Genomic DNA, 57671 nt, shown 5'->3' with positions numbered 1-57671 from the left:
TATAGGAACATTAGCAAAACCATAACCGGGAAGGTCAACTATAATAAGTTTATCTGCAAGGTTAAAAAAATTGATTTGCCTAGTACGGCCAGGAGTATTAGAAACTTTAGCAAGATTTTTATTATTACATATCGTATTTATTAGGCTTGATTTACCGACATTTGACTTACCGACAAAAGCAATTTCCGGTAATGAAAAATTGGGGATTTGATTTATATTCATAGCACCAGCTACAAATTTAGCTTGATGACGAAAAAGCTTACTGCCGTCAGATGATTTTGTAGATACTATTTTCTGAGTAGTCATAATTTGCTTTCGTATTGGATGTAATTAGGCATTGCTGCGTAGATACAGAGTCATCATTGCAAACTGACTGAATACTTTTTACATGGCTTAAAAAGCCTACTCAATGTCATTCCCGCATAGGCGGGAATCCAGTATAACCATATAAAAACAAGTTTTTATATGGTTATTTTATCAAATATGGTAGCGGGGGCTGGATTTGAACCAACGACCTTCAGGTTATGAGCCTGACGAGCTACCAAGCTGCTCCACCCCGCAATAATTGAGAATTGACGATTTATCTGTGTTATATTGTGATTTAGTCCAATATATGCGAATATTGCTAGTGTCATTCTTGCATAGATACCGAGTAGTCATTGTGAGCATCCGTAGGCTGCGTGGCAATCTCATGAAATAATAATAAATTCCTGAGATTGCGGGCGTACAATTGCTATGCAATTTCCGTAGCTCAGACGACCTTTAGTATCCACAAACAAAGCTTAACTAGCTTCTTTCTTACCACCGAAAGAAAGACCTGAGAATCTTTTATTGAAATCACTAACACTTTTGTTCGATTGATTTACTACATTTCCGGAATCTTTATTCCATGCCGGATGCTTTCTAAAATCAACATCCATTAAAATTTCACCTGTAGGATGAGTAGACATTGTTTCAAAAACATCGCTTCCTACTTTAATCAAAAACTTTTTATATTCTGGATGTATACCGCTTTTCATAATGATTTTGCCGTTTTAGTCTGAATTATTTTTTTCTTAATAGCTCTAGCGTTACTTGATAAAACATTATCATCGGCTTTTAGAATATACGCATCAAAACCGCCGGCTTTTTCCACTGAACTAATACATCTAGCATTAACCGATAATCTATATTCTCCGGCTGTTATATCACTTGTAAACTTAACTGACCTTAAATTAGGCTCAAAACGTCTTCTAGTTTTACGTTGAGAATGTGATACATTGTTGCCGTATAAAACACCCACACCTGTGAGTTCGCACTTACGTGACATAAGCTAAATACCTTAAAACTTATAAAATATACTCCAAGTAAATGAAGACATATACGAAGATCAACTTCAAAAAGAGTAATCGGTTCACAAGTCGAGGAGCGGAGCGTATACTTAATACGTGAGTACCGCAGATCTTGTAGAACGACGTAGCCAATTCTTGAAGTTCTATCTGAGTATATACAATAGATAAAAAATATAAAGTAATCCTACCCTAGTGTCAAGAGATAATTACGGTCCGTTTAGTGAAGAAATAAAGATAGGTACGATGTATTTATATGTGAAATAGGCACAGGCCAAGCCTAACATAGTACCGATAACGATTATACGGAATTTTGCAGGACTAAAAATTAAAATAACTATTCCAAGAATAATTACTATTTTTATTATATCATCTGTCGTATAAGAGTTAGAGTTTATAGCATAAACATTTAGGTTTATACCTAGAAATATTATTATACATAATAAGTTCTTAAACATTTTATACCTCTATAGGACCGGTAGTTAATCCATTTATAAATTGTTTTAAATAAGGATTATCACTATTACGCATTTCATCTTTACTACCGTACCATTTAATTTTTCCTTGATAAATCATAGCTACTTCTTTAGCTATTTTTTCGGCACTAATCATATCATGAGTTATAGTAATCGTAGTTGCCCCTAACTCTTCTTGGATTTTTATAATTAATTCGTTGATAACATTTGCCATTATAGGATCAAGCCCTGTGGTCGGTTCATCAAGAAATAAAATCGACGGTGTACTACAAATAGCCCTAGCAAGGGCTACTCTTTTTTGCATTCCTCCGGATAATTCGGAAGGGTAAAGATCAAGTATTCTAGGGGACAAACCGACGGAATTAAGCTTTGCACCGGCAAGGTCGTTTTTTTCTTTCTTAGATAATTTTCTAGTCTCGAAAGTAATATTATCACGTATATTTAAGGAGTCAAATAATGCTCCGCCTTGAAATAAAAAGCCTATACCGTCCATAATCTCAAATTTTTGTTTACTTGAGATATCTTGGATTTCTACATTATCAATAAAAATTTTACCTTTATCAGGTTTAATCAGTCCTACTATATTTTTAATTAGAACCGATTTGCCACTACCGGAACCGCCTAAAATAACTAATGAACTGCCCTTTTTTACATCTAAATCTATTCCGTCTAACACCTTATGATTAGCAAATGATTTATATAATGACCGAATTTTAATTTTAAATTGTCCCTTTGTACTCATATTTATACTTTAAAAAATAATTCGGTTATTAAATAATTGCTGATTAAGATAAGGATAGAAGAATTTACTACTGCCGAGGTAGTAGCTCTTCCCACTCCCTTAGCCCCTTTACCTGAATAATAGCCGCTATAGCAACTTATTATAGAAATAATAAACCCAAAAACTCCCGCTTTAACAAGACCGGAAATTACGTCAATCGGTTCTAAATACTGAAAAGTACTGGTTAAATAAGCCGTGCTATTAAAATCAAGTTTATATACCCCTACCAAATAACCGCCCATAACACCAATTATATCGCCGATTAAAACAAGACAAGGCATTGTAATAATAGCGGCTATTACTCTTGGAAAAACTAAATATTTAATAGGATCGGTAGATAAAGTATATAAAGCATCTACCTGCTCCGTTACTCTCATCGTAGCTATTTCGGCGGCGATTGATGCCCCGACTCTTCCCGCTACCATTAGTCCGGCTAAGACAGGTCCAAGCTCTCTAGTCAGCGATAATACTACTACCGTTGCAATGGAACTTTCAGCCGAGAAACGAGAAAAGCCTGTATAGCTCTGTAATGCAAGTACCGCACCTGAGAAAAAAGTCGTCATCGCAACAACCGGAAGCGAGTGAAACCCGATAAATAATAATTGTCTGATGATTAAACTCAAATATAAAGGCGGTCTTATGATACTGCTAACGGCAGCAAAGCTAAATAGAGAAAAACTACCTACACTTTGTGCAAACTTTATAGTACGTTTACCGACCGAATTAGCTATATTTAATAACATTTGTGTATATTTTTTTGTTTTATAATTATTATCTAAATCGTCATGAACAGGCATTGCTGCGTGGACCGGTAAAACCCACTGTGTCATCCCGTGGTCAAGCCACGGGATGACAGAGGTAAAATTGATCCATGCGGGCAATGCCTTGCAACAACCGTAGGCTGCGTGGCAATCTCGTGAAGTAATACTCCTGAGATTGCGGACGTACAAAACTTACAGTTTTTCCTCGCAATGACGATTACTTATAAATTCTTTTATACCTGCTACCGAGACTAGTCAATACCTCATACCCTATAGTACCTATAATACTCGCTATTTTATCGGGCGTGCAATAATTTCCGATAATTTCCGCTTCCTGCCCTAGAAAAATATCAAGCGGTGGTAGATCGGTAACATCGATATTTATCAAATCCATCGATATTCGCCCTACTATAGGAACGCTGCGACCATTAATAAATACTTCTCCTTGATTGCTAAAATTACGACTAAACCCATCGGCATAACCAAGCGGTAACGTTGCAATAACACTATCACGCTTAGTTGTAAAAGTCATATTATAACCGATATGGCTATCTAGTGTCAAATTCTGTAAATGAATTATAGGAGCTTTTAAGGTTACGGGATTTTTCATTACAGGATTAAGCCCATATAAAGCAGCACCTGGTCTTGCTAAATCAAAATGATAGTCCTGTCCTAAAAATATGCCGCCGGAATTAGCAAGACTTGCTTTAACGTTTGGGAAATATTGTAAATAAGCTTTAAATCTGTTTAATTGCTCTAGATTATAAGGATTATCTATTTCCTCGGATATAGCTAGATGGCTTATAATATATTGTAAATCTAACCCTTTTAATAAATCACGATCATTAATTAGCTGTTCTATTTCATTATGAGTTAATCCAAGGCGATTAATCCCCGTATTGAAATGTAAATAACAAGGCAATAATCGGTTTTTCAAATTACTAAATTTTTGCCAAATTTCTATTTGTTTTAAGTTATTTAGAACAGGGGTTAAATTATATTCTATAAGCTCTAAAGCATCATGTTCAAAAACGCCGTTAAGAACTAAAATATTAACATCATTATCTAGTGCTTTGGGCGTTGTTGCATGACTCACTTCCTTCTCTGTCATCCCGCGACTTGATCGCGGGATCCAGTCTTTTTTAATTTTTTTCTGGATACCGTGGTCAAGCCACGGTATGACACCGAGCGGGTTTTTTGAGCCATGCCACGAAGCTAGAGCTTTACGTAAATTCACTCCTTCTTCACTTGAGGCCACAAAAAAATGCCTACAATTTTCTTCTATTAAAGCTTTAGAAATTTGCACTGCTCCAAGACCGTAACCGTTAGCTTTAACGGCAGCACCGACTAATGAGGTTTTGCAAATATCTTGTAATAAAAGATAATTATTTTTTATTGCAGATAGATTTATTTCTAGAGTACACAAGCTCATAGTATATTTCTTAACTCTTTTACGATAATTGGCATTACCGGTATTATATGAAATTTTGGAGGTAAGTCACCTACTTCTATAGTATCGGTAACAAAAATATTATCTATTACCGAATTTTCAATTTTATCTTTAGAACCGGCAGCAAGCACAGCATGAGTTATAAAAGCACTAACCGATAAAGCCGAATGTTCTTTTAAAAATCTTGCTGCTTTTACAATTGTTTCGCCTCTATCTATAATATCATCAATTAATATGCAATTTTTGCCCTCTACACTAACCTATTATTGATATCATCTCGCAATTATTATTTATATCCCTTTCTTTGTTTATATAAGCTGAATCTATATTTAATAAATTACTAATTTTTTGAACTCGATTGATACTTCCTTTATCAGGTGCAACTATAACGAAATTGCTATAAGTTCTTAAAAACGGGATATATAAATTTATAGGTTCAAGATTAGAAATAGGAATATTAAAAAATTTCTCTATTTTATCGGAATGTAAATCAATAGTAATTACATGGTTTACTCCGAGCTTCTCTAAAAAATCTGCTATTAACTTAGCAGGAATTATATTTTGAGAATTTATATTATCTTGCCTTGCATAACCGAAATAAGGCATTACTAAAATTATTCGATTTGCTACTGCTTTTTTTGCTGCATCTACTAGCAAGAACAGCTCAATTAAGCGATCATTAACGGGCTTTGATGTGGATTGTACTATGATTACATCTTCATTATGAAACGATTCTTGAATTTCTACTTTTATTTCGGAATCATTGAAATAGGTAATTCTCGGCTCAATATATCTAATATTTAATGCTATAGCTAAACGAGATGCAAGTAACTTACTACTACTGCCTGCTAGGATTTTCATGTGAGTGATTTATGTTGTTTGACGCTATTAGCAAACGGACTTTGTTGCGTGGATATCGATGTCATTCCTGCGGAAGCGGGAATCCCCAGTAAAACCGACAAAAAACTTGTTTTTTTAGGTTTATTTTGTCAATATTAAGACTATTTTTTCTGGATTCCTGCTTTCGCAGGAATGACATCGGGTCATTAAGAACGACTTTCTAATTTTTGTATTAGTGCCTCAAAGCCTTGATTTTTTAAAGTATCGGTAAACTCGTCTTGTTGAGCCCCAATAAGACTTACACCTTCCGTAATTATATCAGAAACTTTAAAAACATCTTTTCCGTTCCCTTTCATTTCACGTACAAGATATTCTACTTTAATAGGGTCTTGCTCTTTATTACTAACGATATTCATAGCAACCATAAAATCGGTCGAGCTTAAAGGACGAACTCCTACTATTTTAGGCTGTTCACCTTTATAATCTTTTATTAAATCAGTATAAGATTTAGTAACATATTTAGAGTAAACTTTGATGAATTCCTGAACCTGCCCACCTGATAAAGTTTTTATCCCATTTCTGCCTAATGTATATTTAGCCATCCAATCAAAATCTAGGTTCTGAGACATTAACTCACGTGCTTTAGCAATTTTTACTCGCTCAGATAGCTTACTATCATTTAATATACTAGAAGCTTCATTTACTAAATTAGTAACATAATCATTCAAACCAGCAGGCACTTTCTCGCTAGAATAAGCGGAAAACGTCATAACTAATAAAAATAAGCCTGTAATAATTTTTTGCATATAATCCTCGTTAATTTAATTAATTCTTGGGTTTAGGACATTTAAAATTTTCAGGATATTGAACCGATGCTTCACGAGCACGATGTAATGCTGATCTAATAGCCACATAAGGATCGGTAGAATTCTTCATCACATAATCACTAAACGGTAATACAACATATCGATCGTTTATTTTACTAACTGCTAGTACTCCTAAGTCAAAATCATTATGAGTGTAGTACATTAATGGATTAAGAGCATAATTAGTAATTACCGAATCCGTCATATCTCTTGCGTTAGTACTACCGATTATCGGCAATACTAAATAAGAACCTGGGGCAACTCCATAATGTGCGAGGGTACTGCCGAAAGTTTGACGTTCAGACGGCAAACCTACTTTACCTGCTACGTCAAATAAACCTCCTATGCCAAGCGTCGTGTTAATGAGAAACCGCCAAACGCTTTTCATAGTTTTATCGTAATTTAACTGAATCCCGTAATTTACCGCCGTAAGCGGTGTATCAACATTACTGACGAAACTATTAACACGTGCTTTTACGTAATCATTCGTGATATTCTTATAACCTATTGCTAAAGGACGCAATATTATATAATCTAGTACAGAATTAAATGCAAACACTTTACGGTTAAATTTTTCGTATGGATCGTAAACTTCCAAGCAACCGTTTTCATTTCTTCCACCATTATAGTTATATATGTCATTATCAACATATTCAAGATCAGCTCTTGCGAATAATGAGCATAGTATAATAGATAGTATAATTAAAATTCTCATTGATTTATGTTATTTCTTACAAACAATAATACTATATTTATTGTTTTCCGCTAGTATTATTTCTTCCGAATTTAATATAGTAAAATTATTTTTTTGTAAAATATTATTTATTTCATTCAAGTTAAAAATAAATTCTTTGCGTTTTACTGAAAATTGTGTCTTTGCCGTGTTCGGTAAACAAAGGGCAAAATACCCTTGTTCACTAAGAGATGAGTATATTAAATTAAAATATTCTATTAAATTGTTAGTAAACGATAATCCGCAAAAACTAAAAATAATATTAAATTTATTAGAGTTTTGTTTTAAAAATTCATCGATAGCAATATTATATATTTGATCGTAAATTTTAGTGTTCGGGTAATATGTTTCTTGTAAATCATTCATTAAAGTAGAAATTTCTACACCGGTTAAAGTAAAACTTTCCGGAAAACGTTTTTGTATTTCATAACCTACCAGCCCTATATTACTTCCAAGTTCCAAAATAGAATAATTATCCGGTAAATCAGATATCTGCTTGAGTGTATCATTAACAAACCTATACGGGAGATGGATATTTTTATCGTTATTAAAAATAGTAGGATAATATTGTGCAGTTAAATCACGATATTTTCCCCAAATTTCCCCCGGTATTTCAGTAATATCCTTATAATTTTTCAAAAAATTTATAAATATAGCTTTATATTTTTCATTAGATTTTTCTAAATATTCTATAGCTTGTCTGTAATTATTTTTTAAAAAATAAACCCATCCGAGTTGATAATATACTTTAGAATCATTAGGATTAAAAAATTTATCGACTAGTTTAAACCTAAGCAATGCATCATTTAAATTACCTCTATATAAATGATCAAGTCCAAGCTGATAATTAGTTTCGGCTAAATGAGAGAATTTATATTTACAATCACTTATATAATTTTTAAATTCTAAAATTTTATTCTTAATAAAATTCGGTATATTTATTATAGTTAAGCAATAATGTTTGATTTTGTCTTTTATTTTACCGAGCATAGTTTAATTACTAAATTAATATTACTTACTATAATAAAGCATATCTTGATAAATTTTTAAATAAAATAATAATTTTACTTGTAAATTAATGGAATTGAAGCTAGGATGTACATGTTATATGTACATCCATAGGTAGCTCATGAACTCAATTAGCGGCACTTCATTTAGAAAAAACTTAAGCTCTGTACTAAATACCGTAGAAAACGATCATGTCCCTTATCTTATTAAAAGAAAGAATCATAAGAATATTATTCTTTTAACCGAAGAAGAATATGAATCTACAAAAGAAACATTATATTTATTATCTAATCCGGCTAATGCTAATCGAATAAAAAAATCTATCGAACAAGCAAAAAGAGGAGAATTTGCTAAAGTTAATTTAGATGATTGAGATTGAGTGGACACTAGAAGCAGCGGAGGACTTAGCGTATTGGAAAAAATACGATATTAAAAAATATGAACGTATTAAACTTCTAATAAAAAATATCCAAGAAGCACCGTTTACAGGTATAGGTAAGCCCGAACCTTTTAAACATATATTATCAGGTTTATGGTCACGTAGAATTAACCACGAACATAGACTAATATATTCTGTCAATCCTAAACAAATTATAATATATAATTGTAGATTTCATTATAAAAATTAATATTTATTTCTTGAAATTACTGATTTTACTATAGCTTTCATTTAATACGGACTCAAAATTATGTCAATTATTTCTACGAGACTAAATTCTATAAAGCCGTCGCCGACCCTTGCAGTCGTAAAAAAAACTCTTGAACTTAAAAAAGCGGGAGTTGATATCATTGCACTAGGTGCCGGTGAGCCTGATTTTGATACGCCTGACAATATTAAAGAAGCAGCAATCAAAGCCATTAAAGACGGCGTTACTAAATATACTAACGTTGAGGGGATGCCGCTTTTAAAGCAAGCAATAAAAGACAAATTCAAACGTGAAAATAATATAGATTACGAACTTGATGAAATAATAGTAAGCACCGGCGGTAAGCAAGTTATATATAATTTGTTTATGGCATCTTTGGACAAAGGGGATGAGGTAATTATTCCGGCACCCTATTGGGTTTCATATCCTGATATGGTTGCACTTAGCACAGGAATGCCTGTTTTTGTAAATTGCGGAATTGAAAATAATTTTAAATTAAGTGCGGAAGCTTTAGAACGTTTAATTAACGATAAAACTAAATGGCTTATTATTAACTCACCTAGTAACCCGACAGGTGCAAGCTATAATTTTGAAGAGCTAGAAAATATTGCTAAAGTTTTAAGAAAATATCCTCATGTGAACGTAATGTCCGATGATATTTACGAGCATATTACTTTTGATGATTTTAAATTTTATACATTAGCCCAAATAGCACCTGATTTAAAAGAGAGAATATTTACCGTAAACGGTGTATCTAAAGCTTATTCTATGACGGGTTGGCGTATAGGATACGGTGCAGGCTCTAAAGCTTTGATTAAAGCAATGACTATTATTCAGTCGCAAAGTACTTCAAACCCTTGCTCAATAAGTCAAATGGCTGCTATTGAAGCATTAAACGGTCCTCAAGATTATATAAAGCCTAATGCTTTAAATTTTCAAAAAAAGCGTGATCTTGCTTTATCAATTTTGAAAAGAGTAAAATATTTTGAGTGTTATAAGCCAGAAGGGGCGTTTTACTTATTTGTTAAATGCGATAAAATATTTGGGCATAAAACTAAATCAGGAAAAATTATTGCAAATAGTAATGATTTTGCCGAATATTTACTTGAAGAAGCAAAAGTTGCCGTAGTACCCGGTATCGCTTTCGGCTTAGAAGGGTATTTCAGAATCTCTTACGCCACTTCTATGGAAGAGCTAGAAGAAGCTTGTATTAGGATTGAAAGAGCTTGTGATGCTTTATAATACTAAGATGTCATACCGCGGCTTGACCGCGGTATCTAATAAAGCAGAAATAACATTAACAATGTAAATATTTATATGGATACCTCAGGTACAAGCCGCGGTATGACACTGGCAGAACAAACAATGCGGAAAGTTTTTAAAAAATTTTTAAAAAATAATAAATACGTACTTAGTATAATTACTATTTTACTATATTGGTATTTGCGTTTTGTTTATTTTACTTCAAGGCAGAAATTTATATTTTACGATAACGGCAATAAGGAAAAATTCCTAAACGAACAAGGAGTAATCTTTGCATTTTGGCATAATATGCTTGCCTTAAGCCCGGCTATGTTTATAGGACATAGAAATATCTATGCTTTAATATCACCGCATTTAGACGGGAAAATTTTAAACGATTTAGTAGGAAAATTCGGTTGCAAAGTGATAGTAGGTTCTACTAATAAAAATCCAATTGGAGCTTTACGTAATATTATAGGTAAGTTATCTCAAGGTGCAAATATAATAGTCACGCCGGACGGTCCTAAAGGACCGGTATATAAAGTAAATAGCGGCATTACCGAAATTGCCTATAGATATAACAAAAAACTTATTCCTATAGTCAGCTCCACTTCTAGATGTTTCAGATTAAAAAGTTGGGATAAATTAATAATACCCCTACCGTTTGGTATCATTAAAATCATAGTTAGCTTACCTTTAGAACTCACAAATAATAAAATACAAAACCATATAAGCCTTGAAAAACAACTAGCAAGCTTAACAGAGAGTTTAAAGAAATGATGTTATTATATTATGCTTTAAGCTTTATATTATTACCTATTTATTTCATCATAATTCTTATACGTTTATTAATAGGTAAGGAAGATATAAGACGCATCCAAGAACGTTTTGCTATAGGTAAGTATCGACAAGACAACTCTTTCTTAATATGGATTCATGCAGCTAGCGTCGGCGAATCAATGGCAGCTTTAACTTTAATAAGTAATATAAGTAAACGCTATCCTGACATTCGTTTTTTAGTAACTTCTTGGACTAACAGCTCCGCTAAAATATTAACTGCCAAATTACCTAAAATAGCAGTTCACCAATTTTTACCGATAGATAATATTATTTTTACTCGAAAATTTTTAAAAAATTGGCAACCTAATTTAGGTATCTTTATAGAATCGGAATTATGGCCGTGTACTATTAATGAAGGAGCGAGGCAGTGTAAATTACTGCTAGTAAATGCTCGTATTTCCGATAAATCGTTTAAAGCTTGGCTAAAAAGAAAAAGCTTCTTTCAGCTTATCCTCAAAAATTTCAGTAAAATTATCGTGCAAAGCGAGCGTGACTTACAAAAATTCAATGAACTTGGCGTATCAGATACAGTTAATTTAGGTAATATTAAATTTGCCAACGAAAAACTTCCAGTTAATCAAGAAGAGTTATCAAAACTAAGTTTACATTTAGACAATAGGCGAATCGTGGTATTTGCCAGCACTCACCCCGAAGATGAAGAGGTGATTTTGCCTATAATAAAAAACCTAAAAGAGCAGTTTTTAGATTGCTATATCATATTAATTCCAAGACATCCTGAGCGAATTAAATCAATTATCGATAATTGTAAGTCACATAATTTATCCGCTACCGCTAAATCGCAAAATGATTTACCTGTATTAAGCGACGATCTTTATATAGTTGATAGATTCGGTGAAATGGGATTGTTTTTTTCCGTAGCTACAATTTCTTTTATCGGCGGTTCTTTTAAACAAGGCGGGCATAATATTTTAGAAGCGGCATATTTCTCTAATTGTATTATATTCGGTCCCGATATGAGTAAAAACACCGATATCGCTAAAGGCGTACTGCAAAATGAAGCAGCTATCCAAATCAAAAACGGTGAAGATTTACTAACCAAACTAACATATCTACTTAGCCCTAATAATTCTCTAGAACTTAAAGCTTATCGTGAAAAAGCTTTAAAATTTGTTGAGAATAACCAAAAAGTCCTAGATGAATATTTACAGGTAATTACGAAGTTTCTTTGATAGCTGAACTCAGTTAATAAAAATAGAATTTCTAAAATAATATTTGACTTTTGATTGTAACATGGTTAAATGAACCTATTCAATCATACAGGAGGTATTATGTTTAAACAAGATCCAGAAACTACACGTCAAATTGCAAATAAACAGGCAACAAATGAGATCGAGGCAAGAGAAAGAAGAAAAAAATACGATAAATCTCCTGAACAAATAGTAACAGAAAGAGAAAAACATAGGCAACTTCAAGAAAAAGAAGGCTACGAAATATGTTAATCTTATCTTATTAATATACCGTACTTCTTTTGTTAACAATAAAATTTAAAGAGTTTTGATATGTATAAGGATAGAGAACTGTTGAAGAAAGCATATTATAATGATAGAGACTATCATAAACTAAAAGCTGAACAAGACAAACAAAAAGAACAAAGGAAAGCAGAACAAAAGCGACTAGACCGTCTAAATTATGTACCTGAAAATAATCCTATTGACAAAGGTATAACATGGGTAGGTAAAGGGATATATAATTTAGGCAAGGGAGCCATAGAGGTAGGAAAAACTACAGGTAATACTTTGATAAATGCATATAAAATAACTAACGGTAGTATTGAAGTGGTTAATACCGACACAGATAGTAAAGCTCAAGAGACAATAGAAAACTCTGAATCTAATAATACTATTGATTCAAATAGTAATTCTATGGTTACTGCTACTACTAAACTGGCTAAGGGAGCAATAGAAGTAGGAAAAACTACAGCCACCACTTTAGTAAATGCATACAAAATTTCTACCGGTAGTACTGAAATAGTTAATACTGATGCAAATGGTAAAACTCAAGTAGTAATCAAAAATTCTGAACCTAATATTGCTACTTCAAATAATAATTCTACCACTACTACATCAACTACTACCATAAATACTACTTCCACTTCACATATTACGAGCAAAACTATTGAACTTAAAGATCCAATACATGGCATTGTAGTGAAATTGCAAGAAGAAACAATAAAAACTTCTTTAAAATTGAAATTAAATAAGAAAGATATAATGGAAATTAAAGAATATAGAGCAATTACTATTCCTGATACTGTAAAAGACATTATAGAGCTTCATCTAGAATTTGTTTTCTACAGATTAGACGGCTCAAAAGTAGATGACCCACGTGCTGCATTAGTACTTGATTATACTGATGATGGAAGAATAATTAAGCTATCTTTACCAAATCCTCCAGTTCTTTCTAGCAAACCATTATATCCGGCTTGCACTATTTATCATGGTAAATTATATACTTTACCAGTGAACAGCGGACATTATAATCATTTAACTCAAAAAATTTGTGAAAATGGAGGAGTAGTGGAAATAGGGCACGCTGACCATGCATATCATGTAGAAGCTATATATGGTTAGTATTTTTTACTGGATCCCGCTACAAGCTTACAGGATGACAGAGAGAGGGGCGACAGAATCGTTCCACGCAACAATGCCACGCGGGAAGGTGCTGTCTCACTAAGTGTGTAAATTTCTAGGATAGGTTATATTAACAATAATATAATTTATCAGGAATAACATGAGTAACAGTAACCAAGAGAAGATAAAACAAGCAGTAGATTTGCTAATAGATAAAGATACTGATTTAACGAGTTTTTTTGCCAAAGACGGGATATTAAAGCAGTTAACTAAAAATATATTTGAAAGAGCCTTAAAAGCTGAGATGGATGAGCATCTTGTCTATAACAAATATGGCAGGATAGAGACTGACAATAGTAGAAATGGTGTATGCAAAAAAAGCCTAATTACTGAAGGTGGAGTATTGGAACTTGAAGTACCACGTGATAGAAATGCTGAATTTTCTCCTGTACTAGTGCCAAAGCGTCAGACTAGGATTGATGGATTAGATCAGAAGATATTATCCTTATATGCTAAAGGGATGAGCCTCTCTGACATTAAGATTCAGATTCATAAGCTATATGGTGCAGAGAACAGTGAAAGCCTTATTAGTCGGGTTACCGATAATGTTATGGATGAGGTCAGGAGTTGGCAGAATAGGCCTCTGGAAGCCATATATGCTATAGTATATTTTGATGCACTTATAGTTAAAGTACGTCAAGATAAGAGAATTATCAATAAGGCAGTATATGTAGCTTTAGGTGTAGATTTAACCGGAAGGAAAGATATTTTAGGCTTGTGTATTAGCGAGAATGAGGGAGCTAAATTTTGGTTAAATAATTTTACTGAAATGAAAGACAGGGGATTAAAAGATATCTTAATTGCTTGTAGCGATAATCTAACGGGCATGAGTGAGGCGATATCTGCAGTATATCCACAAACTGAGCATCAGCTGTGCATTGTACATCAAATCAGAAATAGTTTGTCATATGTAAGCTATAAAGATCGTAAAGAACTTGCAGCAGATTTGAAGCTAGTATACAGCTCTATCACTGAGGATGAAGCACTTACTGCCTTATCTGATTTTGATATGAAATGGGGCAAACAGTACCCACATATTGCAAAATCATGGCAAAATAATTGGCAGAATTTGATAATTTTTTTACAATACCCAGAAGTGATTAGGCGTATCATTTATACAACCAATGCAATCGAAGGTTTAAATAGTCAATAGTCAATTACGCAAGGTTACTAATAACAAAAGGGGTTTTCCTAACGACGACTCTGTATTTAAGACTTTGTACTTGGGTTATGGTTCTATATATAACTTCCAAAAAGTCAATTAAACTTTACTTCAGGTGGTAGCGACATTAATATTGCTTCAACATTTCCATCGGTCATTAAGCCGAATTTAGTACCGCGGTCATATAGCAAATTAAATTCTACATATCTACCCCGCCTTATAAGTTGGTATTCTTTCTGCTCAGTTGTCCAAGGTAAAAATAACTTACTTCTAACGATTTCAGGATATACCGACAATAAAGCCCTACCTACATCCTGCGTGAAGGCAAAATCCTGTTCAAAATTACCGCTATTTAAGTAATCATAGAATATTCCGCCTACTCCTCTCGGCTCTTTTCGATGCTTTAGATAAAAATATTCGTCACATTGCTTTTTAAATTTAGGATAATAGCTAGAATCATACTTATCGCACGCTTCTTTAAAAGCTACATGAAACTTTGCAGTTTCGTTTTCTTCCGGATAAAAAGGTGTTAAATCGCCACCGCCGCCAAACCAACTTTTAGAAGTTTCTATATAACGAGTATTAAAATGCATAGCGGGAATTAGTGGAGATTTAAGATGTGCGACTAATGAAATGCCTGTTGCAAAGAATTTCCCGTCTAGCTCTGCTCCTGGAATTTCACTACGAAATTCGGGAGAAAATTCACCGAATACGGTAGATATATTAACCCCGACTTTTTCAAATACTTCTCCTTTCATGAGAGACATAATACCACCACCACCGTCATTACGTTGCCAGCTTGTACGTACAAACTTAGCCGGTTTTAAACCTTTTGTCTGTGCATATTCTTCTTCGATTTTTTCAAATTCTTTGCACAATAAATCACGTAAATTAGTAAACCAATTACTTGTTATTTCTTTATTTTCTATTTTCATAATTATTAAGCAACGATTTAATTACTTTCCTCATCATATACATAATCACTAAAAATACAGCAGCAATGATCATGATATAAAAAGCCGGAGCATAAAATAAGCCTGTATGCTCTACAAGCCAACGAGAAATAATAGGTGAAGTTCCGCCGAATATCGCTATCGCAAAATTGTAGCTGAAAGCAACACCGGTAAATCTTTGTTCTGCCGTAAACAAGGATATAACGAATATATAAGCCGTACCTGCTATACTTCCTGCGAGCATACCAAGCATTGTAAGAGCTATAATTTGTTGCCACATCTCTTCTGCTGACATAAGTAACATGGTCGGTAAAATCAATATCAAAATAGCAGTACCAACAAGCATTGCCATTTTAAATTTTCCGATAATATCGGCAGTACCGCCGGCAAGCGGCATCGCTATCATTGCAATAAATGAACTATACGCTAAATATGATAAAGCAATAGTACTACTAAGGTGCATTACATTATAATAGAAAACATTTATATAAGTTTTTACTAAATACATAACACTGCTAGCAATAGCACCTATACACATAGTTAAAAACATCGATCTCCAAGCAGTTCTAATTACATTGGAAAAAGGTGCTTTAAGAACTTGTTTCTTTTTCTCAAGCATTTTAAAAATCGGTGTTTCCGATACACGTAATCGCAAGTAAAATCCGGCAAGACCCATAAATCCACCAAGCAGAAAAGCAAAACGCCAAGCAAAATCTATATGAGAAAAATAATGTTCAATTATAATACCGATAAATGTTGCAATTAACGTACCGGCAATATTTGAACCATGTACTAACCCTGCCGTAAAACCGGCTCTTAAGTTTTGACGATGTTCAAGGATAAAAATAGCCGCTCCCGTTCCTTCACCGCTAATACATAAACCTTGAATAAGCCGCATTATAACTAAAGTTATAGGGGCATAAATCCCAATACTTGCATATGAGGGTATGAGACCCATAATAAAGGTCGGAATAGTCATACCTAGCATCGAGATTATTAAAGCGATACGTCTACCGTATCTATCACCGATATAACCGAATAATATACCTCCTATCGGTCTTGTCAGAAAGCCGACCGCAAATACTCCAAGGCTTAGAAGAGTTTTAATGAATTCTGATTCACCTGGAAAAAAAACTTGTCCAATAATCAACGAAAAAACTGAATATACCGTAAAATCATAATATTCGAGTACATTACCTGAAATAGCAGATAAAAAAATGAACTTAGACCTATTCATCGGGCTTTAAATAACTTAATTACTAATTAGTTATTATAGACGAATTCCATCATTTATAAAGTGTAAAGTGTTAAATATGATTTATTTAAACTAATTGAGATAAGAAAGTTTTTGCCGGCACAATTACAGGATGATTATAATTGAAGCAATCAATTTCCTTATATTCCATATTAAATACTACTTGAAAGGCAAAAGGGCAATTTAAAAGTTCTTGAAAATATTTTAAATTTGAGTTTAATTCTTGATTTGAAGAAGTTTTAGCTTCAACTAACATCCATGGTTTGTTATTTTTTGTTACTAAAAAATCTACTCCTTTCTTTTGTTTATCTCTAATAAAATATAATTCATATTCACCAAATCCTAAATCACTCCAAAAATGACAGAATTTTAATAAATGATTTGCAATAAAATTTTCATATTTTGCTCCCATATCTTCTATAAGCGACCAGTCCCATAGATATATTTTCGGCTCTTTTATTAAACTTCTAGGAATATTATTGGACCATGGATAAATACGATAACTATAAAAAAATGACTCAAATGATTCAAGCCATCTTGTAATGGTTGGAATTGATACTTTAATTTTATTTGCAAGAGAGCTATAAGATGCGTGTCCTCCTATAGAGGAAGTCAAAAAGTTTCCTAAGACTTCCATTTGAGATAACTCTTGGATTTGTGTTAACTCTCTAATATCTTCTTTAAAAAGCTGAGTATTTTTAGTTTTCTTCCATCTATGCCAAAATGTGGAAGAATTCTTAAGATAAGGATCAGGAAAACCACCAAATTTAAATAAGGATTCAAATTGTTCTTCAGATATTTTTTTTGGTAGATTTATTTCTTTGGTTAGACTACTAAAATTTTCTATTACTTCAGCTAGTGTCAAAGGGTGCATACGATATGGAAAATATCTCCCCATCATACTATCACCGCCTTTTTTATATACTCCAAGCTTTGAGCTGCCGGTAACTATAATGTGAGCTTGTTCTCCATAAACATCATAAAATCCTTTTAAAAAAGTTTGCCAGTTTGAGAATTTATGTAGCTCATCAAAAATCACGATAGGGTTATTTTGATCCGGAATATGTAGATTTATAAAATCTGCTATTGCTGTTGTTCCTTTTAGAATTAGCAAACGAGCCTTTTCTTCATCCCAATTTAAGTAGTAATTTTTATCTATTACTTTTTTAGCTAAAGTAGTTTTACCGACTTGACGGGCTCCTTCTATAAAAATCATTTGCTTGTTTTCGTACAGGTGATTTTTTATTACTACTTCATAAATCCTTTTCATATATTTATTATGACTATTATAACGTGCATATTAATTTGGTCATAACTATTATAATATACACGTTATAATGGTCAAGCACTTATAACTTAGTTATCCTCTAGTGGGAACTACCGGAATTCCTACTTTTGTAAGTTTAGCTCCTTTTGGCTTTTTAATTCCTGCAAATTTCTGTTCCTCTTGTTGTTTTCGTAGCTTTTCTCCTATTTTTGTAGCTTCTCTGCTACCTTTAAGAGCACTTTTTACAGGCTTTGTGTTAAGATTCGTAACACCTCTTGAAGTCTTAATATCTTCATCTTTGTCAAAATATTTTATGTCTGTAGAAGTGCTTAAATGATAAACTCCACTACTTTTTTGTATAAACTGATTTTGATTTTGTAAAGCTTTGCCTTCTAAATCTAAGAATTTACCATTTTTTTCAATAGCAAATACTTTTCCATTTTTTTGAAGAATAGTTTCATCAAGCTTAATATTCTCATCTAATACTACTTTTCCAAAATCACCTACCTCTCCAATTTTTTTACCGCTAAGATCATATGCGTAAAGTTTTTCTTCATGGAAATCTAAGTTGTTTAAAAAATTCTCTATGGAATTCTTATCATTAGTAAAATTGCCTAATTCATAAGTACCTATAATTTTCTCTTCTTTGCTTACTACTTTTTCCGTATATTTTTCTTCTTTAATAACTTTTTTAGTATTTTTAATAATTCCAAGATAGGCTAGAGCTTTTTTAAACTTACCCAAATTACGCTTTACCTCAACTTCTACGGGTCTAGAAAATTCTTTTTCTTTTACTTCTTCAACTTCTCCTATAACTAACTGCCCATCTATGGGTCTACCCAGTTCATCTTTAAAATGAATTAATTTGGCATTTTTTACTCTATTTAATTCAATTTCTTCAGTTTGAAAATGTAGATGTTTTTTTTCTGGCATAAATTCCTCCTTGAATAAATTTTGATTTATTTCAAGTGTAAAGGAGTAAATTAAATTTTTGCAAGAAGTTTTTATTGTTAGTTATTTCTCAATAACTAACAAATATTAAGAATTAAAAACTACTGTGCCGTCCAGCCGCCGTCTATCAAGAGTCCACTACCTGTTATTGATGATGCTTTTTCATCACATAAGAATATTACTAAGTTTGCTATTTCATCAGCTTCTACAAATTTTTTCGTAGCTTGAGATTTAAGGATTACATCCCGGAGTGCCGATTCTTCACTGATATGTCTAGCTTTAGCAGTATCTGCTATTTGATTCTGCACGAGCGGTGTGTTGACGTAACCGGGACAGATAGCATTAACTGTAATATTATTCTCAGCCACTTCTAAAGCAACGGTTTTGGTAAGCCCAAGGATACCATGCTTTGCTGCTACATATGCCGACTTAAAAGGTGATGCAACATATGCGTGAGCGGAAGCGATGTTAACAATTCGCCCGAAACCGTTTTTTTTCATAATCGGTATTGCATATTTCGTAGTATAGAAAGAGGCTATTAAATCTATACGCAAAATTTGTTCCCATTTATCTTCAGGAAATTCATCGATAGGAGCAACATGCTGAATACCGGCATTATTTACTAATATATCTATTTTACCGAATTCTTTTATTATTCTCTCAAACATAGAACGTATTTCTTCAGGTTCTGCCAAATTTATTCCTTGATAAAATACGCTACTTGCACCAAGCTCTTTCAATTCTGCTAAAATTTTGGCTACTTCATCTTCTTTTGCAAAACCGTTAATAACTATTTTAGACTCAAGTTTTGCAAAATGTTTTGCTATCTCAAGCCCGATACCGCTAGTAGAACCGGTAATAACTGCTACTTTGTCTTTCATTTTCACCTCCTGTCGTGTGTCATTCTGCGACTTGTAAGCTAAACCGTCATTGCGAGGAAATTGCGTAGCAATTGTACGTCCGCAATCTCAGGAGTTTTGTTATTATTTCATGAGATTGCCACGCAGCCTACGGCTGCTCGCAATGACGATTTAGCCGGTACAAGCCACGGCATGACATAGTTAATCAAGTATTATTTGTCTTTTATTTAAAAGTAACTTATATTAGATTTCACTTAAAGAAATAATGTATAAATCTATGGAAATTGTTAATAGCGTTGATGCATCTGTATCTTGCCAGGGCAAAGAACCTCCATATGACCATCCAAAAGTTTATTTAGAGATAGATAAAGAAAAAAAGGAAGTTATCTGCCCATATTGTAGTAAGAAATTTAAATTAGTAACAAAATGACTATCAAATTTCTTTCAGAAAGTACTATCAACCGAATTGCTGCCGGTGAGGTTATAGAAAGACCCGCATCGGTAGTAAAGGAATTAGTTGAAAATGCTGTTGATGCTGGTAGTACCAAAATAGATATTATTTTAGAACGTGCCGGTAAAAATCTAATCATTATTTCCGATGACGGTATCGGTATGACTGATAAGGAATTAGAAATTGCCGTTGAACGTCACACAACTTCTAAGCTTGATGAAAGCGATTTCCTAAATATTCATACTTTCGGTTTTAGAGGTGAAGCACTGCCGTCTATTGCTGCCATTAGCAAAATGCTAATTACTTCTAAGAAACAAGGGGCTGACAAAGCATTTCAGATTAAGTTAATCGGTGGAAATGAAAAACAAGTTACTGTTTCTGTCCATAATGAAGGTACTAAAATAGAGATACGTGATTTATTTTTTGCAACACCTGCTCGCTTAAAATTTCTAAGAGCCGATAAGACTGAACTTGCAGCAACCGTAGACGTGGTTAAGAAAATCGCTCTAGCACATCCTGAAATTTCTTTTAGCTTAACGCATGATGACAGAAATCTGCTAAAGTTTAAAGGACAAAATAAAGATACAGAAACTAACCTAAAACAGCGTATAATTGATGTAATAGGTGATGATTTTATAAAAAATGCCGCTTATATAGATTTCAAAACTCCTGATTTCTCTATTTGCGGCTATACTAGTATCCCGACATATAATAGAGCTTCAAGTGAAGATCAGTTTTTATTTATCAATAATAGACCGGTAAAAGATAAGTTGCTACAAGTAGCTTTAAGGGTAGCATATCAGGATTATTTAGCTCGTGATCGTTATCCGTTATGTGCTATATTCTTACAAATTGATCCGCAACTTGTTGACGTTAACGTACATCCAGCAAAAGCAGAGGTTAGGTTTCATGACCCGAATTATGTACGAAACTTATTAATAGAAGCAATTAAAAATGCTTTAACAAATAAAAGCCATGTTACTTCTACTACTATCGCCTCTGATGCTCTTCAGTTATTTAAAAATCCTTTAGTTAACAAACAACCGTCAGTAAGTAAAGCTGTAAGCGTGAATAGTAAACCGGCAGATTATAAACCTGCTATGCCGCCTAGTTTTAAACCTACGCCAAATACTGCTTGTCAAAAACTAATCGATACATTACCGCACGCTAAAATAGAACAAGAAGTAGAAAGACGTATAGAACATGAGCAGCAAGCCCATAAACAATATAAACTTGGGGCAGCTAAAGCACAACTTCATACTACTTATATTATTTCACAAACCGAAGATAGTATAGTAATTACCGACCAGCATGCAGCACATGAACGTTTAGGATATGAAAAAATAAAAGATTATCTTAAAACGGAAGAGTTAATAAAACAGCGTTTGCTTATTCCTGAGATAGTAGAACTGCCAAATGAAAGAAAAGCAGATTGTTTATATGAAAATAGAGAAAAACTATATAAACTTGGTTTAACTCTAGAAAAATTCGGTGAGAAATCTATTATAGTGACTGAAATTCCAAATATCCTTGGAGATGTAAACGTACAAAAGTTAATTCAGGATCTCGCTGATCATTTATCGGATTTCGGTGAGAATATAGCTTTGACGGAGTTAATAGAGCATGTGACGGAAACTTATGCCTGTCATTACTCTATTAGAGCAGGACGAAAATTATCGGCAGATGAAATGAATTCCTTACTGCGTCAAATGGAAAATACGCCGTTTTCAGGTCAATGTAATCACGGCAGACCTACTTATATTGAGTTGAAGCTTAAGGATATCGAACGCTTATTTGGACGGTAACTCGTTTTATTTGAAAAATTGGCGTCGTTGTTTCATATTTTTTGATCCTCACGTAGTTTATCTACGCTGCGGTCAAAAAATATGAAACGCCTTGCTCTTTTCCAAATAAAACTTTGTTACTATTATTGGAGTATATATTATTCTCTGTGTAAAGTATTTTACTTGACTATTTTTCAATTTCGTTTTATTCTGCTTTTCTTGAGTAATAATAAAATAATATCTTGATTTAAGGTGTCAGCTAATGGCAAAGAAAAATAAAAATGTTTTGGTAAGGCTAGTAAGTACTGCCGGCACAGGTGTTTTTTGGGTAAAAAAACGTAATCCGAAAACCCAAACCGAGAAGCTTTCTTTTCGTAAGTATGATAAAGTAGTTAGAAAACATGTTCTTTTTAAAGAAGAAAAAATAAAATAATTGTAAGTAATATATATATGGCAGTAAAAATTCGTTTAGCTAGAGGCGGTGCTAAAAAGCGTCCTTTTTACCGTGTATTAGTAGCTAACGCAACAGCACCTCGTGACGGTGACTTTTTAGAAAAAGTCGGAACTTATAATCCAATGCTTGCTTCAGATAATAGTGAGCGTGTGGTTTTAAAAAAAGATCGTATAGAATATTGGCTTGGCACCGGTGCTAAACCAACCGAGCGAGTCGCAAAATTTATTGAGCAAGCAGGTGTTACTCTTCCTGAGAAAGTTAAAAAGGAAATGGAAGTTAAAGCAAAAAACCGCAAAGCTAGACCAAGTAAAAAGGAAGCTAAAGAAGCTTAATTTATAGTGTATTTTCGTCATTGTGAGCAGGCATTGTTGCGTATGCCGGTAAAACCCACTGTATGTCACCTAGTTGCTTGACCACGGGGTCCATAAAAACAATAAAAAATACTAATAATTTTAGTATTTTTAAATAGATACCGTGGTCAAGCCACGGTATGACACCGAGTGCGTTTTTAGATCCATACGATAACGTTTTTTATATACTTTTCTCTATAATCATATTAATATGCCGGATTAGCTCAGTGGTAGAGCAACCGCCTTGTAAGCGGTAGGTCATCAGTTCAAATCCGATATCCGGCACCATCAAAATTTTTCTTGTTGGAGCTATCAATTCTTGTTGTATAGATACCAAATTGTCATTGCGAGGAACAAAGCCGTTTTTAACTAAGATTAACATCCTTTAAACTATGATAGTAATCGATAAAACATCTTATAGAGCTGTGGGGTTTGATAAACGTATTAAATTCCTAGTGCTACATTATACACAGTATGATTTTAAGCAGTCTTTAGATTTTCTAACCGGTGAAAAGTTAAGTAGCCATTATTTAATAAACAATGAAAACCCTGAACATATATTTCAATTAGTAGAAGAGCATGATAGAGCATGGCATGCCGGAGTAAGTTACTGGCAAGGTCATGAGCGTATTAATGATACATCAATCGGTATTGAAATCGTAAATCCTGCTTTTGAAGTAAATGCAAAAAACAATAATATAACCTGGCTGCCTTATTCAAAGCAACAAATTAATAGTGTCATAAGTTTGTGTAAACAGATTATCGCTAGATATGATATTAAACCTACTAGAGTGGTTGGGCATTCTGACATTGCTCCAGGTAGAAAACAGGACCCTGGTCCGCTATTTCCTTGGAAACTATTATATGATAACGATATTGGAGCTTGGTATGATGAACAAGTGTTTAACGATCTATTGCCGCAAATCGACATAACCGATATTGCAGCAATTCAGCAAAAATTTATTACATACGGTTATAAACTCGAAGCTACCGGAATTTTAGATTCTAAAATGAAAGATGTTATAATTTCGTTTCAAATACATTTTCGTCCTAGTAATTTTTCTGGCGATTTGGATGCTGAAACCATAGCAATTTTAGATGCATTAATATTGAAATATAAATCTGAGTTAAGTAATTAATATGATACAACAAAGTTGATGTCATACTGCGAGCTTGTAGCAGTATACAAAAAATTAATATATAGATACCGCTACAAGCTCGCGGTATGACACATTTATAATATGCTACAATTTATAACTATACCGAATCTTATGGATTATCGGGTTACTTTGAAATTAATGGAAGATTACGTTAACAAAGTAATTAGTGATAATGAGCCGGAAATTGTTTATTTAGTTGAACATTCGGAAGTATATACAGCCGGTACTAATTATAAACAAGAAGAATTATTAAATTACGGTGATATTCCGGTAATTTACACAGGACGTGGCGGTAAATTTACTTTTCATGGACCGGGTCAGCGTGTTATTTATCCAATTCTTAATTTAGCTTCACCAAATCGACACAAAGATTTAAAGCTATATATAAAAATGCTTGAAGAATGGATTATAAATAGCTTAAATTATTTTGGAATTAAAGCATATATTATTAAAGATAAAGTAGGAATTTGGGTAAAAGTAAGAAAAGATGAATTTGCTAAAATTGCTGCAATAGGTGTTAGAGTAAGAAAATGGGTTACATATCACGGTGTAGCTATAAATATTTCAACAGATTTAAGTAAGTTTAGTGGGATTATTCCTTGTGGACTTGAAAATTCTTTAGTAACATCTTTAAATCAGTTAGGAATTCATATTGAAATGTCTGAATTTGATAAAATTATTCAAACTGAATTTAATAAAATATTTAAATGATCAGAAAATTTTTACTCACAATTTTAGCAATTTTTGCTCTTTGGGTTGGTGGTCTTGGTTATTATTTATATTTAATAAATTCTTATAAGCTCAATAGTAATACTACTAATGCAATAATAGTATTTGCAGGAGGAGGACATAAAATTGAAACCGGTATTGCTTTGCTTAAAGCAGGCTATGCACCTATATTATTTATTATCGGTATAGAATCTACAGAGCAATTAAAAAATTTGTTAAAGGAACGTAATGTTATAGAACAGCAGGTAATACTTGCTCGGCTCTGGATATATAGTGTGTAAATTCTAAAATAGGCATTAAATTCGCCCATCAAATTTTATCAAAAAGTGAGCCATGGCCTCTCCCCAATTTTGGATAGGCATATTCCATTTTCGCGTAATATAGTCAATTGTCAAGTACAAAGTCTTAAATATAGAGTCGTCGTTAGGAAAACCCCTTTTGTTATTAGTAACCTTGTGTAATTGACTATTTAAACCTTCGATTGCATTGGTTGTATAAATGATACGCCTAATCACTTCTGGGTATTGTAAAAAAATTATCAAATTCTGCCAATTATTTTGCCATGATTTTGCAATATGTGGGTACTGTTTGCCCCATTTCATATCAAAATCAGATAAGGCAGTAAGTGCTTCATCCTCAGTGATAGAGCTGTATACTAGCTTCAAATCTGCTGCAAGTTCTTTACGATCTTTATAGCTTACATATGACAAACTATTTCTGATTTGATGTACAATGCACAGCTGATGCTCAGTTTGTGGATATACTGCAGATATCGCCTCACTCATGCCCGTTAGATTATCGCTACAAGCAATTAAGATATCTTTTAATCCCCTGTCTTTCATTTCAGTAAAATTATTTAACCAAAATTTAGCTCCCTCATTCTCGCTAATACACAAGCCTAAAATATCTTTCCTTCCGGTTAAATCTACACCTAAAGCTACATATACTGCCTTATTGATAATTCTCTTATCTTGACGTACTTTAACCATAAGTGCATCAAAATATACTATAGCATATATGGCTTCCAGAGGCCTATTCTGCCAACTCCTGACCTCATCCATAACATTATCGGTAACCCGACTAATAAGGCTTTCACTGTTCTCTGCACCATATAGCTCATGAATCTGAATCTTAATGTCAGAGAGGCTCATCCCTTTAGCATATAAGGATAATATCTTCTGATCTAATCCATCAATCCTAGTCTGACGCTTTGGCACTAGTACAGGAGAAAATTCAGCATTTCTATCACGTGGTACTTCAAGTTCCAATACTCTACCTTCAGTAATTAGGCTTTTTTTGCATACACCATTTCTACTATTGTTAGTCTCTATCCTGCCATATTTGTTATAGACAAGATGCTCATCCATCTCAGCTTTTAAGGCTCTTTCAAATATATTTTTAGTTAACTGCTTTAATATCCCGTCTTTGGCAAAAAAACTCGTTAAATCAGTATCTTTATCTATTAGCAAATCTACTGCTTGTTTTATCTTCTCTTGGTTACTGTTACTCATGTTATTCCTGATAAATTATATTATTGTTAATATAACCTATCCTAGAAATTTACACACTTAGTGAGACAGCACCATCTAATATTCAACTCTTATTAGTTTGTTGAATTTCTTGTTGTTGCTGTTGTTTGTATTCTTCCGCTTTTTCTTCTATGTAATTAAAAAAGAAATAAGTAAAAGTTAAAAAACCGGTCAAAATAATACCAAATGTTATTAATATTGCTTTAAGTTGCTTTCGTGAATCTTCTGCTTTTAATCTTTTTTCTTCTTCATCATTTTTGAATTCAGATATTATTATTTGTTCTTCTGTAGTATTTTCCATGTTGTAACTCAACTAAAATGAACTTCTTTATTACTAAGTTGTTCCTATAACTTAAAGATTTTTGAAGTTTATAAGATTAGCTATATTTATAGTAAAAGAAGTTGAATTATATTCAATAGACCTCTTCGGAAACTCTACTTCTAGGGGTAATTTGTACGTCAATCCGGTACTCGAATCCTCACGTACGCTTTTGTACGCTGCCGGTGGCAAGCACTTCCGTGTCTCCTTCAAATTCCTCCCTAAACCCTTGTTTCCGAAGAGGTCTAATTTATCCATTATCTTTTAATTTTTTAAAAACATACCTCATACCGTAAATGGGTTAGCTATTTGCCGGTATTCGCTATATTCTTAAAAAAATAAAATATTTCCTATAAATTGGATATAATTCAACATCTATTACTATAATGATGAGGTTTAAGCCTCGTAAAAATAGGATATATAAGCAATAATACTATGTCAATAATCTTGAATATTAGTAGTAAATTATGTAGTAATATGTGTTCAACCATGGTTATACATATTATTATAATTTGGGTCTCCTAAAATTGAAGTATTTAAAGTATCGGAGTAAGCAGCTGTAATATAGCATCATCAAAAGTGATATCAGATCGTCCTATATAATTCTGAATAAAATTATTAACAGTAGACTCAAAGCTTGTATATTTTGTAGGATATGAATAAACAAGCTGTGTACATTCTGTATTTCCTAATTTACTTCCAATCAATATTAATAACATAGAGTTATATTCATATTGGGGATTACGATTAATTATTTCGTAAGTTTTAGCAAGAATATAACAAGCTTCGTTATTTCCTTTCATAATTTCTAATTTTATTTCTTCAGAAGACAAAATATTATTTAGAAAGGCTTTTTCATATATTTTATAATTCGGTGATGAATCAGATTTTCTCTTAAAAAGAGCAGTAAATAGGATTTTAGCTTTCTTAGATCATTCATTTTAATTTTGTTCTATTTTCATTACTAATTCTTTGATTTCATTCATTTTTGATTTATCGGCAACCAAAAGACCGTTCATAGTATCGATAATTATGACATTGTCAAGACCTACTACGGTAGTTAATTTATTATTAGAACTAATGAAAGAGTTTGTAGTATTGCTTGTTACTACGTTCCCCTCGCAATAATTATCATTTATATTTTGATGTTTTACTTGTAATAAGGAATGCCAAGTACCAAGATCGTTCCAAACAAAATCAGCTTTTATCATGACCATTCCCGAAATATATTCCATTATAGCATTGTCTATAGAAATTGCTTCGATTTCATTATAAGCTTCATCGTCTATTGCCAAACTTTTCTCATTTTTTATAGCAGTATTAAATGCTTTTTCTGCAATACAAAATAAATCAGGTTGAAGGTTCATTGCTAAGTTTAAGAAGAAGTTAATATCGTATACAAAAATTCCTGAATTCCAAAAATATTCATTACGTTGAAAATGTTTTTTTGCTTACTCTAATATAGGTTTTTCAATGAAATGATCAACTAGATAAACATTTTCTGCAATTGATAATCCTGTGTTTATATAGCCATACTCGGCACTTATAAAATTTATAGGAATGCCTATAGTGCAAATACCGAATTCATTAACATAATGTAAAGCTTTATTTATAGTATTAAGATAATTTAGATTATCCGCTATATGATGGTCCGAAGGTAGTAACACTACGATATCAAACCCTTGTGCTTTAGCCGATAATGCCGTAATAATGGCACAAACGGCAGTATTTTTTTGTAAAGGCTCGGTAATTAATTCTATTTCTACATCTATTTCTGCTGCTTGTTCTTTAGTGATTGATTCATATTTTTTGGAAGTAATAATAGTAGGTTGTCCTAGAAATTTATTTCGGTTTAATGTTTGCTGAAGTAAAGTTAGATCACTCAATATTTTTTTAAATTTTTTCGGTTTATCCTTAGAGGATAAGGGCCATAGTCTTTTACCGCTACCCCCCGCTATAATCACTGGCTTTATTCTCATATATTTTACAACTATTAATTGAATAAGCAATAGAGAGCTTTATAAATAGTTTTAAAAAATATGTCAAGTAAATTCACTATATTGACAGGTTCTACAATAAAAAGTACTCCTGCCTGAATGTTTTGTCTTGATAATAGTGCTAGAGCAGTTTAAACAATTTTGTCCTTCTCTGCCGTAAACCGTAAGTTGCTGGGTAAAATAACCGGGTTTGTTATCACCGTTTACAAAATCTTTAAGGGTAGTGCCGCCGGCAGTTATAGCTTTAGCTAATACTTCTCTAATCGATTTAATTAAACTTTCTATTTCATCATCCCTTAAATTGCTACCTAATTTATCCGGATGAATTCTAGCTAAATGAAGACTTTCTGAAGCGTAAATATTGCCGACTCCGACTATAACTCTATTATCCATAATCAAGTTTTTTATCGGTATTTTTCGAGTAATTAATTTGCTTTTTAAATATCCCAGTGTTAATAAATCAGAAAGCGGTTCTATTCCTAAATCATTAAAAAATTCTTTTTCTAAGAAATTAGTTTTAAAGCTATAAACCATTCCGAATCGTCTAGTATCGTTAAAAATTAACTTTTCACCGTTACTTAAATCAAAAATTACATGATCGTGTTTTTTAGTTTCATAGTTAGAAGGTTGCAGAGTAAATCTACCGCTCATACCTAGATGAACTATTAAAGAATAATCATTATTAAAATCTATAATTAAATATTTTGCACGACGCCTAACATCCAGTATATTAGTATTTGAGATTTCGGAAGCTAAAAGCGGGGATAGCTTATAACGTAAATTATCTCTTTTTAACTCTACATTTCCTATAATAAGCCCGATTAGCTTATCTTTTAGGGAGTTTTTAAGAGTTTCTACTTCAGGAAGTTCCGGCATTTGATACTAATATTTATAATAAAAAACTATGAACCAAACAAATTTTGGCTTTAAAAAAGTAGACTACACTAAAAAACAAGGGTTAGTAAATAGCGTTTTTTCTAATGTCGCCGATAAGTATGATTTAATGAATGACTTAATGAGTTTTGGACTACATCGTTTGTGGAAAGATGAATTTATTAGGCAAATTCCAAATCTTAACTCTCATATATTAGACGTCGCTAGCGGTAGCGGTGATATCGCTTTAAAGCTTGCTAAAAAAGCAAGAGATAGAGGCAATAATATTGCTTTAACTTTAAGCGATATAAATGAAGAGATGCTAAAGAATGCTAAGAAAAAAGCAATTGATCTTAATTTATTTCAGAACCTTAAATTTACTGTAGCAAGTGCAGAAGAACTACCGTTTCCAGATAATGGCTTTGATTATTATACTATAGCATTCGGTATTAGAAACGTACCTGATATTAATAAAGCTTTAAAAGAAGCATATAGGGTTTTAAAGCCAATGGGTAAGTTTATATGCCTTGAGTTTTCAAAGGTAAAAGAAAGTTATTTTAAAGATTTTTATAAATTTTATTCATTTAGTATTATACCTACCATCGGTCAGGCAATCACCGGTAATAAAGAGGCATATGAATATTTGGTTGAAAGTATCGAGTTATTTCCCTCGCAAGACGAGTTTAGAATAATGCTTAAAGAAGCAGGATTTGAAGAAGTTAGTTATAAAAATTTGAGCGGCGGAATAGTTGCTATTCACAGTGCGTATAAGATATGATAAGTAATTTTTTTAATTTAATACGTATTTTCCGTATCATCAGTAAAAAACGAATCCTAATTGATTCAAAAAGCCCTAAATATTTCAGGTTTATCGGTTATATATTAGCTTTATTTTCTGCTCCATTATCATTATTTAAAGAACCGCATGAAGATTACGGCAAACGCCTAATAGATTGTTTAAGCGAACTTGGACCTATTTATATAAAATTCGGACAAACTCTTTCGACAAGACCCGATTTAGTAGGAGCAGAGATAGCAGGTTATTTAAGGTTACTGCAAGATAAATTACCTCCGTTTGATAGTGGGGTGGCTAGAGAAATTATAGAGAGGGAGTTTGGTGAGAATGATGTCATTCCGTGGCTTGACCACGGAATCCATAACAATAACTGGATACCGCTACAAGCTCGCGGTATGACAATATCATACTTCAACGATACGCCCATTGCCGCAGCATCAATCTCCCAAGTACATAAGGCACAACTCGCAACTGGTGAATATGTTGCGGTGAAAATTCTGCGTCCGGGTATTCATAAAAAATATAACAGAGATATTAAGCTGCTATATTTTCTTGCAAAAATTATCTCAAAATTTTCTAAAGCAAAAAGGCTAAAACCGATTAAAGTAGTTGATAAATTTCATGAAACTATGAGATTTGAGCTTGATTTAAGGCTAGAAGCGGCAGCTTCTTCTGAGCTTATGGATAATATGCGAAATGATATTAATGTGATAATCCCTAAAATATATTGGGACTTAACATCAGAAAATATACTAACTACCGAGTGGTTAGAAGGAACTTCTATATATGATACTTCGCTGCTAAAAGAATTGGGATTAGAGCCTGCAAAAATAGCTCAGAATTTCGCCGTAATGTTTTTCAATCAAGCCTATAGAGACGGGTTTTTTCATGCTGATTTACATGCAGGCAATATTTTAGTGAATAAGCAAGGTAAGATAATTTTACTTGATTTCGGTATTATGGGAAGACTTAAAGAAAAAGATCGTTTAGCCGTTGCCGAAAGTCTATTTGGTTTTTTAAACCGTGATTATAAATTAGTTGCTAAAGTACATTTAAGAGCCGGCTACATCCCATCAAATACCGATTTAGATTTATTCGCTCAAAGTTGTAGAGCAGTTACCGAGCCTATAGTAGGGACACCCACAAAAAATATTTCCATAGGTAAGCTGCTTGCACATTTATTTAAAATCACTGAAGATTTCGGCATGGAAGTACAACCGGAATTATTGTTATTGCAAAAGACTTTGATAATGGTTGAAGGGATAGGCAGACAGCTAGACGGTAATGTTAATATGTGGCAACTCGCCGAACCTTGGATTAAAAAATGGGCAGTGAAAAACTTAAGTCCTGAAGCGAAGTTGCTACGATTGGTAAAGCATTACCTAGATAGACTAGAAGATATGATTTGACATATAACAAATTATTAATATTATAGCCGCATATATTAAAAAATTTATTATTATGAAACTAAAAGATTTATTTATTAAATATGCTATTAAAACTCCTTTTTTGGTTGATTGTAAAAATGATAAAATAGTATTTCCTTCAGATAAAGAGCAAGAATACAAAAGTAGACTAAAAGAAAAAATAGGCGAGGAAGAGTTTGAAGGATTAATGGCTTCAGATAGAATAGTTCAATGTCCTGAAAACTTAGAAAATATAGCTTTAGTAAATATAAAAACGTATCCTGATATATCGCTTATAGCAGCGACATTTCTTAATTATGTACAACGTGAATATTATATAATCCATATAGATATCGATAATAATATTAAATCGATTTTGCATTACTCGCAAATATATTGTATCGGTGATACAGGGGGGATGCCGGCTGAAGTTTTAAAACGCGGGTATAAGTTTGGTACTATACCGCCAGAATCTTTGCCGAAAGTCACGGAACTATGGCCTGACCCTTATTACTACGACTGGATTCGGGAAAATAAAGAGCATAACAACCCGGATATAGATCCTCAGGTAATGGAGAATATTGTTTCATTATGTGGAGAGGTTAGTATGGATTTACCGGTAAATGGTGATACAAAAGGGGTGCCGGCTGAAGTTTTAAAACGTGAGTATAATGTCAGTACTATCGAGCAAAAACCTTTACCGAAAATAATGGAATTATGTCCTGATCCTGATTACTACTACTACCGGATTCAGAAAAATGAAAAGTATAACAACCCGGATATAGATTTTCAGGTAACGAAGAATATTATTTCATTGTGTGGAGAGGTTAGTATTGATTTACCAGTAAATGAAGAATTACAGTAAAAAACCATTGCAAGATAACCATGACTTTAAAAATTAAAAAGTAAAATTTTATAAGCCTTTAAATAATTATAGTAAAATAATATTAAATTATATAAAGGTATTTGAATGTCTAAAAGCCAAGAGCAGGAATCCATTGATAATATAAGGCAACAGCTTGATGAAGAATATAAAAAACTTTCTTGGGTTGAAGCTGGATGGGCAGCTATTGGGTCTGAAACAGGTAATAAAAAATATGATGAGTTAAATAAACAATATCTAGATCTTAATAAAGATAATTTAGGTATAATACAAAGTGTTATCCAAGCAGTCGGGAATGTCCCTAGTGCATTGCAATTTACTTGGGAGGCTTCTCAAGTTTTACCTGATCTTGCAATGGAGCTTAATAACCTCAGAAAAGCGAGAAGTGCTACCACTAATGTAGATTCTATTGAAGCCGGTTGCAAGATAATAGCAGATGCAGAATCGCTTATAAAAAAATGTGCTGCTGTTTTACATTCCGAAACTATATCTAATAGCTCAAAAGAAACTATTTTACAATCTAAAGTTATCCCATATCTTCTCACGCCTATTTTAAATAAGAGGCTTAGTAAAATAACAAAAAACTTTCAAACTTCCGAAACAGAAAAAATAAATATATTAGACAAAATAAGTCCTAAATTTGTCAGAGAATTATCTACCCTAGGAGTAGATTTAATATCTAAAGCATTAGAAAGCGATTTAAACCCAAAACTACAAGAAATATATAAGAATATTAAACAAAAAAACGAGTTATCTCAAGGTGCTATATTAAAAAATATACATGACATTATTACTTCAGACAAAGTAAAGCCCTTTCTTAATCACGATTTAGTACAATTTTTAAAAAATCCTGATAATCAAAAGGAGTTAGTTCAGATTACGGAAAATATAATAAATAATAAAGCACAAAAAATCGCTAAACCTGAATTAATTGCAAATACAGTAGCACTACTTGCAAATTCTAGCGAAAAATTAATTGAAAGTACTCCTTCAGCTATAAAAGCTTATAGTCAGCTTAAAGAAAATCAGCGTTGGACTAAAATTAACCTAAATATGGAAGGGTTAGATACTGAAACTAAAAAAGAGTTATTAAAAGGAAAAAAACCTCAAATAGTAGAGTTAGTTGAAAATGCCAAAAAAATTATCGATAATTGATCTCCTGTTTTAGAAAAAGAATTACCGCAATATTTAGATGATAATAAACAGGATATATTAGATGTTTTAAAACATACTAAAGTAATAGAAAGAATAGAATCAAAAGGAAAAGATCCTGAGTTTATACATAAAGTACTAGATGCCTCTATGCCTTTTGTAAAAGATGTTCTGCCGTCAATTACTAAACTTTCTAGCCTTGCTCTTTCTGATAACGATAAAGTTGCCGATATAATACAAAAAACCCAGTTAATTAAGTCACTTCCAAAGGAAGAGAAATCAAAAGAGGTCAAGGAATTGATTAGTACTTTGATAGAAATTAAAAATAATAATCCTGAAATAAGCAAAATAATTGAAAAAGACCTTCCTGAACTATTAACAAAACATGCAAGTAGTTTAGGACCTGTTGTAGATGAGTTTTTAAACAAAACACCTAAGGGTCAAAAATTAAAACTAGACGGTGAAAAATTAGTAAAGATAGCCGGTAAACATGCACCTGAATTAATTAAAATTGCCGATAAATTTAGCAAACATGAATACGGTAAAATTATAGTGCCGGCGTTAAAATTATTATCAGACCCGAAAGTTCTAGGAGTAGTAGCAGAAACTATAGTTAATTTAGGAAAAAGTAAATTTAGTAAAGATAAAGAAGCGGTAGGACTGCATACAAGTAAGGTATTAGAAGAAAGACAAAGAGAGATAGGAAAACCCGGTAGAGGAGCCTAAATCCTGAGCATTTTTAATAGAATAATCATTAATCAAAAGTACACAAGACCCAGAAAAATCTTGCTATTATTTGATTTAAATTATATTGTAAATTCAAAGTGTCATTATGAAATTACAAGGATGATAGAAAGAGATTATTATTTAACACATATCAAAGATTCTTTGGTGCTGTCTCACTAAGTGTGTAAATTTCTAGGATAGGTTATATTAACAATAATATAATTTATCAGGAATAACATGAGTAACAGTAACCAAGAGAAGATAAAACAAGCAGTAGATTTGCTAATAGATAAAGATACTGATTTAACGAGTTTTTTTGCCAAAGACGGGATATTAAAGCAGTTAACTAAAAATATATTTGAAAGAGCCTTAAAAGCTGAGATGGATGAGCATCTTGTCTATAACAAATATGGCAGGATAGAGACTGACAATAGTAGAAATGGTGTATGCAAAAAAAGCCTAATTACTGAAGGTGGAGTATTGGAACTTGAAGTACCACGTGATAGAAATGCTGAATTTTCTCCTGTACTAGTGCCAAAGCGTCAGACTAGGATTGATGGATTAGATCAGAAGATATTATCCTTATATGCTAAAGGGATGAGCCTCTCTGACATTAAGATTCAGATTCATGAGCTATATGGTGCAGAGAACAGTGAAAGCCTTATTAGTCGGGTTACCGATAATGTTATGGATGAGGTCAGGAGTTGGCAGAATAGGCCTCTGGAAGCCATATATGCTATAGTATATTTTGATGCACTTATAGTTAAAGTACGTCAAGATAAGAGAATTATCAATAAGGCAGTATATGTAGCTTTAGGTGTAGATTTAACCGGAAGGAAAGATATTTTAGGCTTGTGTATTAGCGAGAATGAGGGAGCTAAATTTTGGTTAAATAATTTTACTGAAATGAAAGACAGGGGATTAAAAGATATCTTAATTGCTTGTAGCGATAATCTAACGGGCATGAGTGAGGCGATATCTGCAGTATATCCACAAACTGAGCATCAGCTGTGCATTGTACATCAAATCAGAAATAGTTTGTCATATGTAAGCTATAAAGACCGTAAAGAACTTGCAGCAGATTTGAAGCTAGTATACAGCTCTATCACTGAGGATGAAGCACTTACTGCCTTATCTGATTTTGATATGAAATGGGGCAAACAGTACCCACATATTGCAAAATCATGGCAAAATAATTGGCAGAATTTGATAATTTTTTTACAATACCCAGAAGTGATTAGGCGTATCATTTATACAACCAATGCAATCGAAGGTTTAAATAGTCAATTACGCAAGGTTACTAATAACAAAAGGGGTTTTCCTAACGACGACTCTGTATTTAAGACTTTGTACTTGACAATTGACTATATTACGCGAAAATGAAATATGCCTATCCAAAATTGGGGAGAGGACATGGCTCACTTTTTGATAAAATTTGAGGGGCGAATTTAATGCCTATTTTAGAATTTACACACTTATATATCCAGAGCCTACTACCGAGGAAACAATAAGCAGTGAGTGAAATCGGTAATTTTTTACTGCTAACAACGATGTGCTTAAGCGGGATGTCGATTGTTTATGTACCTTTGTCATCCCGTGGCTTGACCACGGGATCCAACAAAATAATTAGTAAATGGATTCCGCGGTCAAGCCGCGGAATGACAACCGTTTTTCTTTTCTACATAGCTGCCTCATGTGCTATACTTGCCTTTTTTACCCTAGTCTATGCTTTTATTATTTCTGACTTTTCACTACAAAATGTTTTCTTAAATTCCAGTACTTTAAAACCTTTAATATATAAAATAGCCGGTAGTTGGTCGAGCCACGAAAGCTCAATGTTATTATGGTTTTGTTTATTACAAATCGTTAGTTGCTGTTATATATTTTTACTTAAAGATAACCGGCTTAAATTTTTATCTATTATTATTCTATCAGCCATACAATTATTTTTTAGCAGTTTTATTTACTTTACCTCCAATCCTTTTAACGTGTTTTCTTTCGCTCCTAAAGAGGGGCTTGGACTAAACCCGATGCTACAAGATATTGCTTTGAGCATCCATCCTCCTCTGCTTTATTTAGGCTATGTCAGCTATGTAGTGCCTTTTACTATTGTTTGTGCCTCTATTGTGTCACCCCGTGGCGGGACCACGGGGTCCATAAAAACAATAAAAAATACTAATAATTTTAGTATTTTTAACTGGATCCCGTGGCGGGACCACGGGATGACACCTATTCATCTTCTCAAAACATTTTCCAATATCGGTATCTTATTTACTACCATAGGAATTAGCCTAGGTTCTTGGTGGGCCTATAGAGAACTCGGCTGGGGTGGATTTTGGTTTTTCGACCCGGTAGAAAATATTTCGCTATTTCCTTGGTTATCCGGAATTATGTTACATCATTCTATAATAGTTACTACCAAAACAAACCGTATAGCCCCCTTGCATAACTGGACGATAATCTTATCAATTGTTACTTTTTTATTAGTAATATTTAGTACTTTTTTAGTACGTTCCGGTTTTATTACCTCAATTCACTCTTTTGCATTCTCACCTGAGAGAGGAATATACTTACTTGGGATATTTTTGATTATGGGGATTGGAGGACTGTGTGTCATCCCGCGGCTTGACCTCGGGATCCAAAAAACAATTGATAATACTTTTAACTGGATCCCGCGGTCAAGCCGCGGGATGATAACAATAGCAAAAGCCATACTCCTTGGCAACATATTCTTCCTACTTAGCCTTATTGTGCTAATAGCTGCCACACTTTACCCGCCAATTTACTCTTTATTTGACGATAAACCAATTATTATTAGTGAAACATTTTTTGTTAATAATTTTATTATATTCGTTATCCCTATTCTTTGTACTATAGGATTATTTACTACCAGAAGCACTATTAAAAAACATATTATAATTCTAATATTATCTCTAATAATTACTTATTTAATATCATTAAAAGTAACATTTAGTGTTATATCGATTTTAACTATAATCGCATCTATATTTTTGATGCTTCATAATGTTCATTATCTTTTGATTAAAACTAATTATTTTAGAAATAGACTTAAAGCAAGTGCTGCTAGTATGATCCTTGGGCATTTTGGTTTTGCACTAATTGCTTTCAGTATTACAACGAATGCATTATTACAAAGTGAAATGGATTTTACCGGAGAAGTAGGAACAAGTAAAACATTTAATGAATTTAAAGTAACATTGCAAAATATTAAGTTTGCTCAAGGTAAAAATTATTATAGACAAATTGCTGAATTTTGGCTTGAGGATAATAGCCGTAATATAACTATATTAAAGCCGGAAAATAGGCTTTATATAGTTGAGAAGAGCTTATCGCAAGAAAGTGATATATATTCTTACTTATCATATGATCTTTATGCAGTTTTAAGTAATATAGACGGCGATATAATTCATGCTAAAATATATTACAAGCCAATGATGAGCTTTATTTGGCTTGGAATTATTCTTACCGCTTTCGGCTTTTTTATTGCACTAATCAGAAAAAAAGCTCTGGATATATAAGTGTGTAAATTCTAAAATAGGCATTAAATTCGCCCCTCAAATTTTATCAAAAAGTGAGCCATGGCCTCTCCCCAATTTTGGATAGGCATATTCCATTTTCGCGTAATATAGTCAATTGTCAAGTACAAAGTCTTAAATACAGAGTCGTCGTTAGGAAAACCCCTTTTGTTATTAGTAACCTTGCGTAATTGACTATTTAAACCTTCGATTGCATTGGTTGTATAAATGATACGCCTAATCACTTCTGGGTATTGTAAAAAAATTATCAAATTCTGCCAATTATTTTGCCATGATTTTGCAATATGTGGGTACTGTTTGCCCCATTTCATATCAAAATCAGATAAGGCAGTAAGTGCTTCATCCTCAGTGATAGAGCTGTATACTAGCTTCAAATCTGCTGCAAGTTCTTTACGATCTTTATAGCTTACATATGACAAACTATTTCTGATTTGATGTACAATGCACAGCTGATGCTCAGTTTGTGGATATACTGCAGATATCGCCTCACTCATGCCCGTTAGATTATCGCTACAAGCAATTAAGATATCTTTTAATCCCCTGTCTTTCATTTCAGTAAAATTATTTAACCAAAATTTAGCTCCCTCATTCTCGCTAATACACAAGCCTAAAATATCTTTCCTTCCGGTTAAATCTACACCTAAAGCTACATATACTGCCTTATTGATAATTCTCTTATCTTGACGTACTTTAACTATAAGTGCATCAAAATATACTATAGCATATATGGCTTCCAGAGGCCTATTCTGCCAACTCCTGACCTCATCCATAACATTATCGGTAACCCGACTAATAAGGCTTTCACTGTTCTCTGCACCATATAGCTCATGAATCTGAATCTTAATGTCAGAGAGGCTCATCCCTTTAGCATATAAGGATAATATCTTCTGATCTAATCCATCAATCCTAGTCTGACGCTTTGGCACTAGTACAGGAGAAAATTCAGCATTTCTATCACGTGGTACTTCAAGTTCCAATACTCCACCTTCAGTAATTAGGCTTTTTTTGCATACACCATTTCTACTATTGTCAGTCTCTATCCTGCCATATTTGTTATAGACAAGATGCTCATCCATCTCAGCTTTTAAGGCTCTTTCAAATATATTTTTAGTTAACTGCTTTAATATCCCGTCTTTGGCAAAAAAACTCGTTAAATCAGTATCTTTATCTATTAGCAAATCTACTGCTTGTTTTATCTTCTCTTGGTTACTGTTACTCATGTTATTCCTGATAAATTATATTATTGTTAATATAACCTATCCTAGAAATTTACACACTTAGTGAGACAGCACCTATGAAGACGAAGGTACTCCTGTATAGATAACTTAGAGTTTTGATTTTTAATCAACAACCAATAGCAAATTCACTGTTGGTTGTTCCTCGAAAATAAAAATTGAAATTTATTTCAATTCTTTATTTATCAATTCCTTTAGCTTTTCTTTTGCTACTTCTTTAGAACGTCTTCCTGCATAAGAATCATAAGGTTTAGTATCTTCAATGAAATGTACAAAGAAAACTGTTCTATCATTTTTTTGTAACCAACCTACAAACCACCCTATTTGACGATCTTGTAGTTTTACGGTTCTATCTTCATTAAGGCGGTTGCCACTACCTGTTTTGCCGTAGAGCTTCCACCCATCTGCAAAATCTTCAATAAACATAATATTTTTTGTCATTTCCTGAGCTTTAAGGCTTACAGGTAATTGATTTGCAACAAGTTTTTGAAGAAAAGCTATTTGTTCTTCCGGTGAAATTTCTAAAGAACTAGAAAGCCATGAATTAGTTAAACCGTTATTCTTTCCTTTATCTCCTGAAATATCTTGGTTACCGTAATTAAATTTTGTCACATAACTATGAAATTTTTCATAACCTAATTCTTTAGTAATAAGACGTGAATACCAAAGACAGCTGTTTTTTATCCAGCTTTTAGGAGTTTGTGACTGCTTCCAAACTTCAAGATAATCGTCGTATCCTTCTTTAAAAGGTAACTCCGGATGAGTTTCATCAATTAAAAAACCATCATCGTAACCCATCAAGCTTAAGACAATTTTAAATGTTGAACATGGAGCATAGCGTGATTTGCAATCACCATCCTCCTTGATAAATTTGTCATTTTCTTTAACTAAAAAGCAATCTGCTCTAGTTATAAAAGGTATAGTAAGTGATATTAGGGCAGTTAGATAAAATAATTTTTTTCATAGGTTAAAATAAAAATAGGTGGTTTTGTTACATAATACCGATGTCATTCCCGCTAGGCATTGTTGCGTGGATCGGAAAACACGCTCGGTGTCATACCGTGGCTTGACCACGGTATCCAGTTTAAAAATAGTAAAACAACATAGACTCTAAACTGTATTTCTGGATACCGTGGTCAAGCCACGGTATGACAGTATACTTAATAAATCTCTTGAGACTGATCCTCTTTACTAGGCACATAATCAAAAATATCATTATTATCGTGATTATCGATCATATCTTCATTCTCAAGCATCTGAACATTATTTACTTTAAATGCTTCTATAACAGTGCCACTTGGCGTAATTTTACCGGTTGCTCTATCTACGGCGATTAGCTTAATTGAATCTGGAACTTTGAAAGGCAGCGATGGCTCATCCTTATAAGCATTACTCATAAAATCAATAAAAATCGGCAATACTACGTTTGAACCTGTTGCTCTTTTTCCAAGCTCTTTCGGTGTATCATAACCCATATAACTGCCGACTACTATTTTTGGCGTAAAGCCTACAAACCATGTATCTTTACTATCGTTACTAGTACCGGTTTTTCCACCGATAATTTTCCCTAACTTCTTCGCAGCATAACCTGTTCCTCTATCTATTGCTCCTGTTAAAAACGAAGTAATTTGATAATCGCTAGCTTCATCCGTAACTATATAAATATCTTCTTTCGGTATTTCTAATATTGCGATATCTAAATTGGCGTCCGAAACATTACAAGAAAGACATTCTCTATCATCTCGCCTATAAATAATTTTACCGTTACGGTCTTTAATTAATTCTACAAAATGAGGTTCAACTTTTTTACCACCATTAGCAATAATTGCATAGGCATTAGTCATTCTGCTAAGTGTGGTTTCAATTGAACCAAGTACCATAGAGTAAACTTTTTTTGGTTCATTATTAATACCGAATCGCTTAATTATATCAACGATTTTTGTAAGTCCTACGGCAGTTGCAACTCTTACAGTTATAAGATTACGAGATTTTTCAAGACCGGTACGCATAGTGATTTCGCCTAAAAACTTACCCTCATAATTTTTAGGACGCCAACTAGGCATACCCGGACCTTGCGAAATCTCAATAGGTCCATCGTTAAAAATCTGATTCGGCTTAATACCGTTTTCAAGAGCTGCTAAATAAACAAAGGTTTTACTCAAAGAACCCGGTTGACGAAGTGCTTGAGTTACTCTATCAAATTTACTTGTAGAAAAATCATATCCCCCAACACTTGCAAGTATCTGTCCGGTATTCGGGTTCATAACCATAATAGCCCCGTTTACTTCAGGAATCTGACGCAAAGCATAAGTATCTTTTATGGGTTCAACCACTATTACATCGCCTTTTTTAAGCAAAGTCTTCACTGATTTAAGATTACTTCTTGCCCATTTCATTTCAGCAATAGGAATCTTAGATTTACTGCCGTCTATAAGCCCAATCTCTGCATGATTATCGGTCATATCCAGAACTACAGCTAATTTATACTCTAAAAGCGATGGAGGAGTCGGTAGTTTTTTTAGCTCCTCTTGCCAATTATCAAGAGGAATATTAGCTATAGGCTTTCTAAAACCACGCCTTCTATCAAACTCTCTCAGACCTTTTCTTAGAGAATTTTCGGCTAATTGCTGCATCTTTGCATCTAAAGAAGTGATAATAGTAAGACCTCCGGTATAAAATTCTTCCTTACTATTTAACATCCTAATTACTTCTTCTCTAACCTGTGCAGCATAATAATCTGCCGTAACAGTTTCTTCTTTAGCTCGTTTACGTAAAACTATCGGGCTATCCATAGCTTCTTTCGCAGCATCTTTTGTTATGTAACCATCTTCAAACATACGTGCTATTACATAATCACGACGAGCTTTTACTCTAGCGTAGTTTCTCTCTGGATTAAGTTCGGAAGGGGCTTTAGGCAGTGCCGCAATAAAAGTTGATTCTGCAATAGTAAGTTCCTCTACGGATTTATTAAAATAATTTTGTGCAGCTGCCGCAACACCGTAAGCACCACGACCAAAGAATGTTTGATTAAGATATAATTCTAAAATTTGATCTTTAGTAAATACTCTTGAAATCATATAAGAAAGAATCGCTTCTTTAATCTTACGTTCAAGAGAAACTTCGTTAGTTAGCAGAAAATTTTTAACCACTTGCTGAGTAATTGTAGACGCTCCTTCCATACGCCTATGATGTAAATAATTAGATATATTTAAAAATGCCGATCTAACTATTCCAAGTAAATCGACGCCGGGATGGTTATAGAAATTCTTATCCTCAGCTGCAATAAAACTTTCTATTAATGAACTCGGTACACTATTAATCGGTACAAATACACGACGTTCAAAAGCGTATTCCTCCATTAATTTACCGTTACTAGAATAAATACGCGTTACCGAGGGGGGATAATAACGTGCAAGCTGCGAGTAATCAGGTAAATCACGCGAATAGTGATATATTATATACCCCACAACCGCACAACCTATTAGAATAAGCACGGCAAAAATTTTTAAACAAAAAAACAGAGATTTATACATTTAATAGATAATATTTTTTTACATTATAATAGAATATAGGTATTGCCCGCATGGATACCAATGTCATTCCCGCTTACGCGGGAATGACATAAAGAGCATTTAAATTATACACTTTATAGGCAGTGCAAGAAATTTGTCAGAAAAACTGATTATTTCATCACCGTTATAAAGTATAATGCCATGCATAATTTGTGGGGCTAATGCTTCTGATAAATCTTTAAGACCCGTAAAATGCCGGCTTTGAATAGTTTCTGTGGCTTTACATTCTATGCCGCAAAATACATCGCCTTTATATAAAAGAAAATCAACTTCTTTTCCTAAATGTGTACGATAAAATGCTTGTTCTATACCCGTAGTTAAGGTTAATATTTTTCTCAGTTCTGCCCATAACCATGTTTCAAATATTGTTCCATAATAAGGACTATTTAACAATAAGTTAGGACTTGTTATGCCGTTTAAATACGATGCATAACCTGAATCATTCATATAAATTTTAGAGGTTTTTATTAATCTTTTACGTGTGTTACTAAACCAAGGCGTTAATTGATTTACTTGAAAAGTTGTTTCTAAAATCTCTAAATATCTTGATATTGTTCTTTGATCCAGTCCTATTTCAATGCTTAAATTTTTTTGATTTAATAAATTACCGCTTTGTAAACCAATTAAGCGAAAAAGTTTAGCAAAGGAAACAACATCTAAAAATTTATTTATATTTCGTACATCTCGCTCAATATAGGCTGATTGATAAGAAGAAAACCAACGTTCTCGAAATCTTTCTTGCTTTTTTAATACAACTTCCGGAAATCCACCATAGAAAATATATTCATTTAAAGATTGGTTATTTATTTTTGGTTTATATTCTAACTCTTTAGTCCATTTGTCTTTTAATTCAGGAATAGTTGCTCCTGAAAAAATATCTAATATAAAAGAAGAAGGGTTATTTTGATTTAAAATTTCTCCTAAACTTAACCCTTCAAGATGTATTATGTCAACACGTCCTGCCAAACTTTCAGATACTCCCGGATAAAAAAAAATATTAGCAGATCCAGTTAAGAGAAAACGCCCCGGTCTCTTATCTTCATCAATTGACTTTTTTATAGCCTTTAAAAGATCAGGGACTCTTTGAATCTCATCAATAGCAAGAGGATAACTTGCATTTTTTATAAATCCGTGAGGATCATTAGTTACTGCTTCTAATTGCGAAATATCATCTAAAGTAATATATGACTTAAAAATTCCTTCGTCATATAATTGTTTTACTACTGTAGACTTACCTACTTGCCTCGCTCCAATAATAAGAACTGCAGAAAAATCTTTTAATGATTGCTTTACAAATGATGTTATATGTCTTTTGATCATGTTGTAAATAATATCATACATGAGCTATTATTTACAACATTTATTTTTGTAATATGTAAATTACATAATTAAACTATCTCTCCACTTAAACTATTCATTCCAGCTTTGGTAATTTTTACATCAATGATTTTACCAAGTAAAGATTTATTAGGGTTTTGGATATATACGGACTGCATGTATGGAGTTTTACCTATTATTTGATCATCGAATTTACCACTACGATCAAATAGAACTTTCATAGTACTACCGACACAACTTTCATTAAAAGCTAGTTGCTGAGCCATGAGTTCTTTTTGCAATATAGTTAATCTCTCTGATTTTATGTGTTCCGAAATTTGATCTATTCTAGTCGCTCCCGGCGTACCGGGACGAGGACTATATTTAAACGAATAGCACTGACCGTATTTTACTCTGCGGACCAAATCTAAAGTATCCTCAAAATCTTCATCCGTTTCACCGGGAAAACCGACAATAAAATCAGAGGATAAAACTATATCGGGCCTTGCCTCTCTTAAGCGATTAATTATATCAAAATAATAATTCCGATCATGCTTACGGTTCATGGCTTTTAATATTTTATTTGAACCTGATTGCACTGGAAGATGTAAAAACGGCATTAATTTAGCCTCAGTACCGTGCAGTCTTATTAGATCATCAGTCATATCTATCGGATGTGATGTCATATAACGCAGTCTCTCTAAATTTGGAATTTGTGCTAGATGTCTAAGTAAATCGGCTAGACTAAATATTTTATCTGCAGGACCTTTACCGTGATAAGCATTGACGTTTTGGCCAAGCAGCATAATTTCTTTAGCACCGCTGCTAACTACTTTTAACGCTTCTCTGTAAACCTGTTCTACGTTTCTTGAAAATTCAGCCCCTCTTGTATATGGTACCACGCAGAAAGTACAAAATTTATCGCATCCTTCTTGTACTGATATGAAGGCACTCGCTCCTTGCGGGTATAATTGCTCCGGTAGATTATCAAATTTTGCTTCTTCAACAAAATCGAGATCGATTAAATATTTTTCGTGTCTAACGACTTTTGAGATTAATTCGGGTAGGTTATAATAAGATTGCGGCCCCACTACAATATCAACATAAGGAGTTCTTGAGAAAATCTCTTCACCTTCCGCTTGAGCAACGCAGCCCGCCACAACTATTATTGCAGAGTTTAAGCCTTGTTTTTTTCTCGTATCTTGTAGTTTCTTAATACGACCAAGTTCAGAATAAGTTTTCTCGGCTGCTTTCTCTCTGATATGACAGGTATTTAGAATAATAACATCAGCATCTTCTATATTTTCTGTGGGTTCATAACCGAAAGGATAAAGCAAATCTTGCATCTTAACGGAGTCATAAACATTCATCTGACATCCGTAGGTCTTAATATAAAGCTTCTTACTCATAAAATTTTTAATATTATAAAAAGTTTTATATTATACTCTATTTAAATAATTTTATCAAATTTTAAATGAGCTGGGAGCAGGATTCATAATCAGCGAATTAATTTAATATTAGCATCTTTTATTTTTAACTCTGCCCATATTTTATCAGCAGTATATATTGTAGTACTAAGTTTAATACCTAAAGCTATACAAGCTCTATCTCCAAGAGACAATCCTTTATGCTGCGTATATGCCTGTAACTTCGCAGCATATTTTGCTTGCTCTAAATCAAACGGAATAATTACTGCTATAAAATCCGTAATTAAAGTTAATGTTTCTGCCGTATCTATATTAGTGCGTTTTAAAGCAGTTAACACCTCGGTAATGTTTACAGTCGACATAATCGTATATGACAGTAGCGGTTTTATTATTTCGCCACCTCTTTCATTTTGAATTAAGGCAAGTAAAGCTGAGGCATCTAGTACTATATTACTCATGTTTTGCCTCTGCTCTTCTTGTTTTAATTAGTTCATCCACTAGAGAAATTTTTTTTGGACTATAAAAAAGAAGCATTGCAAAATAAGGATTGATAGCTTGAAAAAACTTCGTCATTGCGAGGAAAAATTGAAAATTTTGACGAAGCAATCTAGTAAAAAATTCTGATTTACAGAATTTTTTTATTATTTTTCCTGGATTGCCGCGTCGCTTCGCTCCTCGCAATGACGGTTTGGGTATCCATGCAACAATGCCCATAATTTACTGATTAATTCTTGCTGTGCATATTCTTTCGGTGATTTCTTTTAATTTTTCTATTCTCTCTATTAAATAAAGCAGTTGTTCTTTTGTAATTTTATAGTTTTTATCATATCTTGCGTCAACATAAGCTTTTTCAAGAAGTTCTAAACACTCTTTTTGTTCTTCGGTTAATTGAGGAAACACACTCCATAATTCATTATCATAATTTCCTACCATACTACCTAATTTTTGCAAATTATGTAATTTAGGTTTGTAATTTGAGAAAACTAATAAAATAGTACTGTATAGACTTTCCGTAGCTTGATGAAGCGAAAAGGCTGACAACGCATATTCCGAATCGTTTAAATAAGTAGTTGCACCTTTTAAAAAACCTTTACCTCTGCCAAACCAATATTCATAATAATCTTTAGCGATTTCTTTCATCTCGCTCCAAGGTAAATCTTTAGCTTCACTAAGCATAAATTCCCTGCTATCATATAAAAGAATACCTTCTTTTTTGATATCAGTAAAAAAATAACGCCCTATCTCTAACTGCCTATTTACTTCGTCTATTGACTCAAGAATTATCGATATTAATGAATCATAAGGGATAATTTGCTTAGGATTTATTACTCCTGTTTTTTCTAATCTCTTATATATATTATCTTCTAACCTTAAAGTAGTATACCCTTTATATTTACCTTTTTTCAGAATTATCAAAATATCGGTATCGCTATGATAGCCGTTAGGTAGATCACGTACCCAATCGCCTCTAGCAAAAGAACCGTACAAAATAATCATAGCGATTTTATCTTGTGCAATATCTAAAATTTGCTGCACTATAAAATTAAGCCTTGCTCTAATTTTAAGAGAACGTTCGGGTAAGGTGGTTTTCATTTAAATATCTATATTTTATATTTCTGCTTTTAGCTTTTTTATTTCTTCTATGGATATTCCTGTCATCTCATGTATTTCTTCTATAGGTATTTTTTTAGTTAGCATTTTCTTTATTATTTCAATTTTTCCTTTCTCTATGCCCTTTTCTATACCCTTCTCCATACCGGCATTACACTTTTCTTCAAACTTGTCTATTTCTTGTTGTATAGCCATTTCAGCCCTAAAATAATCATCATGCTCTTGGTCCGTCCATTTATATTGCTCTAAACTTGCATATGCCGATAACACAATTTCATTTTTAATTTCTTTTGGCGGTTCTTGTTCTTGCGAAGCATATTTTAATAAATGCAACTATTCATCGGTATCATCTTTAAGATCATTTTTTTTAAATTTTCCTAGTTCAATAAATACATAAGTTAATGAAAACAAATATTGTTTATGGGTATTGCTTTCTTTTATATGATGATAGCTAACATACGGCAATTCATCAGGCAAAGCTTTTGTTCCTATGATAGAAATTATTACTACCGGCAATAAATCCCTATGTTTCATACCTTTCTTAATTTGACTAACATAGGTATAACAACCGTAAAGCTGCGTTCTATTAAGATAATCTTTCTCCATTTTACGCTGCATTTCGATAACCTAAGAAGAGAGTTCAATAAATTTATTAATTTTACTTTATCGCTAAATAATTTTTTAAATGCGACATCATTTGTACCGTCTAAATATCTTTGCATAAATAATTATATTTTTAGTAAGTTTGCATATATAGCAAATTAACCTCAGATAGTAAACTACTTTTACAATTTATTATAAGTATTAGACTTCTTGCATAACTTATCTTATAAAGAGGAATCCCCCTAGAAACACGGAAGCACTTGCCACCACAGCATATATAAATACGTGAGGATGCTAGTACCGGATTGATGTACAAATTACCTTTAGAAGGAGGTTATGCAAAAAGTCTATTAATACCTATCATTATCATCATATACCCCCCAAATTACTTTCTTAGAAATCCAACCTGTGTAATTCTTACATGTAATTTGACAGAATTGTTCTTTGCATTTTTTTAAACCGCAGCGAACCTTGGGCATTAATTTTGCTATAACTCGGCTTTTATGGTCTGCGGATTTGGTAAGCTCTATTTCCTTACCGGAGGTAATAACTACTGATCTTTTACCTGATAAAACGCTTGAATGTATCCAACCGCCTTCGCCGTTAATGTCACATACTTGTCGCCATTGTTCGTACTCTGCAGTTATTTCTACCGGCTCGCCTTTTTTAACAAAAACCCATTCTACGGCAGATTTAGTGGTTGGTCCGCTCCTTGCATTTACTTCATTAGATTTTATTGAAACAAATCTTGGAATAGGCAATTTTTTATTATCGGCGTTAATTGTTGTTGATAATATTATCGTAATTAAAATGATAAAAACTTTAATCATTATCTTCCACTTCAGATAAAGCATCCTCTTTTTTTGCTATTATATAATTACCAAGCCTAAATTGTACTTTTATTCTATTAATTTCCTGCTCGCTAATACCTATATTTTTTAGGACTGTTCCACCGATTTGTAAGCCAGTCTCATAACTTTCCGGAATAATAGTTGTGGCACCTAAATCATAAAACTCTCTAGCATTTTTTAAATTTTTTAACTTAACGACAACTGGTATATCCTGATAATTACCGCTAATTGTTTTAAGCGATTTCTTAATAGTTACTTGATTATTCATAGTAAGTATTATAGCGAATGCTCTTTCCGTACCTAATGCCTTTAGAGTATCGGCTTGCGATACGTCACCTTTAAAAACCGGTAAACCGTTTGATAGCTCTTCTTTGACTCTATCATCATCTAAATCAAGTATTACGTAACTTATACCTTCCGCTTCCAAAACTCTTGCTACCATTTTACCGGTATTACCAAGGCCGGCAATAATAATATGGTTTGTTAAATCTCTTGCCCCAAGCTCAATCATTTGAGTCGGAGTTTTACCGAGTCCTTTATCGACTTTCTCGGCAATCTTTTTCCCTAAAGCTGCGAGTAATGGAGTAAGTGCCATAGTAAAAGTAACTACGAGTAATAATATATCGGCAGTACTTTCTTCTAATACTCCACTATCTTTACCTAAACTGAATAATATAAAACCAAACTCTCCACCTTGCGATAATAATAAGCCTGAATAAAAAGCAACTCCTTTATTAAAACCAAATAAAATACAAAAAGCTGTTATGATTAAGGTTTTTATACCTATTAAAACAATAGATAAAGTAAGAATATGAGATATTTTTTCATACATTTCTAGTGCGTCGATATTCATACCGACGGTCATGAAAAACAATCCTAAAAATAAACTTTTGAAAGGATAAATACTTTCTTCTGCCTGCAATCTAAATTCGGTTTCTGCAACTAATACTCCGGCAACAAATGCTCCTAGAGCTAAAGATAAACCAAATGTTTCGGTAGCCCAAGCAGCAGAAAGTACTATTAACAAAGTCATTGAAATAGGTAACTCGCTTGCATTATTACTTTCTGATGAAATGAAAGAAAATACAGGACGAAGAAAAACACGACCGACAATAAATATTGTAAGTAAGGCCGTTACGGCTTTTAAGAGTGCAATACCAAGAGCCGCTGCAAGCGAAGCTTTATTACTATCGGCAAGTAGCGGCACTACCACAAGCAATGGAACTACGGCCAAATCTTGCAGTAACAGAATAGCTAAAGAAACTCTTCCTATTTGGGTTGATTGACTACGATTTTCCTCAATAACCTGCATAACAAGTGCCGTAGATGAAAGGGCAAGACCACCGCCGGTAATAATAGCCGCACTACTATTATCGTCTATAAGTACCATTGCACCGGCAATTACTATAGCAGTCGTTAAAACTTGCAAACTACCGAGACCAAAGACATATCGTCTCATAGCTTTTAATCGCTCGAAGGATAACTCAAGACCTATTGCAAATAATAGAAATACTACACCAAGCTCACCTAGTAACTTAGTTTGGTCATATGTTACGATTTTTAAACCGTGATCACCTATTGCAGCTCCTGCAATTAAGTAACCAAGTACCGGACTTAATCTAAGACGCTTAAGTATAGCCACGATAAAAACCGCAGTACCGAGTAAAATTATAACGTTAATAAGAATATGATCGTTCATCTTTTCCAAATTTCTTCTAGCTTAAAATGCTCCCGTGCTTCAGGATAAAAAATATTAATTAAAATAGTACCTGCATCTATTAGTACCCACTCTGATTTACCAAGCCCCTCAATATTACTATTTATACCGGCATTATTTTTTAATTCTAAAGCTACATATTCAGCAATTGCTCCAACATTTTTAGTCGAACGACCGCTAGCAAATATAATATAATCAGCTAATTTATGTTTTCCTGTTAAATCAATTACCTCAATATCTTCTGCTTTTTTCTCATTCAAACATTCTAAGATAAATAATTTTAATTCTTCAGCTTCTTTTTTCATAATAATTAATAAATGACATAATAATATTAATTATTATATGCATAAGAGTAGAGTTTATCAATGAATGTTTAAAATTCTATAATAAAAATTCATATAAAGCTTTACTTTAACCAAAAAAAACTTTAATTAATATTTAGGCTTTTATATCTAAAAAGTGATAAAATAATGGCAATATCTGCAGAAGAGTTAGAAAAAATACTTAAGGAATCCTTTCCAAACAGCATAATAAAAATTACTAATTTAGTAGGAGATCAAGACCATTATGCATTAGAAATATCAGATGTTCTGATTAATGGACTTTCTTTAATTAATCAACATAAATTAGTAAAAAATGCCCTGTCTGAAATATTAAATAAAAAACTACATGCAATTACCATAAAAACTATCGCAGTTCCTGAAAAATAATTACAAATATTAATATAATAAATCTTGCACAAATTCAACTTATTATTTACTTAAGCTTATACTTACTTAGTTTCTATGAAGCTTTCTAAAAAGATTTAATTTTTCTGATAAAACCAAATTTTAAATTAACTTTTGCATTAGTCAACATATTGTTGACTTCTATTCTTACATATAGAATAAATAAAGGAAAGTTAGAAATTCTAGTAATTAATGTTGATGTTAGAGGATAGGTATATAAATGAGTAATAAACATATAATAGAATATCAAGGAAAGCCTGCTTTTGTTGTTATAACTTTTAATGAATATCAGGAACTTATCAATAAAAAACGAGGTATTACTGATGAAACATTATACGCTGAAGCTATAGCCAGAAATGAGGAATATTTTCCTGAAGATTTGGTACAAAAAATTCTAAACGGCGAAAATCCTATTAAAGTTTATCGTGAATATAGAGGATTATCTCAAGAACAATTAGCTATTAAAATTGGTAAAACTAAGCAATATATATCATTTATTGAGAAAGGATTACGAAAAGGCACAATAGATACGCTAAAAAAACTAAGTACTGTTTTAAATGTTGATTTAGATATGTTATGATTTGCAGCAAAAAATAACCAAAATTAAATCTTTATTATAAATATTCACAGAGCTAATATTTATAATGCTTAGATTATATAAGGAGTAAAATTTATTTTTACTCCTTATTAATTTATATAGGGCTCTGGATATATAAGTGTGTAAATTCTAAAATAGGCATTAAATTCGACCCTCAAATTTTATCAAAAAGTGAGCCATGGCCTCTCCCCAATTTTGGATAGGCATATTCCATTTTCGCGTAATATAGTCAATTGTCAAGTACAAAGTCTTATTTACATTACCGGTAATACTTCCGGTATCAAGTTGTGATTTGGAGGTAGCATTAGTAAAATTAACGTCTGCATTAATATCTGCGATTGCAACACCGGGGGTATCAAGGTTAATTAAAGCAGTGTTAATAACCTGCTCTAATCCAATTAGACCTTTACCCGAGAATGTTATTGCTTTTAACGGATTAGCTTTTGTACCGAGAGCAAATTTCCCTGATATCGCTAATTTTGCATTGGCATTAGTAGCATTTAGCTCAAGTACGCCGGTATTTGGAGTGCCCGGGTCTATATCGCCTGTTAAGGTTATAGTACTAGTATTACCGCCGGCTACGGTAGTCATTAGTTTAAATACCGATGCAGGATTCACAAATGTAACACCCGGTGCATTTAACATAAAGTCGCCGTTTAGTGCATCAAGTGCGTAAGTACCGGAACCGGTATTATCACCGATATTGATTTTGGCAATTTGTGCCTAGGTAATTGACTGGTCGGCAAATATTGCTCCATTTCCAATATTAAGAGCAAGCGCATTACTTACGTCTAAGCTATTACCGCCACCGACAACGCCGACCTCACTACCCGCAGTAACATTTATAGCAGCTAGTTTATTTGCGACGGTACCAAGCGTTTTAGTAGCATCACTGCCTTGAATTTCAAGTTTAGCACCTTTTGTACTGCTTAAATTGACGTTACCGCCACCGCCGGCAAAACCGCCGAAACTATTTGCAAAGGTAACTTGCTGATTAGCAGTCGTTAAGCCAAATACTGAGTTCGTATCACCGAAATTGATAGTACTACCTGCCGGCTGCAAGAGAGTTAAAAGCCCGTTACTGACGTCTACGGTAAATGTCTTAGGAGCGGCAGCTTGTCCGATATTAATTGTTTGTACCGTACCGATAGATACATCCGTAGCAGTTAAGTTAGCAAAAGCGTTCAATGCTCCGGTAGCACCGTTGGTAACTACGCTATTAAACGTATAACCTGCAGGATTTGCTCCTGAAAATTCTAAGATACCGCCGGCTCCAAAATTTACATTACCGGTAGTGGTAAGTGATCCTTGTAAATTCGCTGTTGCACCATTGCTGAAGACTAAAGAAGCAATAGACACGTCTTGCTGGAAAGTCGTTATTTTACCAGCCACACCGTCAATTGTTATTGTATTTATGTTGTTTACGGTACCGCTACCGGCAAATACTAAATCACCCGCTGCTGCCATACTACTTGTCACTGCTGCTAAATTACCGCCGTCATTAACATTAACAGTACCTGCCTTACCGGCAAAATCAGTCTGTCCGTCAATCTGACCGGTTACTCCTGCTGCTGCCGTAACCACTGCTCCTGCATTATTTATCGTGAAATTAGTAGCACTTGCTGCTTTCTGTAAGTTTACAGCCCCCGGACCGTTAAAATTTACTGCTGTTAGTGTACTAGTTGCACCTATTGTATCATTTACCGTACCTGCTCCTAAGAAATTTAAAGTAGCCGTAGTACTAACGTCTATCGTACCGCCGACCGTACTACCGTTAGATAAATTAGCAATCCCTGCTTGATTATTGAAATTGATATTAGTTGCAACATTCCCAACGGTTAAATTTGTTGGACCCATAAAAGTAATTGTGCTAATATCGCCAAGCGTTAAGAATGCGACGCTTGTTGTAATCGGGCTTGCAGAATTAATCGTCGGCTGCTGCATTATAACATTACCGCTACCGGTAAAATTCACTTGCTGGACGGTATTAACGGCAGTACCGACATTAAATGCTCCGGCAACCGTTAAAGTAGCCCCGGCATTTGCTGCATTTATCTGAATTATACCGGTATTAGCAGCACCCGGGTCAATATCTCCTAGTAAAGTTATTAGGCTGTTACCGCCGCCTGCTATTGTAGTTTGTAATTGTAATATAGAATTCTGGTTACCGAAAGTTACTCCCGGAGTTAGATTAAAATTGCCGTTTACTGCATCAAGTATATAAGTAGCAGCTCCCCCTACTTCACCGATATTTATTACGGCAATATCCGGAGAAGTAAGACTTTGATCGGTAAATACGGAACCTGCTTTCAGATTTAAAGTACCGGTACCGCTTATATCAAGCTTATCAGCTGCACCAAGTAACGTAACATTTCCTTTAATATCTATTGCAGTTAACTTATTACCTGCTCCAATAGTCTCAGTACCGGTAGCTCCCGCCAGCGTCATCGCACCGTTACTTGCATCAAAAGTAAGAAGCCCGCCGCCACCGCCGGTTCCTTCTAAATTACCGCCGAACGTTAGTGCTTGAGGCTGCCCGGGCCGGATTATTAATGCTGAATTTATATCGTTGAAATTAATAACGCCGCCTGCTGCAAGTAAGTTTAAAACAGGCTGATTTACTGCAATCGTAAAAGTTTGAGGGGCAGCAGCTTGTCCGATATTAATAGTCTTAATCGTACCTATAGTTTGGTAGCCGTAAGGGTCGTATCAACATTTAACGTAGCATTACCGGCAGCAGCTACGGGACTTGCAAAAGTGTAAGGTCCACCGACGCCGGTAAAGGCTAAAGTAGCCGCAAAATTATTAAAATTCACTCCTCCGCTAGAAGTAAGATTCCCTTCCATCTCAGCAATACCGGTATTAGTAAAGACAAAGTTAGTTGCAGTAACGTCGTCTTGAAATGTGACGGTTGTAGCATTATTACCGTTAATACTAACTCCCGCAATATTATTTACAACGCCGGTAGCAGTACCGTCTCCTGCAAATGCTAAAGTTCCGGCAATAGTCGCACCGCTACTTGTAACAGCTGCTACTTGTCCACCGGCAGTAACATTGGTTGTACCTCCAAGCCCTACAAAATCTATTGTTCCGGTAACATCATCTACAGTTAGTAGTATTGGTAAAGTTAATATCCCCATTAACGGTACTAAGAGTTAAAGCACCGCCTATACCTGTAGAAAGAGCTTTAGATATATTAATAGCAGGCGTTACCGTAATATTACCGGTACCGGTAAAGGTTATACTATTTAAAGTATTTCCGGCGTTAATACCTAAATTATTTGCACCTGTTATTGTTAAAAGACCACCGGTAGAACTTAACAAAATCATACCGTTACCTACTGCACCGGGATTTAAGTCTCCATTCATGGTAGCAGTTATATTACCGATACTTGTAATATTTAATGTCGAATTAAGATTGCCAAAATTCATCTTAGCAGTACTAATATTAAAATTCGCCGACGGTGTTAGAATATATGTTGCAAGCCCGGCATTATCACCGATATTTATATTAGTAGCTACTGCCGAAGTAGCGGTTTGATCGGTAAAACTACTGCCTCCCGTAAGGTTCAAGCTAGTAATACCGCTAAGGTTAATAGCATTTGCCCCTGCCATCGCCGTAACCGTTCCTATGGTCTTCACCGAGCCTATCTTATTAACAGCGCCGAACGAGCCGTTTCCTCCTCCTGATCCTTGAATCGTTAAAGCGTTAGTACCGTTTAAAATTACATTACCGCCTCCACCGGCCGTACCGTCTAAATTACCGTTAAATGTTACGACTTGAGCTTGAGGTGATTGAAATATTAATGACGAACCCGGATCACTGAAATTAATTTTATTTCCTCCTGCAAGTAACCCTAAAGCAGCTTGATTTACTGCTACGGTTAAATCTTGAGGTGTTCCGACTTCACCTATATTAATTGTTTTTAGTGTACCGATACTTTGATCGGTTACCGTAAGGGTCGTATCAACATTTAAAGTAGCCGCTCCTGCTTTAACTACAGGGCTTGCAAAAGTATAAGGTCCCGCCATACCGTTAAACGTAAGCGTTGATGCAAAATTGCCAAAATTTACTCCTGTCGTTGCAGTTAAATTACCGCCTACGGCAGCAACACCGGTGCTAGTATAATTAAACTGATTAACTGTAACATCACTGCCTAGATTAACAGCTGTCGTGTTATCACCTTGGATATTTTATATATTAATAGGATTACTTCCTACCGTATTTCCCCCTACACTTCGGGAAACAGTACTATCTCCTACAAAATTTAATATATTCGCACCTCCGGCTACGGAATTAATTATATTCCCGCCGGTAGCACCGCCGACATTCGCACCGCTAGCTATCGTTATGTGCTGCAGTACCCTTAAAATCTATGTCAGAAATTACGTTTTGTTGAAATCGTGTTAAAGCCGGGTGCGTAAATTGTACTACCCCTCCAACGCCGGTATCAATTGCCGTTGCCCAATCTACGCCGTAATCCGGATCTCCTCCGACAAGAGGCTGATACTGGTTTCCTATCTGAATAGTTTGTGCAAAGATAGTTCCTGTAACTGTAACCGGATTATCATTTAGAGATTGTCCAGCCTCATTAGCTATCCCATCGGTAAAAAATATGTTAAGCCTTTTTGTTCCCGCCGTTCCGTTACCGCTACCTGCATTAAATGCAATTTCTCGTTTACCGGTAGCCGCATGTACTCCTAATTGACCCCACAAATCTTGTGCCGGAACTATGGGTACGGTAGCTATAAATGTTGCGTCATTTGTTGATTCATTACTTACTACATAACTAGAATTTGCACCGGAAAAATTGATATTTGCTATAGGTTGTGCGTCCATAACTTCAGGAGGACCGCCGGGATAAAGCGTCAAATCTGAAGTATCGGTTGCAAAATTATATCTTGAGTTAGTAAGGTTACCGATATTAATAGCCTGCACTTTAGTCCAAGCCGGATCTTTAACGACAAATTCAGTAGCAACAGCTATTGTAAGATTGTTTTGCCCCTGAACGATAGTTGTAAGAGTGTGTTCATCAAAGTAAATAATAGGTTCTGCAGCAGGATCTGTGGAGTTAATAGTCAAAGTACTAGCAAGGTTGTTAAAATTAAAGCTATTAAAATAGTACGTACTCCCTTTAGCTTATCCCGGTCCGGGATTCGGTGCAAAAGGCGGAACTACCACACTTGCAGTTGCCGATGTAATCGGAGCACCTGTTAAAGTAATATTTACAGGGTTAGTAACATCTACATCTAGCCCGACATTTGCCGCATTAAGATCTTGAGGTATAACAGGTCCAAGATTTAGGTTATTCGGCACGGTCATTACAGCACCGTTAAAGGTATTTAAATATATAGCAAGAATTGCTGCCACATCTGCAGTAAAATTATTTACCCCGCCAAGGGTTAGAAGGTTACCGGATACAAATGGCCCACTAAGACCTACCCCTGTGGATAAAACTGCACCGCCTGGCCGTTACGGATGGGTTAGGAATAGCAGCAGCAAGGCTACTCGTACTTGCAAGCATCACTGCCGCAGTTGATGCGAACATGCCTTTTTTTATTAAATTTTTTAGAGTATTTTTTCGTTGACTTGACATAACATCTCCTAAATTTGGGCTTAATTTTCTAAATTATCAATTCGAGACTAGTATTCATTAAACAAATATAAATTTTCTGTATTTTGGAAGATTTTTAAAAATCTTTGGTAAATGAGATTAAGATAAAAATTCTTAATATTTTCGCTAGGTTCTGTGAACATTTCTAATTGATTTACTA

Annotated in this window: 62 protein-coding genes, 2 tRNA genes and 8 pseudogenes (1 of these 72 cut by a window edge); 28 read left to right on the top strand and 44 right to left on the bottom strand. The window is 33.6% G+C overall.

The genetic code is table 11. The annotated features are described in order from the left end of the window. From yihA to AC5587_RS01645, 13 genes are all read right to left on the bottom strand, one after another. Positions 1-306, bottom strand: partial view of a ribosome biogenesis GTP-binding protein YihA/YsxC gene (yihA, locus tag AC5587_RS01705; protein WP_499162649.1) — the 5' portion only. 333 nt of this gene lie to the left of the window's left edge; only the first 306 of its 639 coding nucleotides appear in the window; its start codon is at positions 304-306; the stop codon falls past the left edge of the window. 178 nt (positions 307-484) lie between these two features. Next, positions 485-561, bottom strand: a tRNA-Met gene (locus tag AC5587_RS01700). Between the two features lie 221 nt (positions 562-782). Next, complete coding sequence (gene rpmE / locus AC5587_RS01695; RefSeq protein WP_014412015.1) at positions 783-1019, bottom strand: 50S ribosomal protein L31; 237 nt, start codon at positions 1017-1019, stop codon at positions 783-785. Then, on the bottom strand, positions 1016-1309 hold the full coding sequence (gene rpmB, locus AC5587_RS01690; protein ID WP_004996729.1) for a 50S ribosomal protein L28: 294 nt from the start codon (positions 1307-1309) through the stop codon (positions 1016-1018). The genes rpmE and rpmB overlap by 4 nt, the downstream gene beginning before the upstream one ends. A 228-nt stretch (positions 1310-1537) precedes the next feature. Next, positions 1538-1786 carry a DUF5510 family protein gene (locus AC5587_RS01685; RefSeq protein WP_499162648.1) on the bottom strand — a complete coding sequence of 83 codons (249 nt, stop codon included), beginning with the start codon at positions 1784-1786 and terminating at the stop codon, positions 1538-1540. 1 nt (position 1787) lies between these two features. Next, on the bottom strand, positions 1788-2546 hold the full coding sequence (locus tag AC5587_RS01680) for an ABC transporter ATP-binding protein (RefSeq protein ID WP_499162647.1): 759 nt from the start codon (positions 2544-2546) through the stop codon (positions 1788-1790). Between the two features lie 2 nt (positions 2547-2548). Then, the gene (locus tag AC5587_RS01675; RefSeq protein WP_410527189.1) at positions 2549-3328 is read right to left on the bottom strand and encodes an MlaE family ABC transporter permease; all 780 of its coding nucleotides are present in this window, start codon (positions 3326-3328) and stop codon (positions 2549-2551) included. A gap of 235 nt (positions 3329-3563) precedes the next feature. After that, the gene (locus AC5587_RS01670) at positions 3564-4778 is read right to left on the bottom strand and encodes an alanine racemase (RefSeq protein WP_499162646.1); all 1215 of its coding nucleotides are present in this window, start codon (positions 4776-4778) and stop codon (positions 3564-3566) included. Beyond that, positions 4775-4996: a hypothetical protein gene (locus tag AC5587_RS01665; RefSeq protein WP_499162972.1), complete on the bottom strand. Its 222-nt coding sequence runs from the start codon at positions 4994-4996 to the stop codon at positions 4775-4777. Before AC5587_RS01665 ends, AC5587_RS01670 begins: the two co-directional genes overlap by 4 nt. A gap of 55 nt (positions 4997-5051) precedes the next feature. Beyond that, entirely contained in the window at positions 5052-5657 is a 606-nt protein-coding gene (locus AC5587_RS01660) for a ribose-phosphate diphosphokinase (RefSeq protein ID WP_499162645.1), read from the bottom strand. Positions 5658-5842: 185 nt separating this feature from the next. After that, positions 5843-6442, bottom strand: coding sequence for an MlaC/ttg2D family ABC transporter substrate-binding protein (locus AC5587_RS01655; RefSeq protein WP_011270432.1), 600 nt, complete (start codon positions 6440-6442; stop codon positions 5843-5845). A gap of 19 nt (positions 6443-6461) precedes the next feature. Continuing rightward, positions 6462-7217: an MlaA family lipoprotein gene (locus AC5587_RS01650; RefSeq protein ID WP_499162644.1), complete on the bottom strand. Its 756-nt coding sequence runs from the start codon at positions 7215-7217 to the stop codon at positions 6462-6464. A 9-nt stretch (positions 7218-7226) separates the two neighbouring features. Next, positions 7227-8225 (bottom strand): methyltransferase domain-containing protein, encoded by a 999-nt coding sequence (locus AC5587_RS01645; protein ID WP_499162643.1) that lies wholly within the window; start codon positions 8223-8225, stop codon positions 7227-7229. Between the two features lie 139 nt (positions 8226-8364). On the opposite strand from AC5587_RS01645, the gene AC5587_RS01640 reads away from it, so the two are divergent. The 8 genes and pseudogenes from AC5587_RS01640 to AC5587_RS01605 all read left to right on the top strand — a co-directional run. Next, positions 8365-8616 (top strand): type II toxin-antitoxin system Phd/YefM family antitoxin, encoded by a 252-nt coding sequence (locus tag AC5587_RS01640; protein WP_014391803.1) that lies wholly within the window; start codon positions 8365-8367, stop codon positions 8614-8616. Further along, a complete protein-coding gene (locus tag AC5587_RS01635) occupies positions 8609-8872 on the top strand; it encodes a Txe/YoeB family addiction module toxin (protein WP_410527181.1) in 264 nt (87 codons plus the stop codon). Before AC5587_RS01640 ends, AC5587_RS01635 begins: the two co-directional genes overlap by 8 nt. A 60-nt stretch (positions 8873-8932) precedes the next feature. Beyond that, the gene (locus AC5587_RS01630) at positions 8933-10132 is read left to right on the top strand and encodes a pyridoxal phosphate-dependent aminotransferase (protein ID WP_499162642.1); all 1200 of its coding nucleotides are present in this window, start codon (positions 8933-8935) and stop codon (positions 10130-10132) included. Between the two features lie 123 nt (positions 10133-10255). Next, on the top strand, positions 10256-10912 hold the full coding sequence (locus tag AC5587_RS01625; protein WP_499162971.1) for a lysophospholipid acyltransferase family protein: 657 nt from the start codon (positions 10256-10258) through the stop codon (positions 10910-10912). After that, positions 10909-12162 (top strand): lipid IV(A) 3-deoxy-D-manno-octulosonic acid transferase, encoded by a 1254-nt coding sequence (waaA, locus tag AC5587_RS01620; protein WP_499162641.1) that lies wholly within the window; start codon positions 10909-10911, stop codon positions 12160-12162. Before AC5587_RS01625 ends, waaA begins: the two co-directional genes overlap by 4 nt. Positions 12163-12231: 69 nt before the next feature. After that, positions 12232-12432 carry a hypothetical protein gene (locus AC5587_RS01615; protein ID WP_499162640.1) on the top strand — a complete coding sequence of 67 codons (201 nt, stop codon included), beginning with the start codon at positions 12232-12234 and terminating at the stop codon, positions 12430-12432. Between the two features lie 60 nt (positions 12433-12492). After that, on the top strand, positions 12493-13563 hold the full coding sequence (locus AC5587_RS01610; RefSeq protein WP_499162639.1) for a hypothetical protein: 1071 nt from the start codon (positions 12493-12495) through the stop codon (positions 13561-13563). Positions 13564-13723: 160 nt separating this feature from the next. Continuing rightward, a pseudogene (locus tag AC5587_RS01605) lies at positions 13724-14849 on the top strand (IS256 family transposase); the annotation flags it as partial. Between the two features lie 31 nt (positions 14850-14880). On the opposite strand, the gene hemF reads toward AC5587_RS01605, so the two are convergent. From hemF to AC5587_RS01580, 5 genes are all read right to left on the bottom strand, one after another. Next, positions 14881-15720, bottom strand: coding sequence for an oxygen-dependent coproporphyrinogen oxidase (hemF, locus tag AC5587_RS01600; RefSeq protein WP_499162638.1), 840 nt, complete (start codon positions 15718-15720; stop codon positions 14881-14883). Next, entirely contained in the window at positions 15704-16975 is a 1272-nt protein-coding gene (locus AC5587_RS01595; RefSeq protein ID WP_499162637.1) for an MFS transporter, read from the bottom strand. The genes hemF and AC5587_RS01595 overlap by 17 nt, the downstream gene beginning before the upstream one ends. An 85-nt stretch (positions 16976-17060) precedes the next feature. Beyond that, on the bottom strand, positions 17061-18209 hold the full coding sequence (locus AC5587_RS01590) for an ATP-binding protein (RefSeq protein ID WP_499162636.1): 1149 nt from the start codon (positions 18207-18209) through the stop codon (positions 17061-17063). A gap of 144 nt (positions 18210-18353) precedes the next feature. Continuing rightward, entirely contained in the window at positions 18354-19193 is an 840-nt protein-coding gene (locus tag AC5587_RS01585) for a hypothetical protein (RefSeq protein ID WP_499162635.1), read from the bottom strand. Between the two features lie 119 nt (positions 19194-19312). Continuing rightward, positions 19313-20092, bottom strand: coding sequence for a 3-hydroxybutyrate dehydrogenase (locus AC5587_RS01580; RefSeq protein WP_040256663.1), 780 nt, complete (start codon positions 20090-20092; stop codon positions 19313-19315). Between the two features lie 244 nt (positions 20093-20336). Here AC5587_RS01580 and AC5587_RS01575 point away from each other — a divergent pair, with 244 nt between their 5' ends. From AC5587_RS01575 to AC5587_RS01540, 8 genes and pseudogenes are all read left to right on the top strand, one after another. Beyond that, the gene (locus AC5587_RS01575; RefSeq protein WP_008579257.1) at positions 20337-20501 is read left to right on the top strand and encodes a zinc-finger domain-containing protein; all 165 of its coding nucleotides are present in this window, start codon (positions 20337-20339) and stop codon (positions 20499-20501) included. Further along, the gene (gene mutL, locus AC5587_RS01570) at positions 20498-22327 is read left to right on the top strand and encodes a DNA mismatch repair endonuclease MutL (RefSeq protein WP_499162634.1); all 1830 of its coding nucleotides are present in this window, start codon (positions 20498-20500) and stop codon (positions 22325-22327) included. The genes AC5587_RS01575 and mutL overlap by 4 nt, the downstream gene beginning before the upstream one ends. Positions 22328-22568: 241 nt before the next feature. Then, the gene (gene rpmG, locus AC5587_RS01565) at positions 22569-22739 is read left to right on the top strand and encodes a 50S ribosomal protein L33 (RefSeq protein WP_004997072.1); all 171 of its coding nucleotides are present in this window, start codon (positions 22569-22571) and stop codon (positions 22737-22739) included. A 17-nt stretch (positions 22740-22756) separates the two neighbouring features. Next, positions 22757-23092 (top strand): 30S ribosomal protein S16, encoded by a 336-nt coding sequence (gene rpsP / locus AC5587_RS01560; RefSeq protein ID WP_499162633.1) that lies wholly within the window; start codon positions 22757-22759, stop codon positions 23090-23092. 231 nt (positions 23093-23323) lie between these two features. Beyond that, positions 23324-23398 (top strand) — tRNA-Thr (locus tag AC5587_RS01555). Positions 23399-23502: 104 nt separating this feature from the next. Next, positions 23503-24249 (top strand): N-acetylmuramoyl-L-alanine amidase, encoded by a 747-nt coding sequence (locus AC5587_RS01550; protein ID WP_499162632.1) that lies wholly within the window; start codon positions 23503-23505, stop codon positions 24247-24249. 102 nt (positions 24250-24351) lie between these two features. Beyond that, positions 24352-24981: a lipoyl(octanoyl) transferase LipB gene (gene lipB, locus AC5587_RS01545; protein ID WP_041078448.1), complete on the top strand. Its 630-nt coding sequence runs from the start codon at positions 24352-24354 to the stop codon at positions 24979-24981. After that, a pseudogene (locus AC5587_RS01540) lies at positions 24978-25256 on the top strand (YdcF family protein); the annotation flags it as partial. The gene lipB and the pseudogene AC5587_RS01540, both read left to right, overlap by 4 nt. Positions 25257-25295: 39 nt before the next feature. On the opposite strand, the gene AC5587_RS01535 reads toward AC5587_RS01540, so the two are convergent. The 6 genes and pseudogenes from AC5587_RS01535 to mutM all read right to left on the bottom strand — a co-directional run bounded on the left by AC5587_RS01535 (position 25296) and on the right by mutM (position 29720). After that, positions 25296-26510: an IS256 family transposase gene (locus AC5587_RS01535; RefSeq protein WP_499162631.1), complete on the bottom strand. Its 1215-nt coding sequence runs from the start codon at positions 26508-26510 to the stop codon at positions 25296-25298. A gap of 82 nt (positions 26511-26592) precedes the next feature. Further along, positions 26593-26829: an RP671a family tick cell line-upregulated protein gene (locus tag AC5587_RS01530; RefSeq protein WP_499162630.1), complete on the bottom strand. Its 237-nt coding sequence runs from the start codon at positions 26827-26829 to the stop codon at positions 26593-26595. A 554-nt stretch (positions 26830-27383) separates the two neighbouring features. Beyond that, a complete protein-coding gene (locus AC5587_RS01525; protein WP_499162629.1) occupies positions 27384-27650 on the bottom strand; it encodes a hypothetical protein in 267 nt (88 codons plus the stop codon). Between the two features lie 138 nt (positions 27651-27788). Next, a complete protein-coding gene (locus AC5587_RS01520) occupies positions 27789-28214 on the bottom strand; it encodes a hypothetical protein (protein WP_499162628.1) in 426 nt (141 codons plus the stop codon). A gap of 84 nt (positions 28215-28298) precedes the next feature. Further along, positions 28299-28820: pseudogene (locus tag AC5587_RS01515) on the bottom strand (sugar phosphate nucleotidyltransferase); the annotation flags it as partial. A gap of 69 nt (positions 28821-28889) precedes the next feature. Continuing rightward, positions 28890-29720 (bottom strand): bifunctional DNA-formamidopyrimidine glycosylase/DNA-(apurinic or apyrimidinic site) lyase, encoded by an 831-nt coding sequence (gene mutM, locus AC5587_RS01510; protein WP_499162627.1) that lies wholly within the window; start codon positions 29718-29720, stop codon positions 28890-28892. 28 nt (positions 29721-29748) lie between these two features. On the opposite strand from mutM, the gene ubiE reads away from it, so the two are divergent. The 9 genes and pseudogenes from ubiE to AC5587_RS01465 all read left to right on the top strand — a co-directional run. Then, positions 29749-30495 carry a bifunctional demethylmenaquinone methyltransferase/2-methoxy-6-polyprenyl-1,4-benzoquinol methylase UbiE gene (gene ubiE, locus AC5587_RS01505; RefSeq protein ID WP_499162626.1) on the top strand — a complete coding sequence of 249 codons (747 nt, stop codon included), beginning with the start codon at positions 29749-29751 and terminating at the stop codon, positions 30493-30495. Continuing rightward, positions 30492-31922, top strand: coding sequence for a 2-polyprenylphenol 6-hydroxylase (gene ubiB, locus AC5587_RS01500; RefSeq protein ID WP_499162625.1), 1431 nt, complete (start codon positions 30492-30494; stop codon positions 31920-31922). Before ubiE ends, ubiB begins: the two co-directional genes overlap by 4 nt. Positions 31923-32337: 415 nt before the next feature. Further along, positions 32338-32544, top strand: a pseudogene (locus AC5587_RS01495) (hypothetical protein); the annotation flags it as partial. Between the two features lie 15 nt (positions 32545-32559). Beyond that, on the top strand, positions 32560-32784 hold the full coding sequence (locus AC5587_RS01490; protein ID WP_499162970.1) for a hypothetical protein: 225 nt from the start codon (positions 32560-32562) through the stop codon (positions 32782-32784). A 105-nt stretch (positions 32785-32889) separates the two neighbouring features. Further along, positions 32890-33957, top strand: coding sequence for a hypothetical protein (locus AC5587_RS01485; RefSeq protein ID WP_499162624.1), 1068 nt, complete (start codon positions 32890-32892; stop codon positions 33955-33957). A 147-nt stretch (positions 33958-34104) separates the two neighbouring features. Next, positions 34105-34680, top strand: a complete 576-nt coding sequence (locus AC5587_RS01480; RefSeq protein WP_499162623.1) for a hypothetical protein — start codon at positions 34105-34107, stop codon at positions 34678-34680. 237 nt (positions 34681-34917) lie between these two features. Continuing rightward, positions 34918-36132: pseudogene (locus AC5587_RS01475) on the top strand (IS256 family transposase). A 206-nt stretch (positions 36133-36338) separates the two neighbouring features. Further along, a pseudogene (gene ccsA, locus AC5587_RS01470) lies at positions 36339-37287 on the top strand (cytochrome c biogenesis protein CcsA); the annotation flags it as partial. A gap of 101 nt (positions 37288-37388) precedes the next feature. Beyond that, positions 37389-38219, top strand: a pseudogene (locus tag AC5587_RS01465) (cytochrome c-type biogenesis CcmF C-terminal domain-containing protein); the annotation flags it as partial. Between the two features lie 23 nt (positions 38220-38242). Here the strand turns inward: AC5587_RS01465 and AC5587_RS01460 are convergent. Beyond that, positions 38243-39457 (bottom strand): IS256 family transposase, encoded by a 1215-nt coding sequence (locus AC5587_RS01460; RefSeq protein ID WP_499161854.1) that lies wholly within the window; start codon positions 39455-39457, stop codon positions 38243-38245. Between the two features lie 180 nt (positions 39458-39637). Then, positions 39638-40405, bottom strand: a complete 768-nt coding sequence (blaOXA, locus tag AC5587_RS01455; RefSeq protein WP_499162969.1) for a class D beta-lactamase — start codon at positions 40403-40405, stop codon at positions 39638-39640. Between the two features lie 55 nt (positions 40406-40460). Here blaOXA and AC5587_RS01450 point away from each other — a divergent pair, with 55 nt between their 5' ends. Then, complete coding sequence (locus tag AC5587_RS01450; RefSeq protein WP_410527868.1) at positions 40461-40586, top strand: hypothetical protein; 126 nt, start codon at positions 40461-40463, stop codon at positions 40584-40586. Between the two features lie 46 nt (positions 40587-40632). Here AC5587_RS01450 and AC5587_RS01445 read toward each other — a convergent pair whose 3' ends face one another. From AC5587_RS01445 to rsfS, 11 genes and pseudogenes are all read right to left on the bottom strand, one after another. After that, on the bottom strand, positions 40633-43005 hold the full coding sequence (locus tag AC5587_RS01445; protein ID WP_499162622.1) for a penicillin-binding protein 1A: 2373 nt from the start codon (positions 43003-43005) through the stop codon (positions 40633-40635). A gap of 99 nt (positions 43006-43104) precedes the next feature. Then, the gene (locus tag AC5587_RS01440; RefSeq protein ID WP_499162621.1) at positions 43105-44385 is read right to left on the bottom strand and encodes an ATP-binding protein; all 1281 of its coding nucleotides are present in this window, start codon (positions 44383-44385) and stop codon (positions 43105-43107) included. 47 nt (positions 44386-44432) lie between these two features. Beyond that, positions 44433-45770 carry a tRNA (N6-isopentenyl adenosine(37)-C2)-methylthiotransferase MiaB gene (miaB, locus tag AC5587_RS01435; RefSeq protein ID WP_499162620.1) on the bottom strand — a complete coding sequence of 446 codons (1338 nt, stop codon included), beginning with the start codon at positions 45768-45770 and terminating at the stop codon, positions 44433-44435. Between the two features lie 89 nt (positions 45771-45859). After that, a complete protein-coding gene (locus AC5587_RS01430) occupies positions 45860-46246 on the bottom strand; it encodes a type II toxin-antitoxin system VapC family toxin (protein ID WP_499162619.1) in 387 nt (128 codons plus the stop codon). Beyond that, complete coding sequence (locus AC5587_RS01425; protein WP_499162618.1) at positions 46239-46502, bottom strand: hypothetical protein; 264 nt, start codon at positions 46500-46502, stop codon at positions 46239-46241. The genes AC5587_RS01430 and AC5587_RS01425 overlap by 8 nt, the downstream gene beginning before the upstream one ends. A gap of 3 nt (positions 46503-46505) precedes the next feature. After that, the gene (locus AC5587_RS01420) at positions 46506-47381 is read right to left on the bottom strand and encodes a HEPN domain-containing protein (protein WP_499162617.1); all 876 of its coding nucleotides are present in this window, start codon (positions 47379-47381) and stop codon (positions 46506-46508) included. A gap of 204 nt (positions 47382-47585) precedes the next feature. Next, positions 47586-47732, bottom strand: a pseudogene (locus AC5587_RS01415) (Rpn family recombination-promoting nuclease/putative transposase); the annotation flags it as partial. Beyond that, positions 47733-48017 (bottom strand): PD-(D/E)XK nuclease family transposase, encoded by a 285-nt coding sequence (locus tag AC5587_RS01410; protein WP_499162616.1) that lies wholly within the window; start codon positions 48015-48017, stop codon positions 47733-47735. 335 nt (positions 48018-48352) lie between these two features. Then, complete coding sequence (locus tag AC5587_RS01405; protein WP_410527860.1) at positions 48353-48832, bottom strand: SH3 domain-containing protein; 480 nt, start codon at positions 48830-48832, stop codon at positions 48353-48355. Continuing rightward, complete coding sequence (locus tag AC5587_RS01400) at positions 48825-50552, bottom strand: monovalent cation:proton antiporter-2 (CPA2) family protein (RefSeq protein ID WP_499162615.1); 1728 nt, start codon at positions 50550-50552, stop codon at positions 48825-48827. The genes AC5587_RS01405 and AC5587_RS01400 overlap by 8 nt, the downstream gene beginning before the upstream one ends. After that, a complete protein-coding gene (gene rsfS / locus AC5587_RS01395; RefSeq protein WP_011271584.1) occupies positions 50549-50875 on the bottom strand; it encodes a ribosome silencing factor in 327 nt (108 codons plus the stop codon). Before rsfS ends, AC5587_RS01400 begins: the two co-directional genes overlap by 4 nt. Before the next feature lie 165 nt (positions 50876-51040). Here rsfS and AC5587_RS01390 point away from each other — a divergent pair, with 165 nt between their 5' ends. Next, a complete protein-coding gene (locus AC5587_RS01390; protein ID WP_499162614.1) occupies positions 51041-51280 on the top strand; it encodes a BolA/IbaG family iron-sulfur metabolism protein in 240 nt (79 codons plus the stop codon). A 238-nt stretch (positions 51281-51518) separates the two neighbouring features. Further along, a complete protein-coding gene (locus tag AC5587_RS01385) occupies positions 51519-51878 on the top strand; it encodes a helix-turn-helix domain-containing protein (protein ID WP_499162613.1) in 360 nt (119 codons plus the stop codon). Between the two features lie 159 nt (positions 51879-52037). On the opposite strand, the gene AC5587_RS01380 is transcribed toward AC5587_RS01385, so the two are convergent. The 7 genes from AC5587_RS01380 to AC5587_RS01350 all read right to left on the bottom strand — a co-directional run bounded on the left by AC5587_RS01380 (position 52038) and on the right by AC5587_RS01350 (position 57493). After that, a complete protein-coding gene (locus tag AC5587_RS01380; protein ID WP_499163050.1) occupies positions 52038-52541 on the bottom strand; it encodes a hypothetical protein in 504 nt (167 codons plus the stop codon). 78 nt (positions 52542-52619) lie between these two features. Continuing rightward, positions 52620-54344, bottom strand: a complete 1725-nt coding sequence (locus AC5587_RS01375; protein ID WP_499162612.1) for a beta strand repeat-containing protein — start codon at positions 54342-54344, stop codon at positions 52620-52622. A gap of 233 nt (positions 54345-54577) precedes the next feature. Next, positions 54578-55036, bottom strand: a complete 459-nt coding sequence (locus AC5587_RS01370; RefSeq protein ID WP_499162611.1) for a hypothetical protein — start codon at positions 55034-55036, stop codon at positions 54578-54580. After that, entirely contained in the window at positions 54996-55928 is a 933-nt protein-coding gene (locus tag AC5587_RS01365) for a hypothetical protein (RefSeq protein ID WP_499162610.1), read from the bottom strand. The genes AC5587_RS01370 and AC5587_RS01365 overlap by 41 nt, the downstream gene beginning before the upstream one ends. 307 nt (positions 55929-56235) lie before the next feature. Continuing rightward, positions 56236-56979 (bottom strand): hypothetical protein, encoded by a 744-nt coding sequence (locus AC5587_RS01360; protein ID WP_499162609.1) that lies wholly within the window; start codon positions 56977-56979, stop codon positions 56236-56238. A gap of 57 nt (positions 56980-57036) precedes the next feature. Next, a complete protein-coding gene (locus tag AC5587_RS01355; protein WP_499162608.1) occupies positions 57037-57267 on the bottom strand; it encodes a hypothetical protein in 231 nt (76 codons plus the stop codon). Between the two features lie 61 nt (positions 57268-57328). Then, positions 57329-57493 carry a hypothetical protein gene (locus tag AC5587_RS01350; protein ID WP_499162607.1) on the bottom strand — a complete coding sequence of 55 codons (165 nt, stop codon included), beginning with the start codon at positions 57491-57493 and terminating at the stop codon, positions 57329-57331. Positions 57494-57671: the final 178 nt, after the last annotated feature.

It is taken from the genome of Rickettsia endosymbiont of Hedychridium roseum (genome assembly GCF_964028255.1).
Taxonomy (GTDB): Bacteria; Pseudomonadota; Alphaproteobacteria; order Rickettsiales; family Rickettsiaceae; genus Rickettsia; species Rickettsia asembonensis.
This window is presented reverse-complemented; position numbering and strand designations above follow the sequence as displayed.

Bases quoted from the DNA above. Each gene is read 5' to 3' on its own strand.
- rpmE (WP_014412015.1), bottom strand. From the start codon at position 1,019: ATGAAAAGCGGTATACATCCAGAATATAAAAAGTTTTTGATTAAAGTA.
- rpmB (WP_004996729.1), bottom strand. From the start codon at position 1,309: ATGTCACGTAAGTGCGAACTCACAGGTGTGGGTGTTTTATACGGCAAC.
- AC5587_RS01685 (WP_499162648.1), bottom strand. From the start codon at position 1,786: ATGTTTAAGAACTTATTATGTATAATAATATTTCTAGGTATAAACCTA.
- AC5587_RS01680 (WP_499162647.1), bottom strand. From the start codon at position 2,546: ATGAGTACAAAGGGACAATTTAAAATTAAAATTCGGTCATTATATAAA.
- AC5587_RS01675 (WP_410527189.1), bottom strand. From the start codon at position 3,328: ATGTTATTAAATATAGCTAATTCGGTCGGTAAACGTACTATAAAGTTT.
- AC5587_RS01670 (WP_499162646.1), bottom strand. From the start codon at position 4,778: ATGAGCTTGTGTACTCTAGAAATAAATCTATCTGCAATAAAAAATAAT.
- AC5587_RS01660 (WP_499162645.1), bottom strand. From the start codon at position 5,657: ATGAAAATCCTAGCAGGCAGTAGTAGTAAGTTACTTGCATCTCGTTTA.
- AC5587_RS01655 (WP_011270432.1), bottom strand. From the start codon at position 6,442: ATGCAAAAAATTATTACAGGCTTATTTTTATTAGTTATGACGTTTTCC.
- AC5587_RS01650 (WP_499162644.1), bottom strand. From the start codon at position 7,217: ATGAGAATTTTAATTATACTATCTATTATACTATGCTCATTATTCGCA.
- AC5587_RS01645 (WP_499162643.1), bottom strand. From the start codon at position 8,225: ATGCTCGGTAAAATAAAAGACAAAATCAAACATTATTGCTTAACTATA.
- AC5587_RS01640 (WP_014391803.1), top strand. From the start codon at position 8,365: ATGAACTCAATTAGCGGCACTTCATTTAGAAAAAACTTAAGCTCTGTA.
- AC5587_RS01635 (WP_410527181.1), top strand. From the start codon at position 8,609: ATGATTGAGATTGAGTGGACACTAGAAGCAGCGGAGGACTTAGCGTAT.
- AC5587_RS01630 (WP_499162642.1), top strand. From the start codon at position 8,933: ATGTCAATTATTTCTACGAGACTAAATTCTATAAAGCCGTCGCCGACC.
- AC5587_RS01625 (WP_499162971.1), top strand. From the start codon at position 10,256: ATGCGGAAAGTTTTTAAAAAATTTTTAAAAAATAATAAATACGTACTT.
- waaA (WP_499162641.1), top strand. From the start codon at position 10,909: ATGATGTTATTATATTATGCTTTAAGCTTTATATTATTACCTATTTAT.
- AC5587_RS01615 (WP_499162640.1), top strand. From the start codon at position 12,232: ATGAACCTATTCAATCATACAGGAGGTATTATGTTTAAACAAGATCCA.
- AC5587_RS01610 (WP_499162639.1), top strand. From the start codon at position 12,493: ATGTATAAGGATAGAGAACTGTTGAAGAAAGCATATTATAATGATAGA.
- hemF (WP_499162638.1), bottom strand. From the start codon at position 15,720: ATGAAAATAGAAAATAAAGAAATAACAAGTAATTGGTTTACTAATTTA.
- AC5587_RS01595 (WP_499162637.1), bottom strand. From the start codon at position 16,975: ATGAATAGGTCTAAGTTCATTTTTTTATCTGCTATTTCAGGTAATGTA.
- AC5587_RS01590 (WP_499162636.1), bottom strand. From the start codon at position 18,209: ATGATTTTTATAGAAGGAGCCCGTCAAGTCGGTAAAACTACTTTAGCT.
- AC5587_RS01585 (WP_499162635.1), bottom strand. From the start codon at position 19,193: ATGCCAGAAAAAAAACATCTACATTTTCAAACTGAAGAAATTGAATTA.
- AC5587_RS01580 (WP_040256663.1), bottom strand. From the start codon at position 20,092: ATGAAAGACAAAGTAGCAGTTATTACCGGTTCTACTAGCGGTATCGGG.
- AC5587_RS01575 (WP_008579257.1), top strand. From the start codon at position 20,337: ATGTATAAATCTATGGAAATTGTTAATAGCGTTGATGCATCTGTATCT.
- mutL (WP_499162634.1), top strand. From the start codon at position 20,498: ATGACTATCAAATTTCTTTCAGAAAGTACTATCAACCGAATTGCTGCC.
- rpmG (WP_004997072.1), top strand. From the start codon at position 22,569: ATGGCAAAGAAAAATAAAAATGTTTTGGTAAGGCTAGTAAGTACTGCC.
- rpsP (WP_499162633.1), top strand. From the start codon at position 22,757: ATGGCAGTAAAAATTCGTTTAGCTAGAGGCGGTGCTAAAAAGCGTCCT.
- AC5587_RS01550 (WP_499162632.1), top strand. From the start codon at position 23,503: ATGATAGTAATCGATAAAACATCTTATAGAGCTGTGGGGTTTGATAAA.
- lipB (WP_041078448.1), top strand. From the start codon at position 24,352: ATGCTACAATTTATAACTATACCGAATCTTATGGATTATCGGGTTACT.
- AC5587_RS01535 (WP_499162631.1), bottom strand. From the start codon at position 26,510: ATGAGTAACAGTAACCAAGAGAAGATAAAACAAGCAGTAGATTTGCTA.
- AC5587_RS01530 (WP_499162630.1), bottom strand. From the start codon at position 26,829: ATGGAAAATACTACAGAAGAACAAATAATAATATCTGAATTCAAAAAT.
- AC5587_RS01525 (WP_499162629.1), bottom strand. From the start codon at position 27,650: ATGAAAGGAAATAACGAAGCTTGTTATATTCTTGCTAAAACTTACGAA.
- AC5587_RS01520 (WP_499162628.1), bottom strand. From the start codon at position 28,214: ATGAACCTTCAACCTGATTTATTTTGTATTGCAGAAAAAGCATTTAAT.
- mutM (WP_499162627.1), bottom strand. From the start codon at position 29,720: ATGCCGGAACTTCCTGAAGTAGAAACTCTTAAAAACTCCCTAAAAGAT.
- ubiE (WP_499162626.1), top strand. From the start codon at position 29,749: ATGAACCAAACAAATTTTGGCTTTAAAAAAGTAGACTACACTAAAAAA.
- ubiB (WP_499162625.1), top strand. From the start codon at position 30,492: ATGATAAGTAATTTTTTTAATTTAATACGTATTTTCCGTATCATCAGT.
- AC5587_RS01485 (WP_499162624.1), top strand. From the start codon at position 32,890: ATGTCTAAAAGCCAAGAGCAGGAATCCATTGATAATATAAGGCAACAG.
- AC5587_RS01480 (WP_499162623.1), top strand. From the start codon at position 34,105: ATGCCTTTTGTAAAAGATGTTCTGCCGTCAATTACTAAACTTTCTAGC.
- AC5587_RS01460 (WP_499161854.1), bottom strand. From the start codon at position 39,457: ATGAGTAACAGTAACCAAGAGAAGATAAAACAAGCAGTAGATTTGCTA.
- AC5587_RS01445 (WP_499162622.1), bottom strand. From the start codon at position 43,005: ATGTATAAATCTCTGTTTTTTTGTTTAAAAATTTTTGCCGTGCTTATT.
- AC5587_RS01440 (WP_499162621.1), bottom strand. From the start codon at position 44,385: ATGTATGATATTATTTACAACATGATCAAAAGACATATAACATCATTT.
- miaB (WP_499162620.1), bottom strand. From the start codon at position 45,770: ATGAGTAAGAAGCTTTATATTAAGACCTACGGATGTCAGATGAATGTT.
- AC5587_RS01430 (WP_499162619.1), bottom strand. From the start codon at position 46,246: ATGAGTAATATAGTACTAGATGCCTCAGCTTTACTTGCCTTAATTCAA.
- AC5587_RS01425 (WP_499162618.1), bottom strand. From the start codon at position 46,502: ATGGGCATTGTTGCATGGATACCCAAACCGTCATTGCGAGGAGCGAAG.
- AC5587_RS01420 (WP_499162617.1), bottom strand. From the start codon at position 47,381: ATGAAAACCACCTTACCCGAACGTTCTCTTAAAATTAGAGCAAGGCTT.
- AC5587_RS01410 (WP_499162616.1), bottom strand. From the start codon at position 48,017: ATGCAGCGTAAAATGGAGAAAGATTATCTTAATAGAACGCAGCTTTAC.
- AC5587_RS01405 (WP_410527860.1), bottom strand. From the start codon at position 48,832: ATGATTAAAGTTTTTATCATTTTAATTACGATAATATTATCAACAACA.
- AC5587_RS01400 (WP_499162615.1), bottom strand. From the start codon at position 50,552: ATGAACGATCATATTCTTATTAACGTTATAATTTTACTCGGTACTGCG.
- rsfS (WP_011271584.1), bottom strand. From the start codon at position 50,875: ATGAAAAAAGAAGCTGAAGAATTAAAATTATTTATCTTAGAATGTTTG.
- AC5587_RS01390 (WP_499162614.1), top strand. From the start codon at position 51,041: ATGGCAATATCTGCAGAAGAGTTAGAAAAAATACTTAAGGAATCCTTT.
- AC5587_RS01385 (WP_499162613.1), top strand. From the start codon at position 51,519: ATGAGTAATAAACATATAATAGAATATCAAGGAAAGCCTGCTTTTGTT.
- AC5587_RS01380 (WP_499163050.1), bottom strand. From the start codon at position 52,541: ATGTTAAATGCACCGGGTGTTACATTTGTGAATCCTGCATCGGTATTT.
- AC5587_RS01375 (WP_499162612.1), bottom strand. From the start codon at position 54,344: ATGACGCTGGCGGGAGCTACCGGTACTGAGACTATTGGAGCAGGTAAT.
- AC5587_RS01370 (WP_499162611.1), bottom strand. From the start codon at position 55,036: ATGGGGATATTAACTTTACCAATACTACTAACTGTAGATGATGTTACC.
- AC5587_RS01365 (WP_499162610.1), bottom strand. From the start codon at position 55,928: ATGGCGGGACCTTATACTTTTGCAAGCCCTGTAGTTAAAGCAGGAGCG.
- AC5587_RS01350 (WP_499162607.1), bottom strand. From the start codon at position 57,493: ATGTCAAGTCAACGAAAAAATACTCTAAAAAATTTAATAAAAAAAGGC.